The 52326-nt window shown below is 39.3% G+C and carries 52 protein-coding genes and 1 riboswitch; of the genes, 31 read left to right on the top strand and 21 right to left on the bottom strand.

Annotation, left to right across the window (positions count from 1 at the left end):
• Positions 1 to 83 precede the first annotated feature (83 nt).
• The 4 genes from H9648_RS07275 to H9648_RS07260 all read right to left on the bottom strand — a co-directional run bounded on the left by H9648_RS07275 (position 84) and on the right by H9648_RS07260 (position 3180).
• Positions 84 to 776 (bottom strand): YetF domain-containing protein, encoded by a 693-nt coding sequence (locus H9648_RS07275; protein WP_191753199.1) that lies wholly within the window; start codon positions 774 to 776, stop codon positions 84 to 86.
• 92 nt (positions 777 to 868) lie between these two features.
• On the bottom strand, positions 869 to 1918 hold the full coding sequence (locus H9648_RS07270) for an ABC-2 transporter permease (protein WP_191753198.1): 1050 nt from the start codon (positions 1916 to 1918) through the stop codon (positions 869 to 871).
• Positions 1908 to 2792 carry an ABC transporter ATP-binding protein gene (locus tag H9648_RS07265; RefSeq protein WP_191753197.1) on the bottom strand — a complete coding sequence of 295 codons (885 nt, stop codon included), beginning with the start codon at positions 2790 to 2792 and terminating at the stop codon, positions 1908 to 1910. The genes H9648_RS07270 and H9648_RS07265 overlap by 11 nt, the downstream gene beginning before the upstream one ends.
• Positions 2776 to 3180: a GntR family transcriptional regulator gene (locus tag H9648_RS07260; protein ID WP_191753196.1), complete on the bottom strand. Its 405-nt coding sequence runs from the start codon at positions 3178 to 3180 to the stop codon at positions 2776 to 2778. Before H9648_RS07260 ends, H9648_RS07265 begins: the two co-directional genes overlap by 17 nt.
• 143 nt (positions 3181 to 3323) lie before the next feature.
• On the opposite strand from H9648_RS07260, the gene H9648_RS07255 reads away from it, so the two are divergent.
• Both H9648_RS07255 and H9648_RS07250 read left to right on the top strand, forming a co-directional pair.
• Complete coding sequence (locus H9648_RS07255; protein WP_191753195.1) at positions 3324 to 4151, top strand: HAD family hydrolase; 828 nt, start codon at positions 3324 to 3326, stop codon at positions 4149 to 4151.
• 87 nt (positions 4152 to 4238) lie between these two features.
• Entirely contained in the window at positions 4239 to 5504 is a 1266-nt protein-coding gene (locus H9648_RS07250; RefSeq protein WP_225218764.1) for a M48 family metallopeptidase, read from the top strand.
• 241 nt (positions 5505 to 5745) lie between these two features.
• On the opposite strand, the gene motB is transcribed toward H9648_RS07250, so the two are convergent.
• On the bottom strand, positions 5746 to 6522 hold the full coding sequence (motB, locus tag H9648_RS07245) for a flagellar motor protein MotB (protein WP_404825662.1): 777 nt from the start codon (positions 6520 to 6522) through the stop codon (positions 5746 to 5748).
• On the bottom strand, positions 6512 to 7297 hold the full coding sequence (motA, locus tag H9648_RS07240; protein WP_137790478.1) for a flagellar motor stator protein MotA: 786 nt from the start codon (positions 7295 to 7297) through the stop codon (positions 6512 to 6514). The genes motB and motA overlap by 11 nt, the downstream gene beginning before the upstream one ends.
• Before the next feature lie 223 nt (positions 7298 to 7520).
• Here motA and H9648_RS07235 point away from each other — a divergent pair, with 223 nt between their 5' ends.
• From H9648_RS07235 to H9648_RS07220, 4 genes are all read left to right on the top strand, one after another.
• A complete protein-coding gene (locus tag H9648_RS07235; RefSeq protein WP_191753193.1) occupies positions 7521 to 8093 on the top strand; it encodes an RNA polymerase sigma factor in 573 nt (190 codons plus the stop codon).
• A complete protein-coding gene (locus H9648_RS07230; RefSeq protein WP_191753257.1) occupies positions 8071 to 8826 on the top strand; it encodes an anti-sigma factor in 756 nt (251 codons plus the stop codon). Before H9648_RS07235 ends, H9648_RS07230 begins: the two co-directional genes overlap by 23 nt.
• A gap of 175 nt (positions 8827 to 9001) precedes the next feature.
• The gene (locus H9648_RS07225; protein ID WP_191753192.1) at positions 9002 to 9553 is read left to right on the top strand and encodes a TlpA disulfide reductase family protein; all 552 of its coding nucleotides are present in this window, start codon (positions 9002 to 9004) and stop codon (positions 9551 to 9553) included.
• A gap of 259 nt (positions 9554 to 9812) precedes the next feature.
• A complete protein-coding gene (locus H9648_RS07220; RefSeq protein WP_191753191.1) occupies positions 9813 to 11234 on the top strand; it encodes an ATP-binding protein in 1422 nt (473 codons plus the stop codon).
• Positions 11235 to 11289: 55 nt separating this feature from the next.
• Here H9648_RS07220 and H9648_RS07215 read toward each other — a convergent pair whose 3' ends face one another.
• On the bottom strand, positions 11290 to 11907 hold the full coding sequence (locus H9648_RS07215) for a CAP domain-containing protein (RefSeq protein WP_191753190.1): 618 nt from the start codon (positions 11905 to 11907) through the stop codon (positions 11290 to 11292).
• Between the two features lie 88 nt (positions 11908 to 11995).
• Positions 11996 to 12529 carry a histidine phosphatase family protein gene (locus H9648_RS07210; protein ID WP_191753189.1) on the bottom strand — a complete coding sequence of 178 codons (534 nt, stop codon included), beginning with the start codon at positions 12527 to 12529 and terminating at the stop codon, positions 11996 to 11998.
• Positions 12530 to 12860: 331 nt separating this feature from the next.
• On the opposite strand from H9648_RS07210, the gene H9648_RS07205 reads away from it, so the two are divergent.
• Complete coding sequence (locus H9648_RS07205; RefSeq protein ID WP_191753188.1) at positions 12861 to 13490, top strand: GumC domain-containing protein; 630 nt, start codon at positions 12861 to 12863, stop codon at positions 13488 to 13490.
• Positions 13491 to 13756: 266 nt separating this feature from the next.
• Here H9648_RS07205 and H9648_RS07200 read toward each other — a convergent pair whose 3' ends face one another.
• The 3 genes from H9648_RS07200 to H9648_RS07190 are packed head-to-tail and all read right to left on the bottom strand — an operon-like array spanning position 13757 to position 16610.
• Entirely contained in the window at positions 13757 to 14755 is a 999-nt protein-coding gene (locus H9648_RS07200; protein WP_191753187.1) for an NAD-dependent epimerase/dehydratase family protein, read from the bottom strand.
• 9 nt (positions 14756 to 14764) lie between these two features.
• Entirely contained in the window at positions 14765 to 16012 is a 1248-nt protein-coding gene (locus H9648_RS07195; protein ID WP_191753186.1) for an MFS transporter, read from the bottom strand.
• 4 nt (positions 16013 to 16016) lie between these two features.
• The gene (locus tag H9648_RS07190) at positions 16017 to 16610 is read right to left on the bottom strand and encodes an ArsR/SmtB family transcription factor (protein ID WP_191753185.1); all 594 of its coding nucleotides are present in this window, start codon (positions 16608 to 16610) and stop codon (positions 16017 to 16019) included.
• Positions 16611 to 16783: 173 nt separating this feature from the next.
• Here H9648_RS07190 and H9648_RS07185 point away from each other — a divergent pair, with 173 nt between their 5' ends.
• The 7 genes from H9648_RS07185 to H9648_RS07155 all read left to right on the top strand — a co-directional run bounded on the left by H9648_RS07185 (position 16784) and on the right by H9648_RS07155 (position 24930).
• The gene (locus H9648_RS07185; protein WP_191753184.1) at positions 16784 to 17251 is read left to right on the top strand and encodes a MarR family winged helix-turn-helix transcriptional regulator; all 468 of its coding nucleotides are present in this window, start codon (positions 16784 to 16786) and stop codon (positions 17249 to 17251) included.
• 146 nt (positions 17252 to 17397) lie between these two features.
• Entirely contained in the window at positions 17398 to 18549 is a 1152-nt protein-coding gene (spoIIP, locus tag H9648_RS07180; protein WP_191753183.1) for a stage II sporulation protein P, read from the top strand.
• 350 nt (positions 18550 to 18899) lie between these two features.
• The gene (gene cls / locus H9648_RS07175; RefSeq protein WP_191753182.1) at positions 18900 to 20402 is read left to right on the top strand and encodes a cardiolipin synthase; all 1503 of its coding nucleotides are present in this window, start codon (positions 18900 to 18902) and stop codon (positions 20400 to 20402) included.
• A 108-nt stretch (positions 20403 to 20510) separates the two neighbouring features.
• Positions 20511 to 21293: an undecaprenyl-diphosphate phosphatase gene (locus H9648_RS07170; RefSeq protein ID WP_191753181.1), complete on the top strand. Its 783-nt coding sequence runs from the start codon at positions 20511 to 20513 to the stop codon at positions 21291 to 21293.
• A 78-nt stretch (positions 21294 to 21371) separates the two neighbouring features.
• Positions 21372 to 21527: riboswitch (cyclic di-AMP (ydaO/yuaA leader) on the top strand.
• Positions 21528 to 21666: 139 nt separating this feature from the next.
• The gene (locus tag H9648_RS07165) at positions 21667 to 22323 is read left to right on the top strand and encodes a potassium channel family protein (RefSeq protein WP_191753180.1); all 657 of its coding nucleotides are present in this window, start codon (positions 21667 to 21669) and stop codon (positions 22321 to 22323) included.
• Between the two features lie 3 nt (positions 22324 to 22326).
• Entirely contained in the window at positions 22327 to 23679 is a 1353-nt protein-coding gene (locus H9648_RS07160) for a TrkH family potassium uptake protein (RefSeq protein WP_225218763.1), read from the top strand.
• A 138-nt stretch (positions 23680 to 23817) separates the two neighbouring features.
• Entirely contained in the window at positions 23818 to 24930 is a 1113-nt protein-coding gene (locus H9648_RS07155) for a GerAB/ArcD/ProY family transporter (protein WP_191753179.1), read from the top strand.
• 90 nt (positions 24931 to 25020) lie between these two features.
• Here the strand turns inward: H9648_RS07155 and H9648_RS07150 are convergent, their stop codons facing one another.
• On the bottom strand, positions 25021 to 25479 hold the full coding sequence (locus tag H9648_RS07150) for a hypothetical protein (RefSeq protein WP_191753178.1): 459 nt from the start codon (positions 25477 to 25479) through the stop codon (positions 25021 to 25023).
• 182 nt (positions 25480 to 25661) lie between these two features.
• Between H9648_RS07150 and hutP the strand changes: the two genes are divergently transcribed.
• The 6 genes from hutP (at position 25662) to H9648_RS07120 (ending at position 32148) form a co-directional block, all read left to right on the top strand.
• Positions 25662 to 26096 carry a histidine utilization transcription antiterminator HutP gene (gene hutP / locus H9648_RS07145; RefSeq protein WP_066391539.1) on the top strand — a complete coding sequence of 145 codons (435 nt, stop codon included), beginning with the start codon at positions 25662 to 25664 and terminating at the stop codon, positions 26094 to 26096.
• 357 nt (positions 26097 to 26453) lie between these two features.
• Positions 26454 to 27980 carry a histidine ammonia-lyase gene (hutH, locus tag H9648_RS07140; protein ID WP_191753177.1) on the top strand — a complete coding sequence of 509 codons (1527 nt, stop codon included), beginning with the start codon at positions 26454 to 26456 and terminating at the stop codon, positions 27978 to 27980.
• A 16-nt stretch (positions 27981 to 27996) separates the two neighbouring features.
• Positions 27997 to 29658, top strand: coding sequence for a urocanate hydratase (gene hutU / locus H9648_RS07135; RefSeq protein ID WP_191753176.1), 1662 nt, complete (start codon positions 27997 to 27999; stop codon positions 29656 to 29658).
• 16 nt (positions 29659 to 29674) lie between these two features.
• Positions 29675 to 30946 carry an imidazolonepropionase gene (gene hutI / locus H9648_RS07130; protein ID WP_191753175.1) on the top strand — a complete coding sequence of 424 codons (1272 nt, stop codon included), beginning with the start codon at positions 29675 to 29677 and terminating at the stop codon, positions 30944 to 30946.
• Positions 30921 to 31895, top strand: coding sequence for a formimidoylglutamase (hutG, locus tag H9648_RS07125; RefSeq protein ID WP_191753174.1), 975 nt, complete (start codon positions 30921 to 30923; stop codon positions 31893 to 31895). The genes hutI and hutG overlap by 26 nt, the downstream gene beginning before the upstream one ends.
• Positions 31888 to 32148: a helix-turn-helix domain-containing protein gene (locus H9648_RS07120; RefSeq protein ID WP_191753173.1), complete on the top strand. Its 261-nt coding sequence runs from the start codon at positions 31888 to 31890 to the stop codon at positions 32146 to 32148. Before hutG ends, H9648_RS07120 begins: the two co-directional genes overlap by 8 nt.
• A gap of 102 nt (positions 32149 to 32250) precedes the next feature.
• On the opposite strand, the gene H9648_RS07115 is transcribed toward H9648_RS07120, so the two are convergent.
• The 3 genes from H9648_RS07115 to H9648_RS07105 all read right to left on the bottom strand — a co-directional run bounded on the left by H9648_RS07115 (position 32251) and on the right by H9648_RS07105 (position 35441).
• Complete coding sequence (locus H9648_RS07115; RefSeq protein ID WP_191753172.1) at positions 32251 to 33285, bottom strand: acyltransferase family protein; 1035 nt, start codon at positions 33283 to 33285, stop codon at positions 32251 to 32253.
• Positions 33286 to 33436: 151 nt separating this feature from the next.
• Positions 33437 to 34471 carry a sporulation integral membrane protein YtvI gene (gene ytvI, locus H9648_RS07110; RefSeq protein ID WP_066391559.1) on the bottom strand — a complete coding sequence of 345 codons (1035 nt, stop codon included), beginning with the start codon at positions 34469 to 34471 and terminating at the stop codon, positions 33437 to 33439.
• A 157-nt stretch (positions 34472 to 34628) separates the two neighbouring features.
• The gene (locus tag H9648_RS07105) at positions 34629 to 35441 is read right to left on the bottom strand and encodes a YihY/virulence factor BrkB family protein (protein ID WP_191753171.1); all 813 of its coding nucleotides are present in this window, start codon (positions 35439 to 35441) and stop codon (positions 34629 to 34631) included.
• Positions 35442 to 35985: 544 nt separating this feature from the next.
• Here H9648_RS07105 and H9648_RS07100 point away from each other — a divergent pair.
• Together H9648_RS07100 and H9648_RS07095 are read left to right on the top strand one after the other, a co-directional pair.
• Positions 35986 to 36687: a TerC family protein gene (locus H9648_RS07100; protein WP_191753170.1), complete on the top strand. Its 702-nt coding sequence runs from the start codon at positions 35986 to 35988 to the stop codon at positions 36685 to 36687.
• Between the two features lie 199 nt (positions 36688 to 36886).
• Positions 36887 to 38893: a methyl-accepting chemotaxis protein gene (locus H9648_RS07095; RefSeq protein ID WP_191753169.1), complete on the top strand. Its 2007-nt coding sequence runs from the start codon at positions 36887 to 36889 to the stop codon at positions 38891 to 38893.
• Positions 38894 to 39094: 201 nt separating this feature from the next.
• On the opposite strand, the gene H9648_RS07090 is transcribed toward H9648_RS07095, so the two are convergent.
• The 3 genes from H9648_RS07090 to H9648_RS07080 are packed head-to-tail and all read right to left on the bottom strand — an operon-like array spanning position 39095 to position 41782.
• Positions 39095 to 40075: an ABC transporter permease gene (locus H9648_RS07090; RefSeq protein WP_191753168.1), complete on the bottom strand. Its 981-nt coding sequence runs from the start codon at positions 40073 to 40075 to the stop codon at positions 39095 to 39097.
• On the bottom strand, positions 40068 to 40982 hold the full coding sequence (locus tag H9648_RS07085) for an ABC transporter ATP-binding protein (RefSeq protein ID WP_191753167.1): 915 nt from the start codon (positions 40980 to 40982) through the stop codon (positions 40068 to 40070). Before H9648_RS07085 ends, H9648_RS07090 begins: the two co-directional genes overlap by 8 nt.
• Complete coding sequence (locus tag H9648_RS07080) at positions 40979 to 41782, bottom strand: SGNH/GDSL hydrolase family protein (protein ID WP_191753166.1); 804 nt, start codon at positions 41780 to 41782, stop codon at positions 40979 to 40981. Before H9648_RS07080 ends, H9648_RS07085 begins: the two co-directional genes overlap by 4 nt.
• A 144-nt stretch (positions 41783 to 41926) precedes the next feature.
• On the opposite strand from H9648_RS07080, the gene H9648_RS07075 reads away from it, so the two are divergent.
• The 7 genes from H9648_RS07075 to copZ all read left to right on the top strand — a co-directional run bounded on the left by H9648_RS07075 (position 41927) and on the right by copZ (position 49282).
• A complete protein-coding gene (locus tag H9648_RS07075) occupies positions 41927 to 43138 on the top strand; it encodes a DUF418 domain-containing protein (RefSeq protein WP_191753165.1) in 1212 nt (403 codons plus the stop codon).
• Positions 43139 to 43263: 125 nt separating this feature from the next.
• Entirely contained in the window at positions 43264 to 43578 is a 315-nt protein-coding gene (locus tag H9648_RS07070) for an ArsR/SmtB family transcription factor (RefSeq protein ID WP_191753164.1), read from the top strand.
• 16 nt (positions 43579 to 43594) lie between these two features.
• Positions 43595 to 45649, top strand: a complete 2055-nt coding sequence (locus H9648_RS07065; protein ID WP_191753163.1) for a heavy metal translocating P-type ATPase — start codon at positions 43595 to 43597, stop codon at positions 45647 to 45649.
• A gap of 86 nt (positions 45650 to 45735) precedes the next feature.
• Positions 45736 to 46281 (top strand): TVP38/TMEM64 family protein, encoded by a 546-nt coding sequence (locus H9648_RS07060; protein WP_191753162.1) that lies wholly within the window; start codon positions 45736 to 45738, stop codon positions 46279 to 46281.
• Between the two features lie 76 nt (positions 46282 to 46357).
• Entirely contained in the window at positions 46358 to 46645 is a 288-nt protein-coding gene (locus H9648_RS07055; RefSeq protein ID WP_066391586.1) for a metal-sensing transcriptional repressor, read from the top strand.
• Between the two features lie 15 nt (positions 46646 to 46660).
• On the top strand, positions 46661 to 49063 hold the full coding sequence (locus H9648_RS07050) for a heavy metal translocating P-type ATPase (protein ID WP_191753161.1): 2403 nt from the start codon (positions 46661 to 46663) through the stop codon (positions 49061 to 49063).
• A gap of 12 nt (positions 49064 to 49075) precedes the next feature.
• A complete protein-coding gene (gene copZ / locus H9648_RS07045) occupies positions 49076 to 49282 on the top strand; it encodes a copper chaperone CopZ (protein ID WP_191753255.1) in 207 nt (68 codons plus the stop codon).
• A gap of 45 nt (positions 49283 to 49327) precedes the next feature.
• Here the strand turns inward: copZ and wrbA are convergent, their stop codons facing one another.
• The 3 genes from wrbA to H9648_RS07030 form a co-directional block, all read right to left on the bottom strand.
• A complete protein-coding gene (gene wrbA, locus H9648_RS07040; protein WP_191753160.1) occupies positions 49328 to 49954 on the bottom strand; it encodes an NAD(P)H:quinone oxidoreductase in 627 nt (208 codons plus the stop codon).
• A 96-nt stretch (positions 49955 to 50050) separates the two neighbouring features.
• Positions 50051 to 50473 carry a hypothetical protein gene (locus H9648_RS07035; RefSeq protein WP_225218762.1) on the bottom strand — a complete coding sequence of 141 codons (423 nt, stop codon included), beginning with the start codon at positions 50471 to 50473 and terminating at the stop codon, positions 50051 to 50053.
• Between the two features lie 122 nt (positions 50474 to 50595).
• The gene (locus H9648_RS07030) at positions 50596 to 51261 is read right to left on the bottom strand and encodes a phosphatase PAP2 family protein (protein ID WP_191753159.1); all 666 of its coding nucleotides are present in this window, start codon (positions 51259 to 51261) and stop codon (positions 50596 to 50598) included.
• Positions 51262 to 51607: 346 nt separating this feature from the next.
• Between H9648_RS07030 and H9648_RS07025 the strand changes: the two genes are divergently transcribed.
• Both H9648_RS07025 and H9648_RS07020 read left to right on the top strand, forming a co-directional pair.
• Positions 51608 to 51832: a hypothetical protein gene (locus H9648_RS07025; protein WP_144702636.1), complete on the top strand. Its 225-nt coding sequence runs from the start codon at positions 51608 to 51610 to the stop codon at positions 51830 to 51832.
• Positions 51833 to 51909: 77 nt separating this feature from the next.
• Positions 51910 to 52125, top strand: a complete 216-nt coding sequence (locus tag H9648_RS07020; protein WP_191753158.1) for a hypothetical protein — start codon at positions 51910 to 51912, stop codon at positions 52123 to 52125.
• The last annotated feature ends 201 nt before the right edge of the window (positions 52126 to 52326 follow it).

The raw sequence follows: 52326 nt of genomic DNA, 5'->3' as shown, positions 1-52326 counted from the left end.
GCCCTAAAGAATATAGAGCTGAAGCCGCTTAGCTGGTTTTTATTATTTTCACTGTCTACTTGACAGGGTGCAGTTCATTGATCTCAGCTGCTTTTTTCTTTTTTTACAAAAAAGACTTCCCCATCATCTTGCAGCTGTGCGAAAAAGACCTCTTTAACATCTTGATAACCCGCACTCTTCAATTGCTGATCTAACCAATCATCTGACAAATTGTATTCTTTAAAAGGCTGATCTATTTTTTCTCCGTTCGAGATCAACATAGCCGGTAAATATTGCGGAGCTTCTGGCGGTATGTTTAGATCTTCTTTTGTGACAGAATCTTTGAGCGGCTTCTTTAACACACTGAGTTGTCCGTTAGGCTCCATGACAGCATATTCTACCTCAGTAATATCAAAGACCGCACTGATCCTGAGCAGCATCAATAAGTCATCCATAGACATCTGCATGCGTTTAAGCTCTTTTTGCATAATCTGCCCTTTTTTTATAACGATAGTCGGCTGACTCTTAGTTAGTTTTGTAAGCAGGGGGGAATGGCGATTGAGAAATTCTATGCCGAACACGGCCAACGCCCAGAAGCTCAGAGACGCCAAACTTTCCCAAACCGTAATCTCTTTATGAACGACCATGTCTCCGATGATATTTCCCATTGCGATACCTGTTGCATAGTTAAAAAAAGTAAGCTCACCAAGCTGCTTTTTTCCGAGCAATCTCATGAGCATCAATAAAAAGGCAAAGCCTAGAACTGTTCGGTAGATCGTGATTAAGATTCCTTCCATCGTCATCCCTCATTTAATATGTGCTGTTATCAGGATGCCCAAAGTAAAATAAGACAAACAAAAAAGAGCGAACATATTGTCCGCTCTTCTCTTTATTTGCCAAAATGCATACGGAAATGGATCAATTTTTTTAACATAAAGAATGCTAAAACGCCACCTATTGCTGCGGATAGATAATAGCCAATAAGTGATCTAGAATCATAGTCGCCAAATATACCGCCACCTAACATACCGAATGTTAGAGCAAAGCATAATACAACGCCAAAGGTGAAGAATCCTCTTCCTTTTTCAAAAACAAGTAATCTACCGTTGTTTTCGTTCTTTGTTCTGCTAAAGAGCCATGTTCCAAAAGCTACGGATAGAATCGTATAAGCGAGTGGGATCAGTAACATGACATATGGTATATGTGAGGAATCAGTAAAAGAATTATCTGAGAGATCTATATAATAACGAAATTCTATAATAGGAATTGGCAGTGTGAAACTGTTGATCAAATCGTTAAATAATACAGTAGATGGTGAATTATGATTGATAGAAATCCCGTGATATTCTAAAAATGAAACTATAAGAGATATAAAACCGAGTGGAAAGAATAAAAAGATCCCACTCAATACTAGTTGAGAAATTAAATTTCCTGCAATCGTTCCAATAAAAAGACTAAAAGAGAAAATAGCGATCGAGAACGGAATAACCACCAACATGAATTTCAAAAGAAATGCAGCATCTGTTACTTCTGAAAGAATAGTAAACTTTACAATTAGCATACATAATAGCAAGTTAATTAACAGACCTGTTATGATATGACCTACTCCAAAAATCCATTTTGATAGAAAGATATCTTTACGTTTAAAAGGGAGTGAGAACGTTAGGTCAGTCGCATGAGTCGTTCTTTCACTGCCAACTAGAAGAGCAGCTAATCCTACGATAAAAAATAAGAAAACTACGATATCTGCACCAGTAAAATGAAAGTTTAAGAAATAGTTTTCAGGTGCATCCGCATAAGGATCATTTTTTTGAGTTAACATGGTTTGGGCTTTTCCAAAAAAAGAATACGGCAGAAACAGAAACAACGAAATATAGATTCCCCAAACAGCAGGGCTTCCAAGTTTTTGGTTCCTCATCCACAATGCTTTATGAAACATGTGATTCACCTCCAAGTGTTGAAATGAAAATATCTTCGAGTGTCATAGGTAGTTCTTCTAGTAATAATGGGTTCTCCTGATTCAACTTTTCAAGTGTCGCGTCAATGTTACCTTTGATCATCAATGTATAGACACGTCCTGTTTGATTTATGATGTTCACGTTGTTCAATTGCTCAATCTTTTCAGGCAAAGAGTGTTTGTAAACAACTTGAACTTTACGGAACGATGTTTTCGCATCCTCGATAGAGGTTGTGGATTCAATTCGTCCTTCTTTAATCATGATAAGAACATCTGCCATCTTCTCTACTTCCTCTAGATGATGAGTAGAGATGAGGACGCATAGCTGTCGCTCGCTCACTTCTTCAATAATAAATTGCAAGATATTTCTTTTCACGATAGGATCAAGTCCATTTGTTGGTTCATCTAAAATGATCAGATCCGATTTCGTTGAAAAAGAAAGGATCATTAAGAACAGCGCCTTCATTCCTTTGGAGTATGTTCTAATCTTTTTATTCTTAGGAAGTTTAAAGCGGTCTAGAAGAGAGTAGAAGTACACAATATCAAAATCTTCATAAATCGCATCATAAAGCTTTACGATCTCTTTAACGCTATAGCTCTTTAAAATCTCAGTTGAGTCAGGTACATACGTAATCTTTTGTTTGATCTCAGGATTTTGATGAATATTTGTATCATTAAAGAGCACTTGCCCCTCATCTGGATCTAATATCCCTGCGATTACACGAAGCAGCGTAGACTTTCCAACACCGTTTCTTCCGACCAAACCTGCAATCGTACCTGGTTCAAGTGTAATGTTCACATGGTCTAACACTTGAGACCCTTCTATCGTTTTACTGATATTATTCACTCTCAGCATGATTGTCTTTACCCCCAAGCTCTTCTGAATAGTTTTTCAACCACTTTGATAATGTTTGGTGATCGATACCTAGATAGGAAGCTTCAATAAATAGCTGTTTCAGCTGTTGTTTCAGTTCCATAATCTTCTGATCATCTGCTTTAGGTATGATAGAAGCGGAAACGAACGTGCCTTTGCCTCTCAAGGTCTCAATAATCCCTTGGCGCTCTAATTCTTGATAAGCCTTACTCACTGTATTTGGATTGATCAGTAATGTTCCTGATAGTTCGCGTACCGAAGGCAATTTTTCTTCTGGCAACAAAATTTCTCGCAAGATCAATTCCTTGATCTGATGAACGACTTGTTCCCATATAGGTGTATTGCTTCGGGGATCTAAATTTAATATCATGTTATCCCACCTTTATATACTATATGTGTGTATTACTGTGTATAGTACACTTATAACATACAAGATTAGTAAATTTATGTCAACGTACATTTCTTTACTTTTTTTGAGTAGGATTACTACAATGAAAGAAGGAGGGATGAGACGTGAAATCGATTATTGATGATGCAAAGTTACTTATTTTTGACTTGGACGGAACGTTATATGAAGATACAGACCATTTTGATTATTACTGCCGTTTGTTACAACAAAGAGTGTCTGATGAGAAACAGAAAGCTTTTTGGGATACATATGAAAATATGAAGAAAGGAACACATCCCGTTGCGATCGGTAAAGTGTATGATATCAAGAATGATGCAAGTATTACGGTTGATCCTATGACACTGCAAGTAACAAAAGTAACATCCTTTGATGGAGAAGAGTGGTCACAGGATAGAGTAAGAGCAGAATTCTCAGGGGAACTTGTGTATGACTTCGAACGATTGATTGCGATTGGTGATGGATGGTGGCTGCCATATGCTACAGCTATGCATTTCGGCCTGAAACAAGCAGATACGTGGGAATGCTACAACGCTACAAAAAATTATATGGTAACCGATCAGTTCCAGCTATCGAAAACACCAGGTCTTAAACAGGCATTACAACGTTTAAAAGAGAAGAAAAAGGTAGTCCTCTTAACGAACAGTGAAAGAGAAGATGTGAAACGCTTGTTACATGAGTTAGAGCTTCATGACCTGTTTCATGCTCTTTATACGGAGAGTGAAAAGCCGTTAAAGACAAAAGAAAAATTAAAGTCGATATTGAATGAATACGGCATACAGCCACATGAAGCAGTATCGATTGGTGATAATTTTATTAATGAAATCGCACCAGCACTTTTAATGGGATTAAGAGCGGTATACATTCAGCCTAATTCCACTGAAGTAGAGCATGAAAACCTTCATGTCGTTCCAACGTTAGCCAATGCTCTCTAAGATTCTCAAAGTATTTTATGAAAGCTTGTTCTAATTTGGACAAATCGCCCTACACTTTATAGTAGGTAATAAAGGGGGGCGCATGCTTTGAAAAAATCGTTATGGTTTGTAATCGGCTTTGCTATATACGCGGGTTTGATGTGGTTTTACTTGTTTCAAGGAGCAGACGCAAACTTGCCTGTTGATCTAAAAGGATCTGCTGCGGATCCAGCAGTCTTTATGACTGACCGTGAACTAGAACTTAGCACTGATTTTTCAAGGATCAAAGATTTCATCTACTTTATTTCTGTGCCGCTCGAATGGTTGATCTATCTGTTTGTTCTAGGGTTCGGATTATCTAAATGGTTCCGAAAAGCTTCCAGCGGGTTAACAAGATTCTCTATTGTACACACAGGTCTTTACGTGCTGTTGCTTTCGTTTGCTAGCTGGGTGTTAACATTCCCACTCCGCTACTACAGTTTCAATGTTTCCAAAAGTTACAATATATCCGTTCAATCGTTCCACAGCTGGATGAGGGATGGACTAGTAGATTTCTGGATCAACTGGCTGTTAACAACTGTGATGGTCGCTGTTATGTACTGGTTGATCAAGAAATACGAAAAAAGATGGTGGCTTTACGCGTGGCTGCTTTCCGTGCCATTTACTTTGTTCTTGTACTTTATTCAGCCCGTTGTAATTGATCCCTTGTATAACAAGTTCTATCCGCTTCAGGATGAAGTGCTAAAAGGAAAAATTTTAGATATAGCAGAAAGAGCTGACATTCCGGCTGAAAATGTTTATGAAGTGAACATGTCTGAAAAAACAAATGCATTAAATGCTTATGTTAATGGAATCGGATCGAACCTGCGAATCGTCCTATGGGATACAACACTAAATAAATTGAGTGATAACCAAGTCTTGTTCGTAATGGCCCATGAGATTGGACATTATGTGATGAACCATCTGTATTGGAACTTGATCTCATCTGTTGTCCTATCGTTCTTAGGATTATGGCTCGGAAATATCATCTATCGAAAATGGGTTGAGAAGTACGGAAAGTCATGGGGTATAAAAGGAATAGGAGATCTAGCGGCACTTCCCGCACTGCTATTGATCTTTTCTCTGTTAAGCTTTGCTGTATCTCCAGTCGAGAATGCGGTTTCGAGAAAAGCAGAACGTGACGCTGATCTGTATGCGATTCAGATGACTAACAACCCGAAAGCTGCAGTAGGGGCTTTCCAAGAACTCGCGACCGTTTCTTTAAGCGAAGTGAACCCACCGAAGATTGTAAAATGGTTTTTATACGGTCATCCGACCATGCTGGAGCGTATTCATTTCTTGGATAGTTATAAAACGAGTAAAAGGATGGAATAAAAATAAAAACTGGCTTCTTTGATAGTGGAAATGCCACTTCAAGGAGCCAGTTTTTTGTGGATGTATTCGATGAGGAGTGAAGAAAATGTTGAGTGAAATGTGTTTGTGATCGATTCTCGGGATTTATGATCGCTTCTCGAGATTTATGATCGTTCCTCAAAATTTATGATTGATTCCCATATTCCATCTCTACTTTTCCTAGCTTCTCCACATATCGCACCATCACATGCTCTTAGCTTGTTCACTGCACAGCTTTCAAACTAACATTTGGCAGGACCAGTACTTCTACACGACGATTTTTTGCTCGACCCTCTGGAGTTTTATTCTCTGACTTTGGACGATACTCTCCATAACCGCTTGCACTGACTTGGTTCGGTTTCAATGAAGGATTCTCGAGCAGAACGCGCATAAAGTTGATCCCTCTTAAAGCGCTGAGTTCCCAGTTCGATTGAAAGTTTGCCGTGCTGATCGGAACGTTATCCGTATGACCAGCGATAACAATATCTCGTGGTGGCGTAGTCACGAGTAGATCAGAAAGTTTTTTCCCGATCTCAATAGATCCAGGCTTAACTGTAGCACTTCCAGAGTCGAACAGAGCATTATCTAAGATGGTGATCAACAAGCCGTTTTCTGTCAGCTTTGTTTGCAGACTAGAATCAAGTTTGTTTGTTTCAATATAGGCATTGATCTTTTTCTCCATCTCTTCTAATTGTTCAAGTTCTTTTTTTGCTGCTTCTAGTTGTTCTTTTTCTTCCTTAGATATGACTTCTTTTTGAGCATCAGGTATGGGAGTAGAGTCGGGAGAAGGAATGGGTACTTGTTCTTCCATGACGCCTGTTCCGCCAGTGAATTCATTTCGAAAAGCACTTGCCATCTGTTTGAACTTTTGAGCATCAATCTCACTCATAGCAAACAATACGATGAACAAAGCCAACAAAAGCGTGAGCATGTCTGCATAAGGAATGAGCCAAGATTCATCCACATGTTCATCATGATGCTTTTTCTTCTTAGCCAACAGAACCACCTGCTTTGTATTGATCACGTTCGCTAGTTGGAATATACGTTAACAATTTTTCTTCTAAAATTTTTGGTGAAGTTCCGTCTTGAATAGATAACAATCCTTCGATCATGATCTCTTTAATCATGATTTCTTTTTTTGATTTTCGTTTTAACTTGTTAGCGAAAGGGTGCCACAGTACGTAGCCAGAAAAAATACCAAATAAAGTAGCGATAAAGGCTGCTGAGATCGCTTTACCTAAAGCGGTGATGTCGGCCATATTTCCAAGTGCTGCAACCAATCCAACTACCGCACCTAATACGCCAAGAGTCGGTGCATATGTACCTGCTTGCGTAAAGATCGTGGCGTTGCTCGCATGACGTTCTTCCATCGTTTCTAAGTCTTTCATTAAGACATCTTTAATAAATTCAGGAGGCTGACCATCCACGATCATCTTAATTCCTTGTTGAAGGAACGGATCATCCACTTCTTCAGCTTTAGGTTCTAATGCGAGCAATCCTTCTTTACGAGCGACGGTTGCCCATTCAATAAAAATCGTTACAAGCTCTTTCATATCGATGAGCTTTTGTTCCTTAAATAAAATCTTGAAAAGAGCAGGAATCTTTTTGATTTCGTTCAACGGAAATGCGATGAGGATAGCTGCTGCAGTTCCGGCAAATATAATAAGCAATGCAGCTGGGTTCAATAAGGCTGTCGGACTTGCGCCTTTTAAAAACATTCCGACACCTACAGCCAATATGCCTAGAATGACTCCGATTAATGTTGTGCGATCCATAATGATGTTCCTCACTTTATCTTTAAATTCTGTATCTTTTTCTCGAACTATATTTTCTTTTATATCGGAAAGATAAAGGGAAACTTAATGATAAAAGTTGGAAAAAATGTGATCCAAATTGCTTTATTTAACGTTATCTTTATACATCCATCGTAAAAAAAGACAAATACTGCCTCATTTTGATATGATAGATTTATTCTGTGAGCAGTAAAGGAGACAAAAGATGGGTAGAACTTCTGATTACGAACTTTATCTAAAAGTTCAAGAAGAAAATAAAGAAGCCCTTGAAATGCTGTATGATCGATATGAGAAGCTATTGTTTTCTTTTTCATTTAAAATGTTGAGGCAAAAAGAGTTAGCCGAAGAGGCTGTTCAAGACGTTTTTATGAAACTGTGGCGAAAAAAGGGACTCTATTCAGAGGATAAAGGGAAATTTTCTTCATGGCTTTTAACCGTTACACGAAATGCCTGTATTGATCTAATACGAAAGCAGCAAAAAAATGAAGTTGAGATTTTAGAAAAAGATATAGATTACGAACGAACTGAGAGTGTAGAAGAGACCGTTACATGGAACGAGGAAAGAGAGAGCCTGAAGGAAGCCGTTTCTTCTTTAACAGAAGAGCAGCAAGATATTGTAGAGATGTTCTATTTCAAAGGCTATTCACAATCAGACATTGCAGAGCGAAAGAACATTCCTCTCGGTACAGTAAAAGGAAGGATTCGTTTAGCACTGAAACATTTAAAAAAGATCTATCGAGAGAGGAGGGATAAATATGGAACAGAAAACTTGCGATAATCTGCTGGAATATTATAATGGCTTGCTAGAAGGTAAAGAAAAAGATGCCTTTGAAAAACACTTAAAGCAATGCGATGCATGTCAAGAAGAATGGGCAGAATGGCAAGACCTAACAGCTGATCTTCCATATTTATCAGAAGAGGCACAACCTCCGGTTGGTATGAAAGAACGTATTTTAACAAATGTTACGGCTTCTCACTCAAACTTCACACATGAAGAAAAGCAGTCTGTTAACAAAACTGAGGAATTCCCAGCAAAGGTTTCTCCTATTACCCAACGCAAATCAAAACCATGGATGCAAGGTTTACTTGCAGCTGGTCTATTGTTATCACTTGGTACGAATGCTTATCTATTTAATGAGAACAACAAAAATGAACAGGTGATCGAAGAGCAGATCAACAAAACGTTCAAGACAGTTCAACTTGCGTCTGAAGAGACAGATTCAACAGGTGTAGCATCAATGGTACAAGAGAATGATACGATGAACCTTGTTGTTCAGACGAATAATCTAACTCAGGTCAAAGGAACCGAGACTTATCAGGTTTGGCTGATTGAAGGAGACAAACCTTATCGAGCTGGCACTTTCACACCAGACGAAAATGGAAACGGTGCAGTGGTGTTCCCCGTGAAATTTGAAGGTGAACACAATTGGGATGCAGTTGCAATCTCGCATGAACCAACTCCAAACAGTAAAAAGCCAGTTGGCACGATTGTGATGGCCTCTAATTTATAAGTACCCGGGAGACAACAACTTAAACATAAGTTGTTGTCTTTTCTAATTTTCAGGACAAATGACCCGCTTTTACGCTTGTCACTCTTTACTTATGAGCGTAGGAGGAACTTTGCAGTTGCAGTATGAAATCCTCTATAATGAATTTTAGTGAACCAATTGGAAATGAGGAATTATATTGAGAATAAAATCAATCGCGATCCTTCTTCTATTTGCTGGATTGATTGGTCTAGCATTTTATACAGCTATCGATAAGAAGGAAGAACCACGAACTGAAGTTAAGGAAGAAGAAAATACTGGACTAAAACAAGGAAGCACAGCACCAACCTTTTCATTAGTAACGCTAGACGGAAAGCAAGTCGATCTAAAGGATTATCGTGGAAAAAAAGTAATTGTGAACTTTTGGGCTACATGGTGTCCGCCATGCAGGGAGGAAATGCCCGAAATGGAGAAGTTCTATAGAGATTATAAGAACAAAGATGTTGAAATTTTAGCAGTTAATCTGGAGTACTCTGAAACAAATACAGAGAAAGTAAGCAAGTTTGTGAAAGAATATGAGCTGTCTTTCCCCATTCCTCTAGATGAAAAGAATACAATAGGAAAACAGTTTAGAGCCGTATCGATTCCTACTAGCTATTTTATCGATGAAGAAGGAATGATCAGTAATTCACATATAGGTCCAATGGATTACGACTTCATGAAGGATGAAATCAACAAGATGAATAGGTAATTATTGTTTTAAAGCCTTTGACCAATTTTGGTAGAAGGCTTTTTTGTTTAATTTCTTTTTAAGATGATTTAGTTTATTTGGGAAAACACTTCAAAAGACCTGTATAGGTGATTGTAAAAAATGGGAAAGTTGTCCAATAGGGAAAACAATAATTTTGTCGAATAAAAAAGTTTAGTGAAAATAAAGATGAAGTGGTTAAATCTCATAATAGCCCGAGCAACAGATCAGGAAATTCTGTAAATAAAAAGGGGACTAATTAATGAACAAGCAATATGAAGAAGTCGAAATTAAACGTATTGCCGATTTTCACCATTCTCTTAGTCATTGTCCTATCCATTTTTTCGGTTTGAGAAGAGATGGTGAGGGTGAATATAAGTACACCTATTCTGTAGGTTCTATGCTTGATGAACTAGGTGTGTCCATAAAACCTGCACCAGGAACAAACCTACATGACCTATATAACAAAGAGTTAATGGCCGAGTGGACCGAACCATTAGAAAGAGCATTTTCAGGTTCGATCCAAACAACAGATATTCTTTTAGGCGTCAGAAGTATCCGCACGACTCTTTATCCTATAACAGGAAATAATCATGATGTTATAGAGGTTGTGGGAACATCCTATATAACATCGATTAGAGAGGAAGAACGCATAACATTTCAAAATTTTAAAAAGTTTAAACAGTTGTTTAATCATGCACTAGAAGCGATTGTTCTATGTCGTTCAAATATGGAGATTGCCGAAGTGAACGACCGTGCTTGCGAACTATTACAACTTTCTAAAGAAGAACTCATAGGTATCAGTGCAGACCAATTTTTTGTAGGAAATGGTAAAGAGTTAATCCGAAAGAAATGGAAAGAAGTTTTGAATGGAAAAAAGATTGAAGGAGAGTTCCGTTACAAGACACCAGATGGTCTGGTGAAAGAAATCCAATATTCTTGTGAGAAAGATATCGTAGATCACTTACATGTTACAATTTTAAAAGATGTGACAGATCAGAAGCTTACAGAACAAAAATTATTAAAAGCGGAAGCGTTAAATGTTGTGGGAGAGCTTGCAGCAGGCGTAGCACATGAAATACGCAATCCTTTAACTTCTTTAAAAGGTTTTGTTCAACTCATCCAAAATCAAACGGATGAATTCGATCAATATTTAACGATAATCCTTACTGAGGTTGATCGAATTGAACATATCATCAAGGAGTTTTTAGTCCTATCTAAAAGCAATTCACAAAATTTTATGATGTCAAGTGTGACCGATATTATTAACGACACTGTAGACTTGTTGAACACACAAGCTATTATGAAGAACATCGAGATCAAAAAAGATTTAGAAGATCAGATCCCACTTGTTTTTTGTGATCCTATGCAGCTTAAACAAGTGTTCATCAACTTTTTAAAGAACGCGATCGAAGCTTCTGCTGTTGGAGATTGTGTAGAGATTAACATGAAGTTATCTAGAAATAAAGATTTTCTTCATGTTCAAATTCGTGACTATGGATGCGGTATGGATGAAACGGTCATGAAGAAGATCGGTAAACCCTTTTTTACGACAAAAGACGAAGGTACAGGCTTAGGTTTGATGGTAAGCACAAACATCATCAAGCATCATAACGGGAGATTAGATGTGAAAAGTAAAAAAGGAAAAGGCACGATGTTCACCATTACGATTCCCATTCATTAATGACCTAGACGAACGAAAAAAGCTTTCCCGCAGTGGGAAAGCTTTTTAATATTTATTATCCTTTAAACATTTGAACGAACATTTTACCGTATTGTCCACCATCTACTACACCGATACCAACGCTAGTGTATTCAGACTTAAGGATATTCTCACGGTGACCTTGAGAGTTCATTAAGCTAGTGTGAGCACCGTCTACAGATGAATTACCTGCAAGGTTCTCACCAGCTGTATTATATTCAACACCAAACTTCTTCATCATATCAAATGGAGAACCGTAAGTTGGTGAATTGTGGTCGAAATAGTTGTTGTCGATCATATCTTTTGCTTTAACGCGAGCAACTTTTGTTAATTCAGGATCAGCTTTAAGTGCTGGTAATCCTTGTTTTTCACGCTCTTGGTTTACTAGATCTAACATTTGTTTCTCTTGTGCAGTTAGTTCTGCACCTGCTTCAGCTTTTGGTGCTGCTTCAGCTGGAGCTTTTGCTTGCTCTTGTTGTGGAGCTGGTGCTGGTGCAGCTTGTTGTTGCTGTTGTGGAGCTGGAGCTGCCTGAGCTTGTTGAGTTTGATTATTATTTAAAGAAGCGAATGGGCATGAAGATGCCGCTTCTGAGATTCCTGCGTTTGCGCCGAATAGGGAAGCGCCTAATACTGATGCTACTACTAATTTTTTCATAAGATGTTTCCCTCCTAATAATTTATCTTACGTGTACATGTTTCGGGATTTTATGAGGAGGGTTGGGGGTCTGGAATTATGTACCAGTTTAAGACACCCACAGCTTGGATACATCTTTTAGAGAAACATCAATAAGATACACATCAGGATTAGAGAGAAGCTCCCATTCCTTGAAACCGAATGATGGATCAAACAAATTAATCATCAAGCTAAGCAGATTTCCATGCGTAACAATCAGGACGGATTTATAGGATTCAGTTTGCAAGTCATTAATGAAGGAAGAGATTCTTTGCTTTGCTTCAAATGTGGACTCGCCACCTGGAAACTTTAGATGTTCATCTATATATGTACGTTCTAGATTACTTCGCCAATTGGGGTCAGCTTCAGCAGAAAGAATACGTTCAGCCAATCGTTCATCTATCTTTATAGATTGCTCACTTAACTCTGCAAAAGGTTTAATGGTGTCGATGGCTCTTTTGAATGGACTCGAGACCACACAATCATAAAGCTGCCCCTCTAAAAAGGTAGCTAATTCCTTAGCTTGCTGCTTCCCTTCAGCAGTGAGAGCAGCAAGGCTTTCCTGACCGTCCGCTTTGCAATGTCTAATAGCCGTAATCTTCATTGATCTTCCTTCTTTCTACATAAGTACTCACTAAAATGTTGATGCTTAGTACGTTTTTTATTAGTCTTCATTGAAAATTTGATTGTAGTGTAAGGTGCGAGACTCCTGGGGGACGAGTGGGACAGGTGAGACCCTCAATGGCGCGTAGCGGCGAGGGGCTCACCGCCCGCCCCCCGGAAAGCGAGCAACCTGGAACGGAAATCAATAACTTTCAAGAACCTACAGACTTCCTAAACAAGCATCCCATTTAAACGGTTGTTTAAACTTTCGAGACGTTAAACCAAAATCCCTCCCGAATACTATGAATGTAGAAACTCGAAGGGAGATTGTTATGTATCCTGAATTAAACCATTTTAAGCAAATGAAAAAAGAATACGATATCGATATTGCTCGCGCTCAAGAAAAGTGGCAGCAACTACATAAACAAAAAGAATGGTCTTCAAACGAATATGAAGAGTTATTAAATTCATACGGTGTAAGAAACTCAAAAATCACGATGGATGATTTAACAGAAGTAAAGAATAAATACTTGTTAGCTATGGAGAAAGAACGAAATGCCATGGAACAGCTGGATGAATTAAAAGAAAACCGAGATGACCGATTGTCTGAGTATTTGAAAACCGTATATTCCTCACGCAATAGAGAATTAGACACTGCAAAGAATAGTATGGAAAAGAAAATACATCAGCTTGAACGTTTAAAAGCAGAGTACTTGATGATGGTCAAACAGATACAAGAGATTCATGCGTATCGTCAATCTGTTGAAAAAGAGACGAATGAAGCGATCACCAGTTACCAGCAATCTTATGAACCAAAAGAAATTCTTCCGTTATATCCTTCATTGGCACGATTAGAGATTCCGCTCTCTGATATTCAACATGTTTTTCAAAAAGGTGAACTGCCTGATCATCTAAAGAAATATATCCATTTTAATGATGATCCTAAGCGTTTTCCAAGATAAGAAGTCTGTGTGTTAAAAGGGAGTGAGCTGAATATACTCCCTTTTTATCTATAAAAAAAAGCCATAATCCTTAAAAAAGGATTATGGTAAAGAAAACCGAACGCATGATGAAGAAATGGGGGGTAGGGAATTGCTCTGCCGGCCTCTTGCCAACAGGAGAGATTTTGTATCTCACAATCATACTATATGTCCCCAGGAGACAAATGGTATGGACAAGTGCCATGGGCATTCATGTATTTTTGAATAATAAAAGAAATTATTTCTCTTTAGCTTAACTTTACACTTTCGTTCCATTTTTTTAGAAGCTTCTTTTCTTTATCAGGATGTAAGCCTGCTTTCCAGTCATCTGGATTTAAGTTTCGGCTTTGAGACCAATCTGCAGTATCTTTTATCGTTTCTTCTATCGGTCGGAAAATCAATCCTTTGTTTATCGCTTTGGAATCATCCGCATAATCAAGACCACGATAATCTTCACTTGAGATCCAGAGCGGCAACTCAACCCATTCTCCAACGTTCTCCTTTAACAAGAAGGATTCGGACACAGGCACGATTGTCGAGTGTTCTTGACTCCGCATACATTTTTGAACAAACTCATTGAAATCATACACACCTCCAACAGCTTGATAGATCCCGTTCTCCTTATTCTCAGCCATCCGTACGATCCAATTTGATAGATCACGAACATCAATGAATCGAACAGTCGGATCTTTCATCTCAGGGATTAAGATTTCTCCGCCTCGAACACCTCTGTCTGGCCAATACGTGAAACGATCCGTGTAATCATGGGGGCCAACAATCAAACCTGGACGCACGATCAAAGCATTCTCACCGAATACCTCTAAAACCTCTTGTTCACAAGCCGCTTTAAGGGCACCGTAATGTTCACCGATCTCAGTAATGCTTGGATCAATAAGGTTAGCGGTTTTCGCTTCCTCCGTAATGTTTCGAACGGACTGATCTTCATAAACAGATACGGACGAAACAAAAATGTAGAAAGTTCCTTCTTTGTTGAGTGCTTCAGCTGATTTGTGAACTTGTTTAGGAAAATAACCACACGTATCAACTACAATGTCCCATGATTCATTTTCCAGTAAGGACATATCGAGATCTCTGTCACCGATAATCTCATGAACGTTTTCAGTTACACCTTCTTTTGCTGTTTTCCCTCTATGAAACAAAGTCACTTCATGATGATTTTTGTTAAAAGAATCTGCTACATGTTTTCCTAAAAAACGAGTGCCGCCAATAAGTAATACTTTCATCATCTACACCACCTATTCCATTTTTCTTAAAGCAGGAAGTTTCCACATGATCAAAAGATTAACAACAATTAAAGAGAGTGCACCCCCAGACATAATGTTTTCAATAGCAAAGCCATAAGAGATTAACATGGATGTTGCTGCAAGTGATAAAGGAGCAAGCCCCATACTTGCCATGGTAAGCAAGCCCATCAATCTTCCTAGCAAGGTCTTATCAACGGAAGACTGAATTGCTGATATGAGTGGAATATTCGTTGCGGGGAACGTAATTCCAATCAAGAAAATAGTCAACATACAAGCATATAGGCTGGAACTTTGACTAAATAAGAAAAAGAAAATATTCATGGCGAATAAAGAGACTGTCACCATCAGACCACGTCTTTTTTTAACGTTTAGGATACCTATGATAACGGAACTAATGAGCATGCCTAGAGCCATAGCCCCTTCGATAAAGCTAAATTCAAGTGCGCTTCCGTCGAGCACGTTTTTAACGAAGATCGGCAAACCCATCATTAAAGGCCCGATGACGAAAACGTTAAGAAATATCGTACTAAGAAAGAGCGCCTTTAAAAAAGCAGATTGTCTTACTACATCAATTCCTTCTTTTATAGATTGCCACATGCCTGGTTTTGCTGTGCTCGAACTAATGGTAGCAGGGACATTTAGCAAATAAGCAAGAATGGCAGCGAGTAGCAGCATCACAGCGGGTACACCGAACGAGAGCATGTATCCTCCACTACTTGCAACAAGAAGACCTCCGATCATCGGACCAAGGATTAGTGAGCTTTGTTGGGTGGTCTGAATGACAGAATTTGCACGTGTTAATTGAGACTGGTCGACAACATTAGGCAGTAGAGATCCGTTTGCTGGCCAGACGAAAGCATCGAGTGCTCCAAAAAACAAACCGAAAATGATAAAAGAGAGGAGGGAGAGATGTCCTGTTGCAAGCATGATTAACAAGCCAACTAACAAAATGGTTCTTAAAAAGTTAGCGACGAATAAAATTTTCGTTCGACTTACTCGATCTGCTAGAACGCCTCCGATAGCCATAAATAAAATACGAGGAACGTTGGCTGCAATAAATACAATGCCGAGTGAGGCTTCTTTATCTAGAGTCTTCACAACATACCAGCTCTGTGAAAATTGAAAAATGGCGATTGAAAAAGAAGAACAAATCGTTATCGCCCATATGAATAAAAAAGAACGCTTTCTGAATAGGGATTCTGTTTCACTTTTCTGGTGTACAGCTATTGTTTCGGCCATCTTACTAGAGCTCCTCTTCCGGATAGGGTGTCTCTTTCAAAGGAAATGAGAGCATAAAGTAATGATAGATCTCACCATCGTCACTCTCATTCTTTTTAAATTCTGAAATTAAGTCTGATATTTCTTTTGCTTTGTCATGTAGCAGTTTTACTTGATCAGAAGAAAGCTTTACATGTCTATAACCAAATTTAAGAGGAGAATCTGTATAAGCTAGTACTTCAGGATCTAATTTGCGCACCATAGACTTCGTTTTTTCTAGAGAAACTAATATATTCTCCTTTAGTGCATCAGAGAGTTCTTCTTTCACTGCATGCCGTTGATCAGGCAATATTTCTGCAATTGAAAATGAATGAGCAACAGGTCTGTAGAACTTTTGTATAATGCCATTCTTTTCTTCTGTTCTTTCAACGTTTATCAAACCAACCCGTTCAAGTTCTTTTAGATGATAATGAATCTTTGGTGCAGGGACTTCTAATAGATCGGATAAAATCTTTCCCGTCTTCGCTTCCTCTAAAATCTCCCAAAGGATTTTGATGCGGAGGGGGTCTGAGATAACCTTTAACTGCTCAACTTCGCGTATGTGATAAATTTCTTTCATGTTCAACACTCCTGAAACGTTCAAATTTATTTGAATGTAATATATCCTAAATATATGCAAGTCGTCAACTCTTTTACACATTATTTGTAAATAATAGTTCAAATGTTATGAAAATTCTTGTATAATGTTAGTATAATATTCGCATTACAACTTAGAGGCTGGAGGTTCATAGTATGGGGAATAAGGATTTGAAGTCCTATGTGGAGAGATTGGAGAAAGTGCATTACATTGTGTCAAAGCGTTTACACCCGGAGATTGCTATAGAAAAGGAGTTAACGAAAACACAGTTTGTACTTTTGAAGACGTTGTGTATCAGAAATAAATGGACCGTTTCAAAATTGGCTGACTATATGGGTGTAAAACCGAGTGCGATAACTGTTGGTGCGGATCGTTTGTACAAGCGTGGATTTGTAAGTCGTTACCGTAGTGACCTTGACCGTCGTATTGTTTATTTAGAGATTACTGACGAAGGACATGAAATTTTACGAGAGGCTGAAAATGAGAGAGTTGATTCAATAAGTAGCTATCTAAATCACTTATCTCCAGAGGAATTAGGTATTTTTATCGATATTTATGAAAAGCTTGCTAGCGGAAATCATTCAAACCCAGACGAGATCGTCCTTACATCAAAAACCAGTTGAAGAACTGGTTTTTTTTTGTGCCTTAAATAGTATTAGTGAATGAGTCGTACAGAAGTTCTCTATTATTTTTTCATAGATTGGATTCTATTTAAATTCTTCATTGCATAGGATGTGATAGAAACGTTAACAGAAGTGGAGGGCTATACATGTTCACCCCGCAATTGAATATGAAGCGTTTACCATTATTACTTGCTGGAGCCATGCTATTTATCGTTGTTGCCACTAGCTTTATCACATCCTTTGAGCACAAATATCGATTGAGTTCATCAACCATGCATAAGTGGTTAACGGAATTTTCTGGAGAAGCACTTGTCTATTTCATAGGTTGGGAAAACCGATATTTCACGCAAGAGCTTCCAAAAGAAAGTGAACCGCCTGCTTTATCAAGTGTATTGTTTGAATTAACAACAAGCATCAAGCCTGGTGATATCCGAAGTCTGTTAGGAAACGAACTTCCTGGCTTTGCGCTCTATGATTCAACAATCATTGTTGCTGGGGAAGGAACGGATTATACAAACTTAGCGTATGAGTCACCACCACCGATGGAACTTCTATTAAGTGGTGAGGAAGCGGAAGTTCAAGATATCGAGCGGTTAGAAGATCCTGATCCATCTGATTCAGAGAACCCACCAGGTCAAACAACGAGCGGAAAAAAAATAGCTTATATCTATCATTCGCACAGCTGGGAATCGTTCTTACCTCACTTAAAAGGAGTAACCAATCCTGATCATGCCATTCATTCTAAAGTAAACATCACGATGGTAGGGAAAAAACTCGGTGAGGAATTAGAGGCGAGAGGAATTGGAACATCCGTCGATATGACAAACATGACGGAGCTTTTGAGGAAGAATAACACAGACTATAGAAAGAGCTATCCGATGTCACGAACACTGGTTCAAAGTGCGATGGCGAGCAACAAAGATATTGATTTAATCTTTGATTTGCACAGGGATTCCCTAAGAGGAAAAGCCACAACGACTGAAATTGATGGAAAATCTTACGCACGTACGCTTTTTGTAATTGGAAAAGCTAATCCTAATTATGAAAAAAATCAAAAAGCTGCCGAGGAAATTAATGCGATACTAAATAAAAAATATCCAGGATTAAGCCGTGGGGTAATTGGCAAAAACAAAACTACTGGGAACGGGGTCTATAATCAAGACCTTTCGGAAAATGCGCTTTTAATTGAATTTGGTGGTGTAGACAACAACATGAGTGAGCTGTATAGAAGTGCAGAAGCTGTAGCAGATGCTGTTGCAGAGTACTATTGGAAAGAAAATGGAGCGAAAAAAGAATAATTTAGTATAGAAAAAGACTCTAGAGACGATAAAACCTCTAGAGTCTTTCGTTTGTGCAGCGTATGGGAACTGAGAAAATTACTCTTGGTTTGTCGACTTGCGGATAAATGAGCAAAATTTGTGGATTGGAGCATCAAATTTCTTGATTAAGGGTCGAAACTCGTGGATTCTTCCGATTAATTTGTGGATTCTATACCCCATAGCGTATTCTCGCAACGTTATTCATAGAAGCAGTCAAATCTGCAAATCCTATAAAAAAATGGTATAAAAAGAGAGAAGACACTTGTTTTAATTACAAGGGGAAGGGAATAAAAGAGAGAAAGAGAAGATTGGTAAAAAGGAGCACGTGCATGAAACGAATATGGGAATTTTTCCTCACACTATTATTACTTGTCTGTTTATACATCGTTTTCTTTGCAGAAGGATATGTAGTAATCAAAACGGTATTTGGGCTCCTTTACATCGCAGTGATTCTTTATACGATTTATTCGCTAATGCTTGAGAACAGAACAGCTCAACATACACTTCTATGGATTTATGTATTGATTCTGTTTCCGTTTATCGGTTATATGTTCTATCTGTACTCAGGTCAGCTTTATCTAAAAGGTCATCTATTCAAATCTAAAAGAAAAAAAGACAGGGATGAGTGGATCCGAGTATCGAAACAAGAAGAAAAACCAGACTTTAGTGATTTAAAAAGGCATCAGCAGTGTTTTGCAACACACGCTCACCACATTACCCTAACGCGATTAAACAGAAAAACAAGTTCAAAAATTTTAAAGAATGGCCAAGAGACGTTTCCTGAAATCTTTGCAAGACTAGAAGAAGCCAAGGAGTATATACATATTCAGTATTATATCTTTCGTTCAGATCGCCTTGGCAAAGACATTATTGACCTTTTAATAAAAAAAGCCAATGAAGGTGTAAAAGTTAGATTTTTGTTTGATGGAATAGGAAGTCTTTCTCTTCAGCAATATGACATCGACAGAATGAAAAAAGCAGGAATTTTAGTGGAAGCATTCCTACCTGTTCGATATGGCTTTTTCAATCAAAAACTTAATTTCAGAAACCATCGTAAGATTATCATTATTGATGGAAAGGTTGGATTTGTCGGAGGCTTGAATGTAGGTGTTGAGTATTTAGGAGAAGATCCTGAAATTGGTTTCTGGCGCGATACACATATGGTTATGGAAGGAGAAGCTGTTCAAGTTCTTCATGCGATCTTCTTAATGGATTGGGAGTATGTTTGTGGAGAAGATCTTTTAGAAGATAATCACCTTACAACCGCATACCCTGCCGAAGGAGACGGAACTGTTCATGTTGTAGCAAGTGGTCCGGACACCCAGCTAGGGATCATGAGTGATCTATTCTATTCTTTGATCTCATGTGCAGAGAAATCCATATGGATCGCAACGCCATATTTTGTTCCAAATGAAGCGATTCGAACGGCATTGAGAGTGGCAGCAAAAAAAGGAGTCCAGGTTCGATTATTGGTTCCTGAGATCAACGATGGATTCTTGACCCAATATGCGACGCGCTCCTATTTTCCAGAGCTTTTGCGTGCGGGAATAGAGATCTATTCCTACAAAAAAGGATTCCTTCATCAAAAGGTAATCATCATTGATGGTGATACCGCTTCGATCGGTACTGCCAATATGGACATGAGAAGTTTTCACCTTAACTTTGAAGTGAACGTGTTCTTGCTGAATACAGCATCTGTCCATGATCTTGTAGAGCAATACGAAGAAGATATGGTGGAATCTGTAAAAGTGAGACCTGTTGAGTTTTACAAAAGAGGTTTGTGGGAACGCACAAAAGAATCGTTTGCTCGTCTGTTCTCAGGTGTCCTCTAATCTCAGCTGGTTGTCTGAAATCGGTTATAATGCAATAAAAAACAAGAATAGAAAATCCCCCTCAGGAATAGGTTGTACGAGACCGTGTTAGGTGAGGGGGATTTTTTTATGGATTGGCTTGAGGCCTTAATATTAGGCATTGTGCAAGGAGTAACTGAATTTTTACCTGTAAGTTCTACAGGCCATCTGTTGCTTGGCAGGCAAGTGTTTCAGCTAGAAGAAGCCGGATTGTTTCTTGATAGCATGCTTCATATAGGAACACTTATTGCTGTGATGACGGTTTATTGGAGAGAAATTCTAGAAGTAATAAAAAGACCCTTCAGCAAAACGGGAGTTCTGCTTATTGCTGGTACGATTCCAACCGCTGTTATCGGACTAGCATTTAAAGATTTTTTTGAAGAGATCTCAAAAACGGGGGTCACGGTTGGATGGGAGTTCTTGATAACAGGTTTTTTGCTTTGGTGGGCTGATTCTTATAAGCGAAATGGATATAAAGGGATTGAAGATATCTCAATACGGGATGCACTTGTGATCGGTACATTTCAAGGTGCAGCGATTCTTCCAGCTATTTCACGATCGGGTCTAACGATTGCAGCAGCGCTCTTTTGCAAGATCGATAAAAAAGCAGCCGCCTATTTTTCCTTTTTATTATCCATACCATCTATCGCAGGAGGAGTAGTATTGCAGTCAAAAGATCTATTTACTGGTGGACATCCTCCTATCTCTTATTCAGCATTATTGATCGGTACTTTAGCATCGGCTCTATTTGGATATGTGGCAGTAAAGTGGATGATTAAACTCCTTCAAACTGGTACGTTAAAAGGATTTGCCATTTATGTGTGGATGATAGGAATCGTTGTATTGATCCTTCAATTTTCAGGTAAAATGTAAAGTATTTGTTAACACTAAAAAAATGGATTGACTTTTAAAAGATAGAGGATTACAGTATATGTAATTCAAAATTTAGCAGGCTTTAGATCGCTGAATTTACAGTTATTTTTATGGAAAAACTACTGTAAAACGGGGGAACCAATCTTTTGGGGTGAATTTTGCTCTATTTGCAAAAAGGGATACTCCAATCCCTAATCCGACAGCTAACCCCGTAAGCGTCATGTCACTGGAGAGGTCAATTTGGTGGAAAACCGGACCCGCTTTTTTGTGTGGTCTTTTTTTGCGTTTTTTAACTTAAATTTGTATACCTCTTAACCAGTAAGGCTAGAAAACAACGAAGCAAAAACTTCATGGATTTTAAGGGGAGACCATAATGAAAAAACAGTTTGCAGTAATCGGATTAGGACGTTTTGGAGGCAGCATCTGTCGAGAATTTGCGACGATGGGCTATGATGTTCTAGCTATAGATAAAGACATGGAAAGAGTAAATGAGTTTGCAACAATAGCTACACAAGCCGTTCAAGCCAACTCAACGGATGAAAATGTAATGAAGTCTTTAGGGATTCGAAATTTTACTCAAGTTATCGTTTCGATCGGGGAAGACATTCAAGCGAGCATTCTAACCACTTTACTTTTAAAAGAAGCAGGCGTTCAAAAAGTATGGGTAAAAGCACAGAATGACTATCATCATAAAGTGTTGGAAAAGCTAGGAGCAGACCGTATTATCCACCCAGAGCGTGATATGGCGCTTCGCGTTGCTCAACTCATTTCATCTGAAAAGATTATTGACTTTATTGAGCTATCGCATGAACACAGTATTGTTGAGATTGGTGTAACGGATAAGTTAGTGAATCGGACGCTAACAGATCTTGATGTTCGTGCACGCTTTGGATGTAATATCGTGGCAATCAAACGCGGAGATGAGATACTCGTTTCACCAATTGCTGATGTATCTCTTCAATATGGGGATATACTTGTTGTGATCGGTCGTAACGAAGATCTAAACCGATTTGAGGATGAGGAAGTGTAAGCATTGGCACTACATGTTAGAAAGCATAAACGTTTTTTGCACAACCCAATAAAATTGAACCCTCCTCAGTTTTTAGCGTTACTATTTTTATTTCTTATTTTCGTCGGGATGTGTTTGTTAAAGCTTCCTATTGCCCATGAAAAAACGTTATCGTGGGTTGATGCTTTTTTTATTGCAACTTCAGCAGCAACAGTAACAGGCTTAGCCACTGTTGATCCTGGCTCGACGTTCACCCTCTTTGGTGAGATCGTCATCTTGTTCTTAATCCAAGTCGGAGGACTTGGGGTCATGTCTTTTGCTTCATTAGTCGTTATTATGATGGGGAGGAAAATATCCATCAAACAGCGTGTTCTGATGCAAGAAGCACTCAACCAGCCTTCTATAGGCGGGGTAATCCGTTTAGTTCGAAATCTGTTTGTATTTTCAATCAGCATCCAGATTATCGCCATCTTTTTTCTATCACTAAGGCTTGTTCCAGACTTTGGTGTTAGTAAAGGAATCTACTATAGCATTTTTCATGTTATATCAGCATACAACAATGCAGGGTTCTCATTGTGGTCTGACGGTCTAATGGGTTATGTAGGAGATCCGATGGTGAACATCGTCATATCGTTTCTGTTTATAACAGGGGGAATTGGATTTACCGTTTTGGTTGATATTTGGGTGAGCCGTAGCTGGAAAAAACTTTCTCTTCACACAAGAGTGATGTTGCTGTCTACTTTGATTTTAAATATTGTAGCAATCTTGTTCTTCTACTTATTTGAATTTAATAATCCTAAGACCATTGGAATGCTTTCAGGTGCTGAACAATTCTGGGCTTCGTATTTTCAAGGTGTAACACCGAGAACAGCAGGATTTAACTCGATTGATATGACGGCCATCAATCCAGATACATCTCTATTAATGATTCTATTGATGTTTGTTGGAGCGGGGAGTACTTCAACTGGTGGAGGAATTAAGCTGACAACGTTTGTCGTTATTATCTTTACGGTTGCAGCTTTCTTAAAAGGTAAAGATGATACAGTGGTTATGAAAAGAACCATTCGAAATGCAGTGGTCTACAGAGCTCTTGCGATTACGACCATATCTATCTTGTTCATTTTTGCCGCATTACTTATTATCACATATGTACAGAAAGATACTTCATTCATGGTGATCGTGTTTGAAGTCGTGTCTGCCTTTGGAACAGTTGGATTAAGTATGGGTCTGACCCCAGATCTTACAGTCATCGGGAAAATTGTAATCTGTGTGGTAATGGTTTTCGGTAAATTAGGACCGCTAACGCTGGCGTTCAGTCTAGCTAAACAAACAAAAGATAATATTAGATATCCAGATGGTGAAGTGTTCACTGGGTAAAAAAGAGGCTAATGCAATGAAGGAATTTCCTTCATTCTGCATTAGCTTTTTTGGTTATTTATGGGTTAATTGACTTCCTCTTGGGAAAGCTAAACAAGATTTCAATGCTACTTTAAAGAGAGAGGAAGAGAAACCGTTATGCAAAAAATTAAAGAAGCTTTTCTCGTTTCTCCTTTTCTTGTCTTTTTTCTCATCCATTCTGAACAAGTAGGGGTGGGGGTTCTTGGGTATCAGCGGATCATTGCTAAATACGCAGGTTATGATTCTTGGATTTCGGTTATCATCGCTGCTGTTTTTGTACATATTTTAATCTGGATGATCTATTACGTACTTGATAATGGCGATGGAGATATCGTGAACACACATAAAACGTTGTTTGGCGGTTTTCTAGGCAATCTATTCAACCTATTTTTGCTTCTCTATTTTCTGCTTTGGTCGATCACTGTACTAAGAACTTATATTGAAGTCATACAAGTATGGATGTTTCCTACATTAAGTACATGGAAGATCGCTGCAGTGTTCCTTGTATTAACGTACTACGTCGTTTCTTCCGGTTTTCGAACGGTGGCGGGAATCTGCTTTTTAGGGGTGGTTATTCCATTAGGGTTGATCGTTTTATTAGTGTATCCACTGGAATTCACTCATTTTTCAAATCTTCTGCCTGTATTCGATGAAAGTATCAAGGATTACATGTCAGCTACGAAAAATATGATGTTGAGCTATCTTGGTTTTGAAACACTTCTTGTTTTTTATCCGTTTATTAAAAATGCAAAGCGTTCTCAAAAGTTTGCCCATCATGCTAATCTTTTTACATTTATGATGTACTTGTTAGTCACTTTGTTTTCGTTTGCCTTCTTTAGCGAGGAGCAGTTGTCTAGAAATATTTGGGCAACACTATCTATGGTGAAAATCGTCCAAGTTTCATTTGTGGAACGATTCGATTTTGTTTTCGTTTCGATGTGGTGTCTTGTGATCTTACCAAATATTACACTGGCTATCTGGTGTTCGAGCCGTGTGGCCAAACTTATGTTGAACATTCGACAGCATATCACACTGATTATATTATTAGCGATTACTTTAGCTGCTTGCTATTATTTAGATACTCGCCTGAAAATCAACATGCTCAATAACTATACGAACAAGATTGGTTTTTATTTAGCCATAAGTTATATTCCGCTTTTATTTATCATGACTTTTATTAAAAAACATATTAAGAAAAATAATAAAGAACAAGCATCGCCTAATACATGATCCACCACAATTAAAAAACTGACTGTTATGTTCCTCAATCTGTTGCACTTTGGAAAGAGGAAAGTTAGCAGTCAGTTTTATTAGTTTTACTTAGGCTTGAAGAAGCATAGTGAGACGCGTTTTATGCTTTTCACGCTGTGAATCATCTGATGTGTTGTGCCAATTCTGAAGCGTCTCGTTGATCAATTGAGTGACCATATGCTTTGTCCATATTACATATGCACCATACGTATCCCCTTTAAAAAAGGAAGAAAGCATATTATTGTCAGGACCGAAGAAGAAACCGAGCTGATCATGAATGAGCGTCGCCTCATCCATCGAAAAAGGCATAATTTTATCTGAAAGAATAAATTGATATGAATTATTTTCTTTTTTAATAAATGCGATCGCGTATACCTGTCCTTCAGGAAGAAAACCTTTTGTAGTAGGTAAGAGAAGTAACGGGTTATGTCCTTTGTCATAAGCGATAAAAAAGTCATTCACATCTTCCTCGAACTGTGGTGTGCGTGACATTGAAGCAAGTGCAATTTCTTTTTGTACGTTTAACATGTAACAACCCTCATTCCGTTATATTTTCTTACTACCATTCTTACCGCTAGTTTGATAGATTATACGTGTCAATTTCTTTACTAAACTGCTGTGATAAGTTGTTGAAAGGGAATTGACGGACAAATTGTAAACGCATACACTAGAGATAGTTATTAGCCGTTAGAGAAAGAGTGATTCATGCAATGGCATTATCAAATGAACGTTTGATCGGAAAAATGGCCATGTTAGGCGTATTAGATGAAAGTTATCTGCCAGAAATCGAGAAATTGGGCTGGAAGTATTGCGTAGGCAAAGCCGGTTCAATGGATTCACAAAAGGTAGTAGCTGCCATTGAAACAGCGGCCAAAAGTGAAAATATAATTCAAACCGGGATTTATCGTGAAACACATTCGTTATATCATGCCATCATGGAAGCTTTTCATGGGGTGACAAGAGGACAGGTTCAGCTTGGAACCGTTCTTAGGACTGTAGGTCTACGATTCATCGTTGTCCGAGGTAATCCGTATGAGAAGAAAGAAGAAGGTGACTGGATCGCAGTCGCTCTCTATGGAACGATTGGTGCTCCTGTAAAAGGATTAGAGCATGAGGCGATCGGTCTAGGAATCAATCATATTTAAATAGTGCCCATAGTAACTAGTGATGAGGGGGCGTATTCGAAAGAGTTTTCTTTCGGGTGCGCTCTTTTTGTATGTGAAGGATGGACCTTTTAGCGAGACTTGTTGTCTTTGAAAGTAGTTGATTTCCGTTCTAGGATGCTTGTTTTCCGCGGTTTTGCGAGCAATTCGGCATCAGACGAGTCAGAACTTAGGCAGATAGAGGATAATCATTTACCGGAAAAACGAAAATAAGCAATAATTCCGCGAGTTTTAAACATAATCCCGCGAGTTTCAGCGGTTATTCCGCAAGTTTTTAACGTATATCCGCGAGTCTGTAAAAATCGATAATAAAAGAGTCTTAGAAAATGAGGGATGAAGATGATTACATTAACAGGTAATACGCTTTCCATGGAAGAGCTCAAGCGGATTCTGCATGATAACGAACCCGTAGAAGCTTGCCCGCTTAGCATGAAGAAAGTAGCAGACAGTCGGAAAGCGGTTGAGGAGATCGTAGCTGCAGGGAAAGTCGTTTACGGAATCACTACGGGCTTCGGAAAATTCAGCGATGTTTTTATTTCTAGAGACGATGTAGAAACGCTTCAGATCAATCTGATCCGCAGTCATGCGTGCGGCATAGGAGATCCTTTTCCAGAGACGATCTCTCGCCTAATGCTTATTTTGCGGGCGAACGCATTACTAAAAGGCTTGTCTGGAATCCGACCTGTAGTCATTGAAAGGCTGCTAGAGTTGGTCGAAAAGAGTGTACACCCTGTTGTTCCTCAACAAGGATCACTTGGCGCGAGTGGAGATCTTGCTCCGCTTTCTCACCTAGCACTTGTGTTAGTAGGTGAGGGAGAAGCGTATTACAAAGGAGAACGTATTCCTGGCCAAGAAGCTTTAAAGAGAGCGGGCATTGAACCTGTCGTCTTGACGGCGAAAGAGGGGCTTGCTTTGATAAATGGAACGCAAGCCATGACGGCACAAGGAATTGCTGCCTATATAGAAGCAGAACGTATCGGACTCATGGCAGATGCGATTGCAGCACTCACAACTGAAAGTTTACGAGGCATAACAGATGCGTTTGATGAGGATGTTCATCTTGCTCGAGGTTATCAAGAGCAGGTAGATGTTGCAAAGCGTTTAAGAGAATATTTAGACGGCAGCCAGCTTACAACGAAACAAGGAGAGATCCGGGTCCAGGATGCTTACTCCTTAAGGTGCATCCCACAAGTGCACGGTGCCTCGTGGCAGGTCCTCGGCTATGTAAAAGAAAAGCTTGAGATCGAAATGAATGCTGCAACGGACAATCCACTGATTTTTGATGGAGGAAACAAAATCATATCAGGCGGGAATTTTCATGGTCAGCCTATCGCTTTTGCTATGGATTTCTTAAAGCTTGCAGCAGCAGAATGGGCAAATATTTCTGAGCGAAGGATCGAACGGATGGTCAATCCTCAGTTAAGTGACTTACCAGGTTTCTTAAGTCCGAATCCAGGGCTTGAGTCTGGTGCAATGATCATGCAATATGCAGCTGCATCACTCGTTTCAGAAAACAAAACATTGGCTCATCCTGCAAGTGTGGATTCGATTCCTTCATCGGCCAATCAAGAAGATCATGTGAGTATGGGAACGATCGCTTCTAGGCATGCTGCTCAAATTATTGCGAATGCAAGACGAGTTCTTGCTGTCGAGTTAATCTGTGCGATGCAAGCAGCAGATTTTAGAGGTCCAGAAAAATTGGCACCTAAAACAAAGAGAGTATATGAACAAGGAAGAATCGTTTGTCCAACGATACAATGTGACCGCATGTTCCACCGAGATATGGAAGCTGTTGCTTCATGGATCCTTGATACATCGTGGAATGACATCTTAATCGGATCAAAAATTCAAAAGTTAGCACATTAAAAGGAGGTATTTTTACATGTCAAACGTAAAACATTCTATATCAGCTGCTAGAGGTACAAAATTATCGGCAAAAGGGTGGGTTCAAGAAGCGGCAATCCGTATGCTGATGAACAACTTAGATGGGGAAGTGGCTGAGAATCCTGATGAGCTTGTCGTTTATGGTGGTATCGGCAAAGCTGCCCGTAACTGGGACTCTTATCATAAGATCATAGAAACATTAGAACGTTTAGAGAATGATGAAACCCTTCTTGTGCAATCTGGAAAGCCGGTCGCTGTATTTAAATCGCACACTGATGCTCCACGTGTTTTACTCGCCAACTCCAATCTTGTTCCTGCATGGGCAAATTGGGATACATTTCGTGATCTTGAAAAAAGGGGACTGATGATGTATGGCCAGATGACAGCAGGAAGCTGGATTTATATCGGCACACAAGGCATCCTGCAAGGTACGTACGAGACATTTGCAGAAGCTGCTCGCAAACATTTTAACGGATCATTAAAAGGAACGATTACACTCACAGCAGGTCTTGGAGGTATGGGTGGGGCACAACCTCTAGCAGTAACGATGAACGATGGTGTTGTGATCGCGATTGATGTAGATGAAACAAGAATCCAACGTCGCTTAGACACGAGATACTTAGATAAGATGACAAAAAGTTTAGACGAAGCATTAAGCATGGCAAAAGAATACGCGGCAAAAGGTGAGCCACTATCGATCGGTCTTTTAGGAAACGCTGCTGAGCTTTTACCAAAGATGATTGAGATGGGAGAGATTCCGGATCTTGTTACGGATCAGACATCTGCACATGACCCCCTGCATGGGTATTTACCAGTAGGTTTCTCTATGGAAGAAGGAGCAGAACTTCGTAAACGTCATCCTGAGCAATATATCGAAAAATCGAAGCAATCAATGGCGATTCACGTTCAGGCGATGCTTGAGATGCAAAAGAAGGGTTCCGTTGTATTTGATTACGGAAATAACATCAGACAAGTTGCGCTTGATGAAGGAGTTACAAACGCTTTCGATTTTCCAGGGTTCGTTCCAGCGTTTATCCGACCGCTGTTCTGTGAAGGAAAAGGACCTTTTAGATGGGTAGCGTTATCGGGAGATCCAGAAGATATCAGAAAAACAGATGAAGTGATATTACGAGAGTTTAGTGATAACGACCACCTCTGCAAATGGATCAAGATGGCTCAAGACAAAGTACAGTTTCAAGGTCTTCCTTCCCGCATCTGTTGGTTAGGGTATGGTGAACGTGCGAAGTTTGGAAAAATTATTAACGAAATGGTAGCTAGCGGCGAATTGTCAGCACCAATCGTAATCGGGCGTGACCACTTGGATTGTGGTTCAGTTGCATCGCCTAATCGTGAAACAGAAGGAATGCTTGATGGCAGTGATGCGGTTTCGGACTGGCCGATTTTAAACGCGATGATCAATGCGGTAAATGGTGCAAGCTGGGTATCTGTGCACCATGGAGGCGGTGTTGGGATGGGTTATTCTCTTCATGCCGGAATGGTCGTTGTAGCAGATGGAACAGAAGAAGCTGCTCGTCGTCTTGAGCGTGTACTAACGAGTGATCCCGGAATGGGAATCGTAAGGCATGCTGATGCAGGTTATGACCTTGCGATTGAAACAGCGAAAGAAAAATGCGTAGATCTGCCGATGATCGAGAACTAAAAAAGGGGTGTGACGAATGCTAGATACGTTGATTTTTGCTGGACAGGTGATTGTTCCAAAAAGTAATGGAGCGGCGCTTCGAGGTACACAGATGAATGAACTCTCTTTCATCGATAACGGAGCTGTTGGTATAAAAGATGGCGTGATCGCGTTTATAGGAACTGCGGAAGAAGCGGCTCAGTTACAAGCAAAAGAAAAGATTGAGGCAGAAGGAAAACTGTTATCACCAGGCTTAGTTGACCCTCATACACATTTAGTGTTTGGGGGATCACGAGAGCATGAACTCGCTTTGAAACAACAAGGTGTTCCTTATTTAGAAATTTTAGCTCAAGGCGGAGGAATTCATTCAACGGTTAAAGCAACCCGTGAAACAGCTGAAGATGCTCTCTATAAAAAGGGAATGTTCCATTTAAACAGGTGTTTAACATATGGTGTTACGACTATGGAAGCAAAGAGCGGATACGGTCTGGATAAAGAGACCGAATTAAAGCAGTTAAGAGTAGCAAAACAGCTGAATGAAACCCACCCGATCGATGTTGTTTCTACTTTTTTAGGAGCTCATGCTATTCCTGAAAACTATAAAGGAAGACCAGATGCCTTTTTAGAAGAGATGCTTTCCTTGTTGAGCGTAATCTCAAAAGAGGGCTTGGCCGAGTTTGTAGATATTTTCTGTGAAACTGGTGTTTTTACGGTAGAACAGTCTAAAGTTTTTCTTCAAAAAGCAAAAACAGCAGGATTCGGTGTAAAGATTCATGCAGATGAAATCGATCCTCTCGGTGGAACGGAGATGGCTTGTGAGATCGGAGCAGTTTCTGCTGATCACTTAGTTGGAGCGAGTAAAGAAGGCGTTCGTATTCTCGGGGAATCAGATACGATCGCAGTCCTTCTTCCAGGAACAACGTTCTATTTAGGAAAAGATCATTTCGCTCCAGCACGGGATATGATTTCGAGTGGAGCAGCTGTAGCCCTTTCGACGGATTTTAATCCTGGGAGTTCACCTACGGAAAATCTGCAGTTTATTATGACACTCGCTGCATTAAAGCTGAAGATGACACCAGAAGAAATTTGGAACGCTGTAACGGTCAACGCCGCTTTCGCGATTGGACGCGGTGATGTTGCAGGTAGTCTAGAAATAGGAAGAAGAGCAGATCTTGTTCTGTGGGATGTACCAAACTATAAGTATATTCCATATCACTATGGTGTGAACCACGTTAATAAAGTGTGGAAGAACGGTAAGTTAGTAGTTGGAAAGGGAGATATTCATGCAAACTATACCCTTTCTACGTAAATCAGGTGAGGCACCATTTACTGACAGAGGGATAAAAAAGGCAGGTCAGCTTTTGAAGCCTTGGTCAGGAGATGAAGTGAGAGGGCTAGCGATAGCTGGTGCTCCTCTCTCGAAGACTTCGATTTCGCATTCAGGTGCACATCTTACACCACAGACCGTCCGTGCGATGATGCATTCGTTTTCCACTTATAGCATTGAAGAAGAAAGTGATCTTTGGGATCACAGCATTACCGATTTTGGAGATATTGAGATGCATGTAACAGATCTCTTTACTTCACAATCCAGAATACATTCGGTCTTAAAAGATATTGGAGCTCAGCATAGCGAAGCATGTGTAATTACGCTTGGTGGCGATCATTCTGTTTCTGCTGCAGCGATCAAAGCTTTTCAAGAAACGAGAGGACGTGTCGGCATCATCCAGTTCGATGCACATTTTGATCTCCGTAATACGGAAGACGGTGGTCCATCAAACGGTACGCCGTTTCGCCAGCTCATAGAAAACGGAGTGATTACAGGCGATCAACTCGTTCAGATTGGTATTCGAGATTTTTCAAATGGGAAACTTTATCATGATTATGCAAAGGACCATGGAGTAACGGTTCACACGATGGGTGATGTAAAAAGAAACGGATTGCTTTCTTTGTTACAAAAATCAGTTGACCAGTTAAAACAGACAACAGATAACATATATATTTCTCTCGACATGGATGTTTTAGATCAGGCTTTTGCTCCAGGTTGTCCTGCGATCGGTCCAGGTGGATTGGACAGTGACTCGTTAATTGAAGGGATTCAGTATCTTGCAAAAGAGCCTTCTGTTAAAGGGATGGACATCGTGGAGATTGATCCAACCCTAGATTTCCGCAACATGACGAGCCGGCTAGCAGCGTACATCATCATACAATTCACGCTGTTTTATACAAAGAGAAAAGGAGGAATAAGGGATGAGTGAATTTGGTAGGTTTATAGAAATGTCCAGAAACCAAAAAGGCTTGAGTAAATCAGAGCTTGCTCGAAGATTAAGTATTACTCCTCAATACATGGCAGATATTGAAAAAGGAAGAATGATTCCATCTGAAGAAAAGATAGAAAAGCTTGTTAAGACATTAGAGTTAAACGAAAAAGAAGCTTTTAAACTAGCGGACAAACTTCCGTTGCGAGTGTTAGCAGAGGCAAAACAAGATTATTATAAACAAGGTTCCTAAAAATTCACTGTAACTTACGCACTCTTTCTATTTTTTTCATTCTTATTGAAACGAAAAAACACCGCTAGCCATTTCGGCTTTGCGGTGTTTCTTACTTAAGAATTAACTCTCTCTAGGCTGAGAGGACTTTGGTTTTAATATTTTTTTAAGCTTAGACCATCGCAACTCAATAAACGGCTGTGCTAGTGCGATAACGGGTTTGCTTGCTAAAAATAGCGTTACGATAACAGCTAGGAAGAGGAGCATAAAGTATGCACCGTTTTCCTCAATGGACGCGAACAGATCTGTTGTAAATAAATATTTCAACACAAATCCATGCAACAGATAGATATATAATGTGCGCTCTCCAAATTCGGTAAAGAACATTCGTCTGCGCGGAAGAAGTGCTAAAAAGCTGAAGGTTGCCGCAAACATGACACCATACATAGCAAGTCGTACAATACCACCATACCAATCGTTGTATCCTAAGATTTCTGAGTAAGAAGATGACGAGAGAAGCCATTCTTTTGTACCGTTTGGAAAAATAAAATGATACGTAATAAACAGTACCACTAAGAAAGCAGCTGAGACTATTTTGGCTCTCGGACGTAATATCTTTTTGAAGTCTCTCTTTTCAAGCAGATGTCCAAGCAAGAAAACAGGGAAAAAGACAAATGTTCGAAGGAGACTCAAAAATGTACCAATGTCATGAATATAACCTACTGCCACTCCTATACCTATGGCAAGTACGAGCGGATACTTCATTTTCACAAAGACTTTTAAAAGGATGTTCCAGAAAACCATGCTTAATAAGAACCAAAGTGTCCAGTGTGGAGAAAAGAAGTCTAGTTTCACTTCACTTTTACCGTATAAGTCATAATAGAAAAAGCTGTAGATTAACTGGAATACCAGATAAGGAATCAGCACTTTTTTAAAGATTTTTGGAAGATAGCCATCACGCCAAACACCTTTTGTAAAGAATCCTGCTATTAATATAAATGCAGGCATGTGAAAGGTATATATAAAGTTGTAAATCGTGTAAAGCCATTCATTTTGACTTTTTATCGGGGAAATAAAGTGCCCGAACACGACGAGAAAAATTAAAATAAACTTAGCGTTGTCGAAATAATAATCGCGTTCTTTTGTAGCAGTACTCATCGATATTCCTCCAATAATTATTCACCTTATAAAGTATTCGAATGATTTTCTCATTTTTTTTACTTATTTTTTATAATTCCCAACATTGCAGGTGTTTCTAACCTATAAATAGAAAAAAACGTGTTTCCTATTACAGGAAACACGTTTTTCGTTAGAAATCGATCTTAATTTTGATAAACCCTGCACTTCTCAATGCTTCATAGATGATGACGATAGCAGGACCGACGATCAATCCGATAAAGCCTAGAAGCTGGAATCCAATATATAAGGAAACAAGAGCTGCTAGTGCAGATATACCAAGACTTGAACCGAGTATTTTCGGTTCGATAATTCTTCGAACGATCGTGATGACTCCAAACATGATCAGAAGTCCGAATGCAAGATGATCATTGTTATTGATAAAGAAGGAATAAGCAGCCCATGGGACAAGGAATGATCCTGTTCCGAGGATTGGAAGGATATCAACAATAACGATCAAAAGAGCGAGAATAACAGCATACTCAACATCTAAAATCATGAGTCCGATCAATGCCAATGCGTATGTAACAACACTTAAGATGATCTGAGCTCTAAAGAACCCTACTGTTGCTCTAGACAGTTGACTAAAGACCAATTCAACTTTTTCGCGGGCTGCTGTTGTAAATAGGTTAAGAAACTCAGCATACAGTCGCGGAAGATCCAGTGAAAATAAGAAAACGGCAACTACATAGATAATAAAATAGATCAACAAGCCTGGTATGGCTGTGATCAGCCCTAATATACCCGAAGTTAAGTTCTTTGCTGTTTCAACACCATAATCCTTTAAACCTACTAATCCCTCTTCAAGCGTTCTCACCACTTCAGGAGGTAAGCTAGCATAAAAGTTTTCCATTTCATAAAACGTATTCTCTGCTACTTCGAACAGATGAACAGAATAGGAAGGAAGAACGGTTATAAACTCGATAACCTGAATAACAAGTGTTGTGGTGAGCCAGTAAGAGAAAATACCTAGTCCCGCAAGATACAAGATAAAAGTAGCAGTGACGGCCAATAATCGTCTACCTTTAAATAGTCTAATAAACAATTTTACTACTGGTTCTAGCATTATAGCAGTAAGCAATGCGAGAAGGAGAGGTATACTGTAAAAGACAAAGATGACGATTCCGGCAAGCAAAATGAGTAATAAGATTAAGTTTTTTACAGTCATTTTCCAGCCCCGATCTCCGAAATTTTAGCCGGTCAGCAATTTTTCATTACTATCCATTATGACCGGAAAAAAAGATGTTAATTCTTTATATATACACAATGATGTTACGATAATGTGAAAATGTCAATCACAGAAACTGAAGTTTTCAAAAATCTTCTTATTTTCTTAATTCCCTCTTTAATGCGAGTATCGCGTTCAATTGTCCGCCAGCGATTAAGATCATCGCAGATAGATAGAACCACACCATTAATGTTAATAATGCGCCTAAATTTCCGTATATCTGTCCGTAGTCAAAAATAAGAACGTATGAAGAGAATAAATAAGAAAATAGATGCCAGCCTGCTGTCGAGAAAATTGCCCCTGGCCACACGTTTCTGAACGTCAATCTTACATTTGGAGCAAAACGGTAAAGAGCCGAAAAAATGGAGAGAAGCACTGAGAAACCAATAAGATAGCGTGCTGTTTCCCATATGTGCCAGACGGGATGAGAAAATCCTGTTCGTTCAAATATGTAAATCCCGATGCTCCTTCCAAAGACCGGCAAAAGGAGAGCAGTGATAACTGCGATCACAAGACCGAACGTAAGGACCATACCTAAAATGAGTTCTTTTATAAAGGGTCGACTTTCTTCAACCTGGTAAGCTTGGTTGAAAACCCGGATGATTGCGTGCGTCCCGATTGTTGCTAACCAAATCATAATGATTAATGAAACAGATAATACATCTCCTCTATGCTCGTCCAATACCGCTACTAGATTATACTCTAGTAAAGCATATGCTTCTTCTGGTGCGATAGACTGAAAAAGTGATAGGACATAAGCAGAAGAAATAGGCAAAAAGCTAAGGATCGTAAAGATGAGAAAAACAAAAGGAAACAGTGAAACTAGGAAGTAATAAGCTAGCTGTGCAGAAAGGTCAAATACTTTATCTTGAAAGAAACGGTGAAACCACTGTTTCATAAACCAACGCACGAGGACACCCCCCCAATAAATGGATCTTTTCAATCTATCCTGCATTATTCCCTTAATAAAAAAAAAGAACGCTTTTTTTGAAACAAAACGTTCACTCAATCGTATCAGTGATGTGAAGTTACAAGTTAAATGCATTTTGAAGCAAGTTACCGTTGCCCTATTGAGCAACGAGGGCATCTACAAACAACGATTAAGGGAGAGGTTGTTGGTGTAGGTTGAGGCTGAATGAAAGGAAAACAACAAGGATGAATGTCTCGACAAAATAAAGGAACACCACAAAAATTTACACAGGATTGGCATCTAACTTTACATCCGCATGAACATGAACGCATAAAAAACACCCCCTTTGCTCTTATTATATGTAGAAATGGATAAGCCTGGCAGGGCATAAAGTGTGCGTAATTACTCATTTTTTTATTTTTGTCACGTTTTTCTAAAAAATAGGTGCTTTCATGCCTTTGTCTACTTTGGGAGTTGATTGGATGGAACGGAAATCAACTGCTTTTAAAAAACAACAGATGTTTTAACAGGGAGGATTTTTTGAATGGATTTTTTAACACCAGATTTTTGGTCGGCCTTATTGGCGATCGTTGTTATCGACTTAGTATTAGCTGGTGATAACGCAATTGTAATCGGCTTGGCAGCTAGAAACTTGCCGAAGGAAAATCAGAAGAAAGTAATAATCTGGGGAACAGTAGGAGCAATTGTGATTCGTGCAACAGCTACGCTTGCGGTTGTGTGGCTGCTGCAGATTCCAGGCTTGCTGCTTGCAGGGGGATTAATTCTTGTCGTTATCGCTTATAAGCTTATGATCGAAGAAAAAGATCATGAAATTGAAGCTCAAAATAATTTCTGGGCAGCCATTCGGACAATTATTATTGCTGATGCGGTAATGGGACTTGATAACGTTCTTGCCGTTGCAGGTGCTGCGCATGGTGATTTCTTACTGGTGGTAATCGGTTTATTGATTTCAGTGCCGATTGTTGTTTGGGGAAGCACATTGTTCCTAAAGGTTATTGATAAATATCCGTTCATCATTACAATTGGAGCAGGTGTCCTTGCATGGACGGCTTCTAAGATGATCGTTGGAGAAAAATTCATGGCTCCATATTTCGACAATGGATTTGTGAAATATGGATTTGAAGTTCTTGTGGTTCTTCTTGTGCTAGGATTAGGTACACTTAAGAAAAGAAAGATCGCCGAGGAGAGAGCATCTGAAAAAGTGCTTGCTAAAAAAGAAGCTTAAAAAAGCCGCCTTGTGCGGTTTTTTTTTACGACTTCATTTATGAAATGATAACTCATATTAGGTAAAAAGTACTCGTTTTGAAAGGTTTCAATATGAAAATAATTCTTTTGTACCTGTTTAGACCTATTTCTTAAATCATTTATAACTAGATGTCGATATGTAGGTAAGGGGTTTTAGATGATAAATGGGGGTTAAACAGATGTTTAAAAGAATTCAAACGAAGATCATGCTTTCTGTAAGTATTCTAGTTGCCATTACACTCTTATCTGTATCGCTATTTTCTTATTTTCAAACCAAACAACAGCTTGAAAGCAACAGCAACGAACAAGCAACCAGTCTTTCAAGCGAAGTTAAAGCGTCAACAGAGCTGTATTTGAAATCATATGGAGATACGATCGATCGATACAGCCAGGACAGCAGACTTATCACTTATTTAAAAACAGTGAAAACGAATGAAACAAAGGGTTTGAATGAAGTTTGGCCGATAGTAGATCAAGACTTCAAACACTTTTTGGATCTTAATAAAAACGTTGCGGTCTTATACATAGGTGCAGAGACAAAACAGTTTAAAACGACTCCTAAACTTGAGCTGCCAGATGGGTTTGATCCAACGGAACGTCCTTGGTATCAAACGGCTAAACAAACGCCAGAAAAAATAATGTGGACAGAACCGTACGAAGATGCTAGTTCCGGTGAATATGTTGTAACGGTTACAAAACCGGTGTTAGACCCTGCAACAGATGAGGTTCTTGGTGTAGTTGGTCTTGACTTAAATCTTGGTGGATTAACGAGCATGATCAACAAAACGAAAGTCAGCTACAAAGGATATCCAGTGCTTTTTGATCCGAAAGGTATGGCACTCGTTCATCCGACTCAACAAGGCAAAGACTTAAGTAAAGAGACATTTATTAAAGAGATATACAAAAATGAAAAAGGAAACGTTTCCTATACTTATCAGAATAAAGACCGAGAACTCTATTACACGACGATAGCCGACACGAACTGGAAGCTCGGTTTCGTCTACGATCAAAAAGAGTTGCTAAAAGATGCTGAAGAGCTTTTAAACATGATACTTATCTTTACATCTGTCGCAGTAATCGTGGCATTAGGTGTAACTTATATGTTGGCAAAAAGTATCTCTAAACCAATTACTAGATTACAAGCACAAGTACAAAGAGTAGCAGAAGGCGATCTTACAGTTTCTGTTGAAGCTAAATCCAAAGACGAAGTGGGGGCACTCACTCATCATTTTAACGCTATGGTGGAAAACATGCGTGGGCTTATAACATCTGTCAGTCATTCTGTTGTAACGGTTAATGAATCTACTTCTAATTTGAGTGCCGTGTCAGAAGAAACAATTGCTGCAAGTGAAGAAGTTTCAAGAGCTGTCAGAGAGATCGCTTCTGGAGCTACTACACAAGCGGAAGATGCCGATGAAACAAACCGTCGAACGATGGACTTATCTCTACAGATTGAAAAAGTAAATGAACAAGCAGAAGAGATGACCCGACTGTCTTTATTAGCTGAAGCAGCTAATAAAAAAGGAATCTCACAAATGGACGTGTTGCGTGAAAAAACGGGTGAAAGTAACCAAGTTCTGAAAAACATTGAATCTGTTATTTCTGGTCTAGCTGTAAAAGTAGAAGAGATCGAGCAAGTGATTCAATCGATTACAGAGATCTCGAATCAGACTAATCTACTCGCATTAAACGCAAGCATTGAAGCAGCTAGGGCAGGTGAGAGCGGGAGAGGGTTTGCGGTGGTTGCTGATGAAGTACGAAAGTTAGCAGAACAATCGGCTGTTGCAGCAGATAAAGTACGTAAAACGATCTCAGGGATTGGTGAAGAGTCTGAGAGAGCTGTACAGGAGATGGCATACACAAAAAGAATTGCTCACGATCAGAACCATACCGTAACAGACACAGAGTCTGCTTTTAACGAGATCTCAAGTACGATGGCTGATATGGTGAGATCAATCGAACAGATTACGAGTGAAGTAGAAATGATCAACAACTATAAAGAGGAAGTGGTAGCGTCCATTCAAAGTATCGCAGCAGTAGCCGAACAATCTGCAGCAGCGAGTGAAGAAGTTAGCGCATCTTCTGAAGAGCAAGTGCGGGCACTATCCACAGTTTCTCAGTCGGCTGAAGAATTGAACGATGCTTCACAAGCGCTGACTGAAATGATCAAACACTTCAAGATTTAGTACAAGTTGCAATTGGGCAGATAAAGGTGTCGAATGGCTAGATTATATTCTCAATTGGACAGATTATCATCTGAATCGGACAAATACTTGAGTCAATCAGACAGATTAACTGCTAGAACGGACAGATTACCTTCAATAGACTAGAAAGAAGTCACATAAAAAAGGAAACCGACTTTGCGGTTTCCTTTCTCTTTTTCTATTTTAATAGATATCTCTCTTAGAAAACGTTACGAAGGCGACGATGAATCCAGCAATTCCCCAGACGGCTAGTACGCTCATCGAGAAGCCTAACGACATCCCTTCGATTGGAGTTGCCATTCCACTCACATAGTTTGTAAGGTTCAGGTTTACCATAAAGAAATATTTCGCGCTTTCCCAAGAAGATACCATGTTTGCTAGGATGGCTCCTGCGATCAGGGAAGCGAGCATGATTCCCATAACGGCAGCCGTGCTTCTTAACAGTACGGATAGCATGAAGGTGAGCGTTCCAACAATCATACAAACATACCATACAAGGCCAAACTCCATCAGAATGTATTGCCATTGTGGAACGATGTGTACATTTTCAGTTAAAAGTTCATCTCCAGAAACCGTAAAGCCTGTTAATAGAGGCATGTTCCATCCGCCATATCCGAAAACGACGCCAGATATTCCATACGATAGAACGGCTACTGATAAAACGATGAATGAGATTGAGAGCAGCATCGCTAAATATTTGCTAAGAAGAATGCGCCATCGTTTAACTGGACGGGTGAGTAAAAGTTTGATCGTTCCTCCGCTTGATTCAGAAGAAACGAGGTCTGCCACAATGACCATGACGAGCAAAGGGAGAAGTAGATCGATCGAGTTCTCAACGAATATTCGCATGAATGTTGGTGCTCCTGGAGCACGTGGATCGATATCGTTCTCTAAATAATACTGTTGCTGTGATAGTCTGATCTTTAGAAATTTACGCCATTCATCTTGAATGCGGCTTGAGCTTAATCGATTTTGAGTGTCAGTGATCTCTTGCTGCAGTGTAGTTCGCCAATCTTGATTCCCCATCTTCTCACGTTGATCTTGAATCTCTTTAAACTGAGCATATGTAAAAAGAGGAACTAAGAACGCGATGATCAAGATGATGACATACAAACGTTTTTTCCTTAGAAGCTTTAACATTTCATTTCGGACAAGATTAATCAATGCTTTCGCCTCCTGTTACTTCTAAGAACAGATCTTCTAAAGAAGGAAGCTGAGTTCTCATTTCTTTTACCTTCACTCCAGCTTTTACGAGTTTTTCGTTCCAATCTGGCAGCAATGGTTCATTATATAATGTGATTAGTGTATGATCAGGACCTTCTGTAACTTCTGTTTCCATAGAAAGAATCTCTTTAGCGACTTGAATAGGTTCAGCACGCCAAATCACACGTTCCTGCTCAGCCAATAGGTTATCAACAGAGTCTGTGCGTAAGACCGACCCCTTTGATATGATCGCCACTCGATCACACATCAGCTGAATTTCACTTAACAAATGGGAGGATACAAGAACGCTTAAGTTTTCATCTCTTGCTAACTGTCGTATAAATTCACGCATCTCGCGAATACCTGCAGGGTCGAGTCCGTTTGTCGGCTCGTCCAAAATAAGTACTTTCGGTTTTCCTAAAAGAGCTTGAGCAATTCCTAAACGCTGTCTCATACCAAGTGAATAGGTACTCACACGATCGTGAATTCGATTTTGTAATCCTACGAGTTCGATGACTTCATTCAATCTTGTTTTAGGGATGGATGAATCCATTTTTTGAAAGTGTATAAGATTTTCCCAACCTGTTAAGTACGGATACAGTTCAGGGTTTTCAACAATACAGCCGAGATGTCTCATCGCTTCGGTAAATTCCGTTCGTACATTCTTACCACCGATCTTAATTGTTCCGGAAGTAGGAGAAATCAAACCAACGATCATTCGAATCGTCGTCGTTTTTCCAGCACCGTTCGGTCCAAGAAAACCAAAGACTTCTCCTGGAACGAGTGTAAACGAAACACCTTTTATGATCTGCTTGCCCTTAATTTTCTTAGTTAGATTCTTTACTTCTAATGCGGGTGTTTGACTCATGATTCGTTCTCCTCCTGTTCAAATTTGATCAGTGAGGCTACTCGTTCAGCAATCAGCTTGTAACCTTCCGTGTTAGGATGAAATTGATCGGTATAGAGATAGTTTTCTACTTGAAGCTGAAAGAGATCAAAGGTAGGTACATATACGATGTTATCAAAACCAGCTGCTGTTTCAGCAGACTGGAAGTTCCAGTTTCTAACGATTGAAGAAGTTGTTTTTGAATCAGGCATATTGCTAAAAGGATTGTATAACCCAACATGATAGATGACTGCCTCAGGATTCAGTTCTCTGAGCTGTGTATAGATTTTTTTCACATTGCTTATATAGATCTGTTTTTTACCGTTAATTGCATTATTATCTAGATTCTCTAGTGCTGCTCCTTGTTGAAAAAGGTCATTCCCACCAATCGTCATTACAATAACATCTGCTTGTTTGGCTTGACGCTGAATCTCACTTTGTTGAAGCTGCTTAAGAAGACCTCTAGATGTTTCCCCCTTGATGGCAGTGTTAAGCAGATTAATTTCTTGGTCTGTTTTTTCTTTTAAGCGCTCAGTTAGATAGCCAGTATAACCTTTTCCATCAGCGTCACCGGTTCCACGAGTAAGAGAATCCCCTAATGCAAAGATCGTCAGGGTGCCACCCTGCTTCTCTGTTGAAGTTGATTCGGTTTTTTCTTTGAGCTGTGAAACTTTTTTATTAGCGGAAAATTGGTCTTGTAACGTCCAGCCAAGACCAAACAGCCATAATACTGTAGCTGCAATAGAGACAATTGAAACGACCGTTAAGGTATATTTTTTCAAAACCGCTTTCATCCTTCCCAAATCCTTGATCTGTTCTTTATAGAATAGCAAATAATGACGCATATTCTAACTTTTTTGCCTATTTGCGGTAAAATAAACCAAAGGGAGTGGAATCATGAAAAAAAATTTTAAGCGGGGTTCATCATGAATTGGAAACCAGTCGGAGAGCAAGACAGAATTCAATCGTTAGATATTATGCGCGGTATCGCCATTTTTGGCATTCTACTCGTAAATATGAAATCATTTTCAGGACCGGATTCACCGATCCGTGCATTGAGCTACGAATATTTTGACGAGCCGTATAACGTTTGGACAAATGTGCTGTTAGAGTTTTTTGTTCAAGGAAACTTTATAACGATGTTTTCCTTTTTATTCGGGTTTGGTATCGTTTTGATGGCAGAAAGAGCATCAGCAAAAAATATGAGGTTTGTTCCTGTGTTTCTAAGACGACAGTTTGTTCTGCTTCTCTTTGGAATCCTTCATGTTCTGTTTTTTTGGTACGGTGACATTTTGATCATGTACGCGATCGTAGGTTTGTTCATGCTGATCTTCTATCGCTTAAATAAGAAAGTATTAATCATAACGGGATTTCTGTTAATAACGGTTTACAGTTTATTTATGACAACATTAACGTATGATTATTGGAGTAGTGGCGCGGCGATAACCTATCAAAGTGCTCAAAACGAGCTTTATGAACAAGAGATCGCGCAATCCATTCAAATTTACAGCAATGGTACCTATGTTGAGATCATGAAGGAAAGAATTCATGAATGGGGAGATCTGAACCGTTATTTTCTCTTTTTTATAGCAGGACTTTTGCCGATGTTTTTATTCGGTGCTTATGCTGCTAAAAAAAGAACGTTCACGAACCGAGGCTTATGGAGCCTGTGGCTGTTAACATTGATCCTTGGTCCTGGTAGTAAATCATTCGCTGTTATTTTCTTTCCTTATAAAGGAGAAGATTGGCGATATGAGACTGCGATGTCATGGGGATACGAATTTGGTGGTGCAATGATGAGCATCTTCTACATCTGCAGCATCGTTCTTCTTTATCGAAGTGGAAGATGTAAACGTTTGTTTAACTACTTTCAATTTACCGGTCGCATGGCTTTTACGAACTACTTAACTCAATCGATCATTGCGACAACGATCTTTTATAGTTATGGTTTAGGTCTGTATGGTGGGTTTGGACCACTCGTTGGTGTGATCTTGGCGTGCGTTATTTTTTCTATTCAAGTTATTTTTTCGAAGTGGTGGATAGAAAGGTATTACATGGGACCGCTTGAATGGGTGTGGCGCTCGCTAACATATGGCCGAAAACAGCGATTTAAAAGGCATGAAATAAGCGATAGTTAAAGAAGCTGAGAATTCTCGCTTCTTTTTGTTTTGCACAATTTTAAAATTTTAGGTACACTTTAAGTAACATATATGAGCATATGTTCATATAATGAATAAAGCTGAATTTTAGGGAGTTGTTTTTCATGTCTGATCAGCAAAACAAATATGAACACCTCGATGAGGAAACACTATTTATCGTATCTCAAACGTTTAAAGCACTTTCAGATCCAACTCGCATTCGAATTTTGCATCTATTAGGAGAGAGAGAATGCAATGTTTCTGAAATTGCTGAAGAACTATCACTCATGCAATCAACGATATCCCATCAGTTACGCTTTTTGAAAAATTTAAGACTTGTTAAATTTAGACGCGCTGGAACAACACTATTCTACTCGATAGATGACGAGCATGTGATGACCCTTCTGCATCAATCCATCCATCATGCGAGACACGACTAGAAAGGAGGGACCATAAATGAAAGAGCATAAGATCACGGGTTTATCTTGCGGACATTGTGCTTTAAAGCTTGAAGAACAGATCCAACAGCTTCCAGGTGGAGAGCGAGCGAAAGTGCAATTTAACTCAAGCAAAATTGTGTTAGATGAACATATGGATATGGACAGAGTTCGTTCTATCCTTTCGACGGAAAATGTACGTTTTGAATCAGACGGAGAGCATACAGGACCTAATTGGCTCATGATCGGGTTGTATGTATCAGTTGCTTCCTTCATAGCAGCACTCATAACAGAACATATGTTGAATATTACGTATGTCTCCATAGTATTTTATGCTATTGCGACGATATCATCTGGTTATTCAACGTTTTTAAAAGGTCTTCGAAACCTGACGAAGTTGAAATTTGATATTAACACTTTAATGACAGTAGCGTTAGTTGGTGCAGTAGCCATCGGAGAGTGGAAAGAAGCTGCACTCGTGGCAATCCTTTTTGGCATAAATGAACTGCTTGAATCTTACGGAATGGAAAAAGCACGGCGCTCGATGGAATCTCTTTTAAAGGTAGCACCGAAAGAAGCGCTTCTGTTAAGAGACGGGAAGACAGAAGTCATCTCGATCGAAGAACTGGCAGTGGATGATGTAGTACTCGTAAAAACAGGTCAAAAGATTCCGTCAGATGGTGTTGTTGTCTATGGAAAAAGCTCTGTAAACGAAGCAGCGATCACCGGTGAATCACTTCCAGTGGAAAAAGAAGATGGAGAGACCGTATTTGGTGGAAGCATCAATAATGAAGGTGTGCTTCATGTTAAAATTTCGAAGACTTATAACCAATCGGCGCTTTCTAAAATTCTGGCTCTCGTTCAGGAAGCACAAGAATCCAAAACGCCAACAGAGCTTTTTATCAATCGGTTTGCAAACTATTACACACCGATCATCATGGTTGTTTCAGCACTAGTTATGTTAGTACCACCACTTTTGTTAAATGAACCGTGGGGTGAATGGTTCTATCAAGGTCTTGCGGTATTGATCGTCGGTTGTCCTTGTGCACTCATTCTGTCCTCGCCGATCGCGATACTTTCGGGGATTACAGTTAATGCAAGAAACGGAATCTTAATCAAAGGTGGAGCCTATCTTGAACAGCTCGGTAAGATAAATATCATTGCTTTTGATAAAACAGGTACGCTTACACTAGGCGAACCGCACGTTGTGGCAGAGAAAGCGTTCCACCCCGACTTTTATAAAGTAGCTTATGCGATTGAAAAGTCATCTTCACACCCGCTTGCAAAAGCAGTCGTAGCAAAGTGCCGGGAAGTTGGCGCTGAAGAAGTAGAAGCAGATGAAATGACTACAATTAGTGGTCAAGGAATTACAGCAGTAGTTGATCATAAAACGTATAGGCTAGGAAACGAAAAAATAATTGGCAGTACAGAAGTGAGTGAGGACGTAAAAAGTGTTGTCGATTCATTTAAAGAAGAAGGTAATACGATCGTCCTTGTTGCAAGTGATACTGAAATTCTTGGTGTGTTTGCTATTGCTGATGAAATTAGAAAAGAAAGTCCTGACATTATCTCGCTGCTTCATGAAAAAGGAATAAAAGAAACGGTCATGCTGACTGGTGATCACCCAATTGTTGCAGAGAAAGTTGCTAAGAAAACGGGAGTGTCTTCTTTCTTAGGTGGGTTGCTGCCGGAGGATAAAGTAGAAAAGGTTAGATCACTAAAGAAGCATGGAAAAGTGGCTATGATTGGTGATGGAATCAACGATGCTCCCGCACTAGCTACTGCTGACCTCGGTATAGCGATGGGAAAAGGAACAGATAGTGCGATCGAAACGGCAGATATTGTACTCATGCAAGATCATCTAGGAAAACTTCCAGATGCTGTACAGGTTTCAAGGAAAGTAAATACAATCATCAAGTGGAACATCGGATTATCACTTGGGTTGAAGCTTTTAGCTCTGCTGCTTACGATTCCGGGATGGCTCACACTTTGGATTGCAATCCTTTCTGACATGGGTGCTACAATTCTTGTAACATTGAACAGTCTTACTGTCCTGCTTCACAATAGAAAATAGTGAACGTAAAAAGTCATGCAGCTGCATGGCTTTTTTAGTACCATAAAGGGGTATGAACTTAGGGTTTTTTAGGAGGAACGCATGTCATGTCAGAAACCGTTATTCAATTTTTCCAAGAGTATAGCGAATGGGCGATTATCATTTCACTCGTACTCAATCTATTAATTGGAATTTTAGGTGTTGTTCCTACTGTTTTTATAACAGCCGCAAATATTTTATTCTTTGGGTTTTGGTACGGAACATTCATTTCATTTATCGGAGAAGCATTAGGAGCAATGGTTGCCTTTCTTCTATACAGAAAAGGATTTAAACAAGTTTCTAGAGAGAAGCTTAAAGGGTACCCCAGGGTGGTAAGATTGTTAGAAGCGAAAGGTAAAGAAGCGTTCGTCCTGATACTTTCACTTCGATTGCTGCCATTTGTACCTTCAGGATTTGTTACATTTGCTAGTGCGATCGGGGCTGTTTCATCATGGACTTTTGTTGTAGCCAGTTCAATAGGTAAGATACCAGCTTTGGTACTTGAAGCATATTCAGTGTACAACGTAACCGAATGGAATACAGAAGGAAAGATCATTTTAGGAGTTGTAGCGTTAGCTGGGATCTACATTTTTGTAAAAGAAAGAAGAAACTGATCAGAACATTTGATACTATAGGGGGGTATAGTATATACTAACCTTATAAGCATCCAAAACGAAGGGATGGACCCATATGGAACAAAAAACACATCGCTGTGAGAGTGATAAACAAGATTTAAACAACCGTTTAAAAAAGATCGAGGGCCAAGTACGTGGTCTTCAAAAAATGATAGAAGATGATCGTTATTGCATAGATGTTCTTGTTCAGATTTCAGCTGTGACCGCCGGATTAAAAAGAGTAGGATTTCAATTGATGGAAAGTCACACTCAGCATTGTGTGGCTGATGCGATAAAATCTGGTGATGGAGAAGACTCTATAGAAGAATTAATGAGAGTCATTAAGCAATTCTCTAAATCATAAAAGAAGGTGAAGACCATGAGCCAAAAGAAAGTAAATCTAGGAATCACGGGCATGACATGCTCAGCTTGTTCAACTCGAATCGAGAAAGTGCTGAACAAAATGGATCATGTCGATGTTAACGTCAACTTAGCCATGGAAAAAGCTTCTGTAACGTTTGATGCTGAGATAATCAGCCTTCAAGAGATCGAACAAAAAATTGAAAAGCTAGGATACGGTGTTGCGAAAGAAAAGGTCGATCTTGATATTTCGGGCATGACCTGTGCAGCTTGCTCTACACGCATAGAAAAAAGCTTAAACCGTATGGAGGGTATCTCTAGTGCTACCGTTAACTTAACGGGTGAAACAGGATCCATAGAATATAATCCTGCTATTGTTTCTGTAGACGATGTTTTAAACAAGATAAAGAAGCTTGGGTATCATGCGTCTACTCAACAAGATCGTGAAACGAAAAAGACGAAGAAGGAAGAAGAGATTACGGCTAAGAAGAGAAAGTTATTTCTTTCTATTATCTTGTCTCTTCCACTTCTATATACAATGTTTGCTCATATGCCTTGGGATTTTGGTCTGCTGATGCCGTCATTATTCATGAACCCTTGGTTTCAATTTCTTCTCGCTTCTATCGTCCAATTTTATATCGGAGGATCTTTTTATATCGGTGCTTTTCGAGCGCTTCGTAATAAGAGTGCGAACATGGATGTTCTTGTTGCACTCGGAACTTCTGCAGCCTTTTTTTACAGCGTTGTTGAAGCCTTTAAAACGATCGGTAATCCAGACTATATGCCACAATTGTATTTTGAAACGAGCGCTGTTTTAATCACCTTAATCTTAGTCGGTAAATATTTCGAGACTCTCGCAAAAGGCAGAACAACTGAGGCGATTTCCAAACTATTGAATTTGCAGGCGAAAGAAGCTACTGTCATTCGAGATGAAAAGGAAGAGAGGATTCCTTTAGATCAAGTGGTAGTGGGAGATATGCTGCTTATTAAGCCAGGTGAAAAAATACCAGTCGATGGCACCGTGCTCTCTGGTAATTCTTCCGTCGATGAAAGTATGATTACTGGTGAAGCGATTCCTGTTGAAAAAGCAGAAGGTGATTTCATTATTGGTGCTACACTCAACAAGAACGGCACACTCCGTATGGAAGCCAAAAAAGTAGGAAAAGAAACGGCTCTAGCAGGAATCATAAAGATTGTTGAAGAAGCTCAAGGATCAAAAGCACCCATACAACGTATGGCAGACTATATTTCAGGGATTTTCGTGCCGATTGTAGTAGGTATCGCCATACTTGCTTTTGTAACTTGGTATTTTCTTGTTGATTCAGGTAATCTGCCACAAGCACTTGAAGTCAGCATTGCCATCCTAGTAATAGCCTGCCCATGCGCACTTGGTCTAGCAACACCCACATCCATTATGGTTGGAACAGGTAAAGGAGCAGAGCAGGGAATCTTGTTCAAAGGTGGAGAATATCTAGAAGGCGCACAAAGAATTGATGCTGTACTACTTGATAAAACAGGAACGGTTACAAAAGGTAAACCAGAAGTAACAGATCTCACAGAGTTAAAAGAAGGTTTCCTTGCTCATTTGATTTCAGCAGAGAAAAGCTCTGAACACCCTTTAGCGGAAGCGATTGTTGAGTACGGAAACAAACAGCATATACCATCCATTGAGACGGAATCCTTTCATGCTATTCCGGGGCATGGTATTGAAGCTGTAGTTAGTGGAAAAACCATACTCGTCGGAACGAGAAAGCTCATGAAAGAAAAAGCTGTAGAATACAAAGAGCAGGAAGCACTTCTTGAAGCATATGAGAACGAAGGAAAAACAGCTATGCTTTGTGCAGTAGATGGAGAGCTCGTTCTGATTGTAGCTGTTGCTGATACGGTAAAAGAAACATCTAAAAATGCGATTAACGCTTTAACAGAACAGGGTATTGATGTGTATATGATAACAGGTGATAACAAAAGAACAGCACTTGCGATCGCAAAAGAAGTAGGTATTAAAGAGGTATTCGCTGAAGTCTTACCTGAAGATAAAGCACGTATTGTGAAAGAACTTCAAGATAAGGGAAAAACTGTAGCGATGGTAGGCGATGGGATCAATGATGCTCCAGCACTCGCGACAGCTGATATTGGAATGGCAATCGGAACAGGAACAGATGTAGCGATCGAAGCCGCTGATGTTACGCTTGTTGGCGGGGATCTAAATCATATTCCGAAAGCGATAGAATTAAGCCGGAAGACAATGCGGAACATTAAACAAAACTTATTTTGGGCATTGTTTTACAATACAGCAGGTATTCCGATAGCTGCATTCGGTTTGCTCGAACCATGGGTTGCCGGAGCGGCTATGGCTTTTAGCTCTGTATCTGTTGTAACGAACGCATTGCGTTTAAAACGTATCAACTTAAAAAATATTTAGGAGGAAAAGATGATGGAAACAAAAACACTAGATGTAGAAGGAATGACGTGTGGACATTGTAAAGCGGCGGTAACGAATGCCCTGAATGAACTAAATGGAGTGAAAAACGTTGTAGTCCACTTAGAAACAGGAAAAGTGGAAGTTGAATTGGATTCCTCGAAAGTTACAGATGCCGAAATGCGTGAAGCGATTGAAGATCAAGGATTTGACGTAAAGTAATGTGAAAACAGCCTCTCCATAATGGAGGGGCTGTTTATATAGGTACTATAAATTTCCTTTAAGTGCTTTTGCCACTTTTGCCACGCGTTTTCCTAAACGAGATGCCATTGTTTTTTCTGCATCTTGAGGATGCTGACTACCATCTGCTCCAGCTACAGTCGAAGCGGCGTAGGGTGAACCACCGATGCCATCTGATGTCATCTGTTCTGGATTTTCTCCATAAGGAAGACCGACATAAATCATTCCAAAGTGCATGAGTGGAACAAAAGAAGTGATCGCAGTAGATTCTTGCCCGCCATGAATCGTATTAGAACTTGTGATTACGGCCGTCGGCTTACCTTCTAAATCACCATTCGCCCAAAGACTGCCCGCAGAATCGAGCAGTTGTTTGATTTGTGCTGGCATCATCCCATACCGTGTTGGAATTCCCCAGATTATTCCGTCTGCCCATTTTAAATCATCAAGTGTAACTTCAGGAATATCAACCTGTGCTTCTTGAGCTTTTACATAAGCATCTTGTTGAGACATATATTTTTTTGTGACTTCAAATTCAGGAACTTTTACAACTTTAACTTCGGTACCGTCAACTTGCTTTACACCTTCTGATGCTGCTAGTGCCATCTCATGAATATGACCATAAGAACTATAATATACAACCAAAACGTTAGCCATTATATTACCTCCTTAATTAATATGACTTATGTACACTTCCCGTTTTTTCCTAATTGAAATCATAAAAAAATCCGCCTGTCTGTTTCAGGCGGACTTCTAATAATAAGGGTATGGGTAGGGTGGATAATAAGGATATGGATAAGGTGGATAATAAGGGAATAATGACAAAGCTGCTAAGGATGCTAGTGGGAAAATCTGACGATAATATCTTCTATAATAAGGATTACCATACCATTGTCGTTGATTTTGCTGAGAACTTTGTTGAACTTGCTGAGATTGTTGTTGGGGATTTGGAGACTGTTGTGTAGGTTGAGGACTCTCTTGTTCTTCTTCTACTGGCATCATGTTTTGCGGAACCATCATATACACATTTTTCTTGTCTAGATCGGTAATGATACCTTCAATTTCTTGCCCGTCACGGGTTTTAATCGTTACATGATAATACATGTGCTGCTTACACATCTGATGCATGCTGTCTGCCCGATTCTGATTCTGCGAATGTAATTGATCGTCGCTCATATTATCACTCCTTCCCATGTTATTCATATTTCCTTCAAGCCCAAGTTATGTCTGTATATACAAAACAGTTATGAACCAGTTAAATCCACAAAAAAAACCGCTTATAAAAGCAGTTCTTTTTTTTAACTTTTTTCTGTGCTTTGAAGTTTTGTCTTGAACATTCGTTTGAAAAAGCTGAATACCGTTTCAGCCTCAAGATAATAGAACAATTTAAATAGCAGGCTGCTTAATAAAATCCCAGCAACTACATCCAATACAACATGCTGTTTGACGAAAAGTGTCGACAAAATAATGCTGTAAGCGATGGTTGAGACTATGATATCTTTTCTTATCGTCCACATCTTACTATGGCGAATTCCTAATATCATAAGATAACTACTTAAAACATGAATACTTGGAAAACAATTGAACGGTTGGTCAGCGCCATAAACATACTGAACCATCTTTGTGAGTATGCCACCCTCAACTAATTCAGGACGGGGAACCGTGGTCTGGAAAAAGAAGTAAATCACATAACATACCAGCATTCCAACACAAAAACTTAATAAGGTCCGATAATAAATAGCTCTGTCATAAACACAAAAGTAAATAAACATTAGAAAAATAAAAGCGTACCAAAGGATATAAGGTACAATAAAAATCTCCGCAAATGGGATTTGGTGATCCACTGCTGTAATAAGTTGCCTCGCCCCGCGTTCCCCATGATTTAATACTTGATAAATAATATTCAGTAAAGGGATAGAGAGGAGAAGACATAATGCTAAAATATTCTCTTTTATAATACGCAATACGAACTACTCCTTTATCTATATCATCATCTTAATAACATATTCCCGTTTTAAAAGGTTTTACACGTTTTAAAATACACCCTATTGAGGTTACCATATTATGGTTTATTTGTCATAGGTCATGAGACGTATTCTACTATAAATTTTATATCAATTTATTGTTATGTCTAGTCTTCCCAAGTACTGTTACAATTTCTTTGCCACTATTTGCGTCAAGTAGTAAATCTACCCGTATATTATATATTCAGACTATTATTTTTTTGACTTTTCTGACAAAAGGAATATAATGGAGGTACAACCGTAAGACCTAATGCATATTTAACCTCTTTGAAAGGGAGTGTTATGGATGTATGTAGGCAATACCATAAAAGTTGATCGTTATAATGGTGAGTATTTTATGATCAGCCAAAAGTGGCTGATGGAAGTGGTCTGGAACAAATACAACATGCCATTGCACGAGTTTTTATTAGCGTATGACAAATCAGACAGTGACTACATCATGTCATTGGCTGAACGGCAAAGCATTCAATATGAAATCGCACATGATGAAGACTACCTGTACATAGGGTAGTTTTTTTATTTTTATGTATGTCAAAAGCCCCTCTTCCTACATACACTGGGTTTAGGATTCAGGGGGAGGGCACATTCATGGCTAAAAAAAATGCAAAGAAAACAACAAAAAATAAATATGACAGTCAGGTTAATAAATACCAGCACACACAAAAGATGGTTACAAGTGAAACTTGCATCGCCTGTAAAACCCAATGCGTAAGAGGATTGGCTTACATGGAACGCATGTCACAGCCAGGAGCTATGGGTAAAGGAGTACCATGCCATCTTACAAAAGGAAGAGGACATAAATAATGTGATTGTGTTCGCTGGCCTATATATGGGCCAGCTTTTTTTGAGTGTTTTTTATAGTAGAGAAGTGAAGAAAGGGTTTTGAAGGGAATTTCTAACTACGGCAATGAGGTATATCTATGATTTAGGGATTTATGATCGATTCACGAGGATTTATGCTCGATAGGGGGGAATTATGATCGTATCTCAGGATTTATGCTCGAT

It is taken from the genome of Fictibacillus norfolkensis, from assembly GCF_014836645.1.
In the GTDB taxonomy this organism is placed as follows: Bacteria; Bacillota; Bacilli; order Bacillales; family Fictibacillaceae; genus Fictibacillus; species Fictibacillus norfolkensis.
Note: the sequence above shows the minus strand (reverse complement) of the source record. Positions and strands in the feature narration are given on the sequence as shown.

Excerpts from the sequence above, each read along its gene's own strand:
- H9648_RS07275 (WP_191753199.1), bottom strand. The coding sequence starts at position 776 with ATGGAAGGAATCTTAATCACGATCTACCGAACAGTTCTAGGCTTTGCC.
- H9648_RS07270 (WP_191753198.1), bottom strand. The coding sequence starts at position 1,918 with ATGTTTCATAAAGCATTGTGGATGAGGAACCAAAAACTTGGAAGCCCT.
- H9648_RS07265 (WP_191753197.1), bottom strand. The coding sequence starts at position 2,792 with ATGCTGAGAGTGAATAATATCAGTAAAACGATAGAAGGGTCTCAAGTG.
- H9648_RS07260 (WP_191753196.1), bottom strand. The coding sequence starts at position 3,180 with ATGATATTAAATTTAGATCCCCGAAGCAATACACCTATATGGGAACAA.
- motA (WP_137790478.1), bottom strand. The coding sequence starts at position 7,297 with ATGGATCGCACAACATTAATCGGAGTCATTCTAGGCATATTGGCTGTA.
- H9648_RS07235 (WP_191753193.1), top strand. The coding sequence starts at position 7,521 with ATGGGTAGAACTTCTGATTACGAACTTTATCTAAAAGTTCAAGAAGAA.
- H9648_RS07230 (WP_191753257.1), top strand. The coding sequence starts at position 8,071 with ATGGAACAGAAAACTTGCGATAATCTGCTGGAATATTATAATGGCTTG.
- H9648_RS07220 (WP_191753191.1), top strand. The coding sequence starts at position 9,813 with ATGAACAAGCAATATGAAGAAGTCGAAATTAAACGTATTGCCGATTTT.
- H9648_RS07215 (WP_191753190.1), bottom strand. The coding sequence starts at position 11,907 with ATGAAAAAATTAGTAGTAGCATCAGTATTAGGCGCTTCCCTATTCGGC.
- H9648_RS07210 (WP_191753189.1), bottom strand. The coding sequence starts at position 12,529 with ATGAAGATTACGGCTATTAGACATTGCAAAGCGGACGGTCAGGAAAGC.
- H9648_RS07205 (WP_191753188.1), top strand. The coding sequence starts at position 12,861 with ATGTATCCTGAATTAAACCATTTTAAGCAAATGAAAAAAGAATACGAT.
- H9648_RS07200 (WP_191753187.1), bottom strand. The coding sequence starts at position 14,755 with ATGATGAAAGTATTACTTATTGGCGGCACTCGTTTTTTAGGAAAACAT.
- H9648_RS07195 (WP_191753186.1), bottom strand. The coding sequence starts at position 16,012 with ATGGCCGAAACAATAGCTGTACACCAGAAAAGTGAAACAGAATCCCTA.
- H9648_RS07190 (WP_191753185.1), bottom strand. The coding sequence starts at position 16,610 with ATGAAAGAAATTTATCACATACGCGAAGTTGAGCAGTTAAAGGTTATC.
- H9648_RS07185 (WP_191753184.1), top strand. The coding sequence starts at position 16,784 with ATGGGGAATAAGGATTTGAAGTCCTATGTGGAGAGATTGGAGAAAGTG.
- spoIIP (WP_191753183.1), top strand. The coding sequence starts at position 17,398 with ATGTTCACCCCGCAATTGAATATGAAGCGTTTACCATTATTACTTGCT.
- cls (WP_191753182.1), top strand. The coding sequence starts at position 18,900 with ATGAAACGAATATGGGAATTTTTCCTCACACTATTATTACTTGTCTGT.
- H9648_RS07170 (WP_191753181.1), top strand. The coding sequence starts at position 20,511 with ATGGATTGGCTTGAGGCCTTAATATTAGGCATTGTGCAAGGAGTAACT.
- H9648_RS07165 (WP_191753180.1), top strand. The coding sequence starts at position 21,667 with ATGAAAAAACAGTTTGCAGTAATCGGATTAGGACGTTTTGGAGGCAGC.
- H9648_RS07155 (WP_191753179.1), top strand. The coding sequence starts at position 23,818 with ATGCAAAAAATTAAAGAAGCTTTTCTCGTTTCTCCTTTTCTTGTCTTT.
- H9648_RS07150 (WP_191753178.1), bottom strand. The coding sequence starts at position 25,479 with ATGTTAAACGTACAAAAAGAAATTGCACTTGCTTCAATGTCACGCACA.
- hutP (WP_066391539.1), top strand. The coding sequence starts at position 25,662 with ATGGCATTATCAAATGAACGTTTGATCGGAAAAATGGCCATGTTAGGC.
- hutH (WP_191753177.1), top strand. The coding sequence starts at position 26,454 with ATGATTACATTAACAGGTAATACGCTTTCCATGGAAGAGCTCAAGCGG.
- hutU (WP_191753176.1), top strand. The coding sequence starts at position 27,997 with ATGTCAAACGTAAAACATTCTATATCAGCTGCTAGAGGTACAAAATTA.
- hutI (WP_191753175.1), top strand. The coding sequence starts at position 29,675 with ATGCTAGATACGTTGATTTTTGCTGGACAGGTGATTGTTCCAAAAAGT.
- hutG (WP_191753174.1), top strand. The coding sequence starts at position 30,921 with ATGCAAACTATACCCTTTCTACGTAAATCAGGTGAGGCACCATTTACT.
- H9648_RS07120 (WP_191753173.1), top strand. The coding sequence starts at position 31,888 with ATGAGTGAATTTGGTAGGTTTATAGAAATGTCCAGAAACCAAAAAGGC.
- H9648_RS07115 (WP_191753172.1), bottom strand. The coding sequence starts at position 33,285 with ATGAGTACTGCTACAAAAGAACGCGATTATTATTTCGACAACGCTAAG.
- ytvI (WP_066391559.1), bottom strand. The coding sequence starts at position 34,471 with ATGACTGTAAAAAACTTAATCTTATTACTCATTTTGCTTGCCGGAATC.
- H9648_RS07100 (WP_191753170.1), top strand. The coding sequence starts at position 35,986 with ATGGATTTTTTAACACCAGATTTTTGGTCGGCCTTATTGGCGATCGTT.
- H9648_RS07095 (WP_191753169.1), top strand. The coding sequence starts at position 36,887 with ATGTTTAAAAGAATTCAAACGAAGATCATGCTTTCTGTAAGTATTCTA.
- H9648_RS07085 (WP_191753167.1), bottom strand. The coding sequence starts at position 40,982 with ATGAGTCAAACACCCGCATTAGAAGTAAAGAATCTAACTAAGAAAATT.
- H9648_RS07075 (WP_191753165.1), top strand. The coding sequence starts at position 41,927 with ATGAATTGGAAACCAGTCGGAGAGCAAGACAGAATTCAATCGTTAGAT.
- H9648_RS07070 (WP_191753164.1), top strand. The coding sequence starts at position 43,264 with ATGTCTGATCAGCAAAACAAATATGAACACCTCGATGAGGAAACACTA.
- H9648_RS07065 (WP_191753163.1), top strand. The coding sequence starts at position 43,595 with ATGAAAGAGCATAAGATCACGGGTTTATCTTGCGGACATTGTGCTTTA.
- H9648_RS07060 (WP_191753162.1), top strand. The coding sequence starts at position 45,736 with ATGTCAGAAACCGTTATTCAATTTTTCCAAGAGTATAGCGAATGGGCG.
- H9648_RS07055 (WP_066391586.1), top strand. The coding sequence starts at position 46,358 with ATGGAACAAAAAACACATCGCTGTGAGAGTGATAAACAAGATTTAAAC.
- H9648_RS07050 (WP_191753161.1), top strand. The coding sequence starts at position 46,661 with ATGAGCCAAAAGAAAGTAAATCTAGGAATCACGGGCATGACATGCTCA.
- copZ (WP_191753255.1), top strand. The coding sequence starts at position 49,076 with ATGGAAACAAAAACACTAGATGTAGAAGGAATGACGTGTGGACATTGT.
- wrbA (WP_191753160.1), bottom strand. The coding sequence starts at position 49,954 with ATGGCTAACGTTTTGGTTGTATATTATAGTTCTTATGGTCATATTCAT.
- H9648_RS07035 (WP_225218762.1), bottom strand. The coding sequence starts at position 50,473 with ATGAGCGACGATCAATTACATTCGCAGAATCAGAATCGGGCAGACAGC.
- H9648_RS07025 (WP_144702636.1), top strand. The coding sequence starts at position 51,608 with ATGTATGTAGGCAATACCATAAAAGTTGATCGTTATAATGGTGAGTAT.
- H9648_RS07020 (WP_191753158.1), top strand. The coding sequence starts at position 51,910 with ATGGCTAAAAAAAATGCAAAGAAAACAACAAAAAATAAATATGACAGT.